Raw genomic sequence first — 57,671 nt, 5'->3', positions numbered from 1 at the left:
ACATCAGATATCTGCAAATTCTCACCATTATTAATAATGTTGGTCATTGACCCTGAATTACGCTGAATAGAACGGGCACTGTTTGGCCGGTCGCTTTGGTAGTAGCGGGAACATTGAGCGGCTTTATTATTTTCTTTAATACAAAACTTCACCGAGTCGTTGCCAGTCGAGTTTAGGAAATAGTAAGGTTTTTCGGATACGACTGTGCCAGACTGTCGTTGCCAATAAATAGTACGAAATAAAGAATTATGGTCATAGTTGGTCGCTATTCGATTGTCGATCATTCCAGTTAGGAAGTTTTGGTGGCGGTTTTGTATGCTTACTTCACCAGCGTATGCTAGGCTGGAAAAGAAATAAATAACTAACAGAGTAGTCAATTGTATCATTTGCTTTTTCTCTTTTATTTTGTGAATACATAAAACCACAGGTTTACCCATGGATGAATGTCAAATCTAAAATTACAGTATTAGCTGTTTGTAATTTTGATCAACACTTTAGCGTTGTAATTAGTAAGTACCCCGGCATGCTCGGGAGGTACCTACTTCGCCATTTTGAGAACAGTGATTGTGTAACACAACAACCAATTTCTAGCGGCGAAGTACGGAGTCATTTAATGATGATAACGGGTAGGTAGTTAGACAAATCAAATGAAAGTCGTTAGTTACACTTCCTTCACGCATAATGCCGTTACGTCAGTATAATCATTACCATCTTGTTCGAAATTACCTCTATGACCGAAATATTTCAAAAGATGCACACCTGGTTTTCCTGTGTCGTCTAGTAGCCAATGTCTAGCTATTTGCGGCCAGCCATAGTCGAGATAGGGACCATGAGGTTGTGTGACTCCAGAATTAATTTGTTTTTCAAACGCATAATGTTCCGACCAATATGGCAAACGATAGCCTTGCCCTAGGCTAGCACAATAAGCAACTGCGCTGTCGAACTTAAACAGAGGAAGAAAGGCATTAATGATTCCAGCAGCATAGGCGCCTGCGGCCTGAGTAGATATATAATCGCCTACGTCTTTTCGACCGACAGGGGGACAACGAAACATCAAAGATTTCCCGGTATCGGGTATGGATATTGTAATTGTTTCAACGCCACAGCCAACTTTCTCGCCTAAATTCAATAGGTCTTTAACCTCTATATCAATGGATTTAGTGAAACCCGCATATTCGGCAGTGATGGTTGCTTTGCCAGCCCCCGTACTTCGTAGGGTCTTACTTAAAACTCCCGCAATTCCAGGTGTGAAAATGATGACACTACTGTCGCTTGTCGTCCAATTTGCCTTTTCAGTGACATCAATAATTGAACCATTATTCATGATAGCTTTGAGATAGATTTTGCGCGATGCCCACTCTAAGATAGGAGCATGTGATAAAACGACAGGATTTGCGTAAGACACTAATTTTGTATCAGTAATATATACAGGTTCGATATTAACCACTAATTCATTAGAGGAGAGGGTCTCATACTGTGCGCGAATCGTCGCTCTTGTGATTTTGCTTGCTGAGAAGAAACCATTAGTCCCTTGCCCAAAACTAATAGCAGAGGGATCCGAAAATTTCCATGTGACAGATTTAGGATCTAACAGATAAGAATTTCCATTTGTATCGATTACTTTTACAGTAGGATCAAATGAACTGCCTATCGATAATTGTTTATTATCAAGTTCAATAGAAAGACTAGACCATCTTATGCCTTTTTCATTATCGACTTCTGCAAATAGCTTTTCTTCACTTTTGCAGCCAAAAATTGCAGTAAGACAAATTAGCATTATTAACATCTTCATAAGTAAGCCTTAGTTTGGACGATATGATTTAATTATTACCCTGCGTTCTTCTTGGTAACCATCACCATTACTTTTTGCAGAATAAGGAACGGTATAAGACATATTAATAATGTCGATTTTTGAATTGGGATAAAGCTCTTTTAAAGCACTTTCTACTCTTCGTGCCCGATCGATAGAAACAATAATGTCTTCGTTGTAACTCCTATATCCATATACAACGAAGTAATCGCCATCTAGAAATTGCGTTAGGTTATGGGAGGAAGTTAATAAACTTGATGATTCATCAAAATATAGAGTTGTGCTTACCACTTGTTGGTAATCAATGTTACTTTTATCCTGACTATTCTCTATCGCATTTTTGATTCGACGCTGAATTTGACTTTTCGAAAATGAGACACCAAGTAACAACATGTCAAAGTCTAAACCGTAAAAATTAGGAAAGTATTTAACGCTAGAACTGACATTAAGATCTAATAAGTTGACGTATCTTTCATACGCCAACATAAGGTATGCTGAGCTACCGACATGTTCACTGTCACTGATGCCGTATTGTTTGTCCTTCCATATAGAGAGCCCAATACCAAAATCTAGGCGAGAGTCGTGACCAAGTGGGTACTTGTATTTAGTAACGGTATTAAGCGACTTGATATTGAAGTCTTGTCGATTCTGAGTTTTTTCAGATTGAGCCTCGAAGTCATTGGCGATTAAAATTGAGCTACCCAGAGCTAAATTATGTGATTCAAAATCGATCCCAAATTCGTAATATATTGAATTTAAGTCACACTGATAGTAGCTCTCTGAGCACCCATCAGTACCGATAAGTAACCCGCTTCCAGCCGATAATCTTACATCCTCAAGCTCTATCGCATAACTAATTGTTGATATTATAAATAGCATTACGCATGAGATCGAACCAATGTTTGTCATTGCTTTTTTTCCTCCACTAAAGAAAATTTTATTAAATGACAATTTTGTAATTTAAATATTCTTTATATAGGTTAGTCTAATGATAATAAAAAATTCTAATGATAATAAACAAAATTAGAATAAACTGGGCCTATATTTAATGTCAAATTTAATTGAGTTTAAAGTGGATAAAGTTACAAATCATAAAAATAGTGTGATCACGAGTCAACATACATATAAGTCGGATTTTTCCCACACAACCAAAGGATATTTCCCATGCACTAATAACGCTTAAGTTATTAATATTTAAGTGCTGAAGGATTTTTTAGCTGAAATATAGATAAACAATATTATTTTATAACCAAGGGAATTATCTAATATGATAATAAAAATATTTAAGTTAAGCATCGTGACGTCGTTAGTCATGTCGTCTTCGCTATCATATGCCGCGATGGAAATTGAGAGCTATTTAGGGTCTAGAGAGGAAACGCCAGTAGGCATACCTATTCTATCTAGCCCAGAGAATGGCCCGATTAAAAAGTATAACGATGATGGAAGCGTGAACCAGTTCGCGTGGATTGATAGTAGTGGACAAGTACAGTCAGACAACCTATTTTTTGCTCCGAGTCACAAGTTGCGTGGTAAAACCATCAAACTTTGTAACATCGATAATGTAAATATGGAATGTTCTAATGAACTTACAGTTGTACCCAATATTCGTCAACGTATGACGAGAAGCAATGTACTAAACTTCGAGGAATATTGGGACTTCAGCAATCAGTTTACCGACGATTTTATTCTTGATTCTGCGACTACAGTAAATACCAAAGCGACTTTTACTTACAAAGGGCCGGTAAATGCTTCAGCTGGACCTAAACCAGTAGGTATCCTTCGAGCCTTGTTTAATGGAAATACCGCGCTAACCACAGCACAATTGGAAGAGCTGACGCCTAGTTATGCTACATTTGAACATGAACGTGCATTTACTACAGATTTAAAGACCAATAACGTTGAACTACTCGGTTTGTGTTCGTCGGTGGTATTGACTGACGCCACCGTTGGCTACTTTACTCCCGAGTGTGATGAAAGATTAGTGCGAGATAGTGATATCGAGACGAATGATACGGTTTATTTTTATCCGCCATCGCCGGAACAGTTTTCAGCGCTATTCCCTAGCGAAACAATGAAGAAAATTGAATCTGTCACGCATAATGGTAAAACCAAGCAATATGTTTATGCCCCAAGAGCACGAGGAAACAACAATCTTCTGGAGGCATACTGTGATGCGATCGGTGAAGCTGCTAAACCAATGACAGAGAGTGAAATGCTTGCTTTTGCGAGTAGTCAAACGTTTAATCAATCTTGGCCAGGCTCTACTGGTTATTGGACCAAAGATACTGCTATTTTAAATACATGGTGGAGTAATGCAATCCCTGGGGGCAATGGTATTGTGGGTATCTTAACCGCATTAAACGCTAACCCAACGTTCACTCCTGCAGCCAACAGTTACTACCATGGTTTCTTTGCATGTAAGAAGGGTTAATTTCAACTAGTGTTTAACCATTAATAGAGTAAGCCGCATGAAACAAAGCGGCTTTTTTTATTCTTAGACTTTGATTTGATGGACGCACTTCCCTTCTAGCATTGATGTGGATAAGAAAAATGGTGCAATCGGTCTTAAAATCCTACAAGCATAGAGAATGAGCCTTGTTACCATACAATATGCTTTGTTATAGGGTGCTTTAACTGCGCGCCATTAGCCTCATTGGCTTGCTATTTAATCTAATACTAATGTGCTCAACATCAACTATTTGATTAATTATCAAGTTAAATATGAATTATTTATATCAATTTAGTTGCACACATACTCATCTGTATTAATACTAGCCATCTAAAAACAAAAATATACGACAAACGTCTATGGCTAACACAAACATCCCTGCTCCTGCCTCATCAGGAGTCGCGCACGACGCATACGCTTTATTTACGCAAATAGATCGGTTATTTGGCGATAACAGTGACTTGTTTTTCCAACAAGTACTCAATGAACGCCTACGTCTAGTCTGCGAAAGTGATCCGACATTGCAGGACAAAAACATCGCGACAAAGCTGATGTCTCCATTTTATTACGCGGAGCTAAAGCGCCCCCTGAGTATTGGTACAAAAGAGTGGCATCAAATTGAGCAAGATGCGCTTTTTCTGTTTGATGACTGGGCACAAGCTTGGTGCGGATATAAGATTTGGAAACTCAAAAAAGGCTACCACTCATTAAATGATTCCGCTCTTGACCAGAGACAGCGTAATCTCTCTCACAACGAAGCAGACTATTTTGACAGTGTGATCGACTGTATTGAGCAGCACAAAAAGCACTATTATACCTTGCACTGCCAACACGCTCTTACACTGCCCGATGCCATTGTATTGATTAACCTTTCGACCTTTGTCTGGCAACATAAATGGTATGAAATGCTTTATGAGATCAATCAATCAACCTGCGGAACGCATTTCATTTTGGCAACTCAAGTAGCAGATTCAGATAGCGCACTGATCGTCGCCAGCGCCAAAATAAATCACCATACACAGGCTGAACAGTGGCTCTACTTTTCCCCATTTTTTCAAACCGATAGTTGGCAATTGCTTGCAACAAAAAAAACCGTCGACCAACTTTCTGAGCACGGTTTATTAGACAATCAAGACATTCCAAGGCATTCATCCGCCCTTTTTGAAAACTCGTTGTGGCAGAAGATAGTGTCACACCAACAGTGTTGTGAAATCATCCGTCTTACCGTTAGCGGCAATCAGTCTCAGATGATTTTCTATCTCTATTTGGCTCAGAAGCGTTTAATGGAACAGTTGTCCTCACTCCACTATAAAATTGCATTTGTTGTGATTGAGCAACCTTTAATGATTCAGTACTATTTGAGCTTAGGCGAAACGGTGTTCAGTCAGCTCAGTACGAGCCACGTTTCTAGTTCAGAGTTTGCCACCTATAAAGGACTGTGGTTTATCCAACCACTCAACCAAGAGCTAGCGAGAGCGAGCTATAAAAGCTACAAAAAACTCACCATCCGTCAGTTAAAAAAATATCGAAATCATGGACACAAACCTCACTATGCTTAGTTACTTAACCACTCATCTACTTTATCCAAAGGCAGTGGTGTTAATACTAACGGCACTACTGGTTTTTGTCTGGGCAGGCTATTTCTGTTCAACGCTGGCGAAAAAACATGGCTTTTCTAGCATCAAGCAGTATCTCTACTATGTGTCCTACACATTGGGCTTGTTTGTCTGGATTTGCAGCAACGCGTATTTCCATACTGGCTTGTTGCCCGATTGGGGAGCAAAAAGTGCCATTACAATGGCCATAATTGCTAACTTGTCCGCGCTGCTGGCCTTTGGCTCTGCCTATTTTTTTTCTGCAAAACTGAGAGCGCATTACACAGACAGCCATACCAGTCTGTGGCAGCTCGCCTTCGCCATCACAATTATTGTGATGTGTACTGTGGTAAACCTTATTCCCGGGTTGACTATCTTAGGTGTGACGATAGAGGGGCCAAGCCGATTTGTACTTGAATTTGGCCATTATACTCAACCATTCTTCATTGGTTTGACCCTGCTGTTTGCTTTAACGTTTGCCAATCTATTATCCATCAAGCAATCAAGTAACCGCATCCGTCGCACTCGGATTAACTACATGATCCTCGGAATGACCATTTTCATGGCCTCTACCGCGGTCATACAGTTGGGTTTCACTTACTTCTTTAATGACTTCTCCTTGACTTGGCTGCCACCTGCATTGTCAGTCAGTGAAATGCTATTTATGGGCTATGCGATACTGGCCTCTCGTTTTTACAGTTTTCGCTACCTGTGTTTGGTTGCTTGCTCTTTACTGCTTACTGCTGCGGCTTACACGGGAGTTATCGCGCTGTTTAAGCCCCTCGACTATCTCAGCACCGCTACGGTGATTACTTTGCTGATCACTATTGGTATTTCATGGCCATACGCGTCTCAAGTGATGAGAAGTTGTCTCAGCTTCGTTCTGTACGGTTCATCTACGCCCCCTACAGATAAAATTGCCCATTTAGAAGAAGAGTTTCAAAACTCACCATCGAAAGCGATCGAAGCATTGGCTAGCTACCTTGGTGTGCCAAGTGACAAGCTGAAATTACTCGATGACTATCAAGGGGCCAGTCTCTATCGCACGTACTTTGAAAATCATTCGACGCCTTTGGTGATCGACGAGTTGGAAGACGCAATAGAACAAACCAGTGACGCCGAGCTTTCCAATTTGCATACCAATATGAATCAGATGGATTCAGCATTGGTCTTGCCGATTTACGAAGGTAAGAACAAACTCTCTCACGTTTTAGTCTCAAGTCATAAACAAGGTGACGTTAATTTCTCATTCGAAGAGCTGCGAGCGCTGGAGAGGGTACTGAAAAAAGTTCAAGTGCACATAAACTATGAACGTAAAGTTAGACAGTCACAGGCACTTGCTAACTCTATCGCCCATGAGATGAGAAATCCTCTCGCACAAGTACAATATGAGTTTGAATCTCTGGAAAGCAAACTGAATAACATCAAAGATCAGAATGATCTGTTTCGTCATGTTCATAGTGGCAAGCAAGCGATTCGTCGCGGCAGACAACTGATTGACATCATTCTGCGGGAGGTCAATAGCTCGTCTCTCGATCAAGAGCCATCGGAAGCGACCTCTATTCGTCACGCCATTCATAGTGCGATCAATCAATATGGCTTTGAGAGCGAAGATGAATTTAATCGGATAGAGCTGAACCTTGAGAATGACTTTGTCGTTAAGATCAACGATACCCTGTTTAATTTTGTGCTGTTCAACCTATTACGCAATGCTATCTACTATTTTGATTCGTACCCAAAAAGCAGGATCGAAATCCGTACGGAAGTCGGCCTATATGAAAATCATGTCATCTTCCGTGACTCTGGCCCTGGTATTCCTCAGGTTTTACTCTCACGTATTTTCGATGACTTTTTCAGCCACAATAAGAGTGGTGGTAGTGGGCTAGGTTTAGGCTACTGTCAACGCGTCATGACGTCCTTTGGGGGTGGAATAAGTTGTCATTCTCTACCAGGCGAATTTACAGAATTTACTCTGACCTTCCCTTCTTCTAGTGTACGACTTGATGAAATAAAAACGTCACCTATCGCTCCAACGGCGATCGATTTTGCCCCACCAATTAATCCTGAAGTGGCAAAAGGTGAGCTAGGTTTTGTTGCTAAGTCATCACATATGATTTTGGTCGTGGATGACAAAGAGATTCAGCGGACACTCGTTAAGCTCTATTTGGAGCAGCTTGGCTATGGTGTTGTGCTTGCTAACAACGGTAAAGTCGCAATCGAGATCATCCAAAGCAATCCCATTGATCTGGTGTTTATGGATATTCAGATGCCGGTTATGGATGGTTTTGAAGCAGCAAGCATTATACGTCAGTCATATCCAGCTATCCCTATCATTGCTCTTTCTGGTGAATCCGGAGAAAAAGATGTACAAAGGATGAGCGAGCTTATGGATGGACGACTATCAAAACCAACAACCAAAGACGCACTCGATACCATTCTGAAGTCGACTCTAGGACAAGAAATTCATTCGTAGCCACTGTATAGCAAAAGAGCAGATGCGCCTGTCAAACAATTGGCAATTCTACTCTCAATTCGACTCGCATTTTGCATATCTGAAACCGTACCGCGAACGAATTTTCAGCAGTGGTATCCATTTCTATTAACGGCTAACGGCACCAATCATCGTGTTGTGATTAATTTGAACATCAAGTGGCACCGATTATGCTTCCTTTCGTACAACGAAGTAAAAGCGGCAAAGATTCGTCTTTGCGCTGATGTAAGAGGTACTGTTATGGAAGTTCAGCGTCACACCTACTATCGTCTGATTCATCACGGAATCAAGACTCTGCTCGTGGACCGTATTGGCCACTTTACCGAGCTTGAGTACCACGAATACCTCAACGGCATGACAGGCAAATCCAGTTGTTTTGCTATGAGTGACGAAGAGTTGCAATTTACGGTAGACAGTTTGCGTAGCGAAGGTTATCTCGAAGATTACAAGCGTTACATAGCCTAATCTCCCTACCTTGCTGTTAGTAGAGAAACCCGAGTTTGCCATTAAGCCCTTTGTCTTAACCAGAGATTTGGTTAGACTGAGGGCTTCTTGTTACACAAAAGACCATGCCAATGAAACAACTCATCGACTTCATCCCCCTAATTATCTTTTTCGCTTTGTATAAGCTGTTTGATATTTACGTCGCAACAGGGGCGCTGATCATTGCTTCCGCGGTTCAAATTGCTTTGACCTATATGATCTATAAGAAAATCGAGAAAATGCAGTTCATCACCTTCTTGATGGTTGCCGTATTCGGTGGAATGACAATTTTCTTACACGATGACAATTTCATTAAGTGGAAAGTGACCATCGTCTACATGGTGTTTGCTATTGGTCTTGCCGTCAGCCACCTCTTAGGCAAGTCTGCGATCAAAGGGATTCTGGGCAAAGAAATTTCTCTTCCTGAACCTTTGTGGGCTAAGGTCACTTGGGCATGGGTTGCCTTTTTCTCTTTCTGTGCCGCTTTAAACATCTATGTCGCATTTCAGTTACCATTGGATATCTGGGTAAACTTTAAGGTGTTTGGCTTACTCGCTGCCACGTTTGCGTTCACCCTAGTGACCGGGCTCTATATCTACAAGCATTTACCAAAAGAGAACAACGAGGCGAGCGCTGGCGAATAAGTGAATAGTTTTGTTACAATACCTCTTTTACAGCGACCACTTTGGTCGCTGTGTCGTTTGTAGTGGATGTCAAAATGAGCCAAGAAATTAATACACCAAAAGGTCAGCTCCTACTTAGAACCCTTGCCATGCCAGCCGATACCAATGCCAATGGCGACATTTTCGGCGGTTGGATTATGTCTCAACTTGACCTTGCCGGAGGGATTCTCGCCAAGGAAATTTCTTCAGGTCGAATCGTGACAGTATCCGTCTCTAGCATCACTTTTAAGAAACCTGTTCGTGTTGGAGATGTGGTTTGCTGTTACGGTGAATGTACACGTATTGGTCGTACATCAATGAGTATCGACTTAGAGGTGTGGGTGAAACCAGTAAAAGAGCACGGTCTTGAAGATCGCTTTATGGTTTGTGACGCCACATTTAACTATGTCGCTATTGACGCAGATGGCAAACCTCGACCAATACAATAAGTTCATGGCATAGACGAAATAACACCAAATCAATACTTTTAAAAACCAGTATTTAAGGTAAAGTAACCACCAACGGTTACATCATCGATATAAGGATATCTGTACATGTGGTATGTCATCTTTTCACAAGACGTAGAGAACTCATTAGAAAAACGACTGAGTGTCCGCCCTGCTCACCTAGAGCGTTTACAGGCACTGCAAGATGAAGGTCGTTTGCTAACGGCGGGGCCTATGCCTGCCATTGATTCTGACAACCCTGGTGAAGCTGGTTTTACTGGTTCCACCGTTATTGCAGAGTTTGATTCTTTGCAACAAGCGCAAGAGTGGGCTGATGCTGATCCGTACATTGAAGCTGGTGTATACGAAAAGGTTATTGTTAAACCTTTTAAGAAAGTCTTCTAATTATGCCATCTGTGTTTAAAACTCTCTCGATCTTAATGGTCGCACTGGTTGTTGCTGGATGCTCTTCTGCTTCAGCCGAGAAAGAGCGTCAACTCTCGCTGTTGGCGAATACTCGCGCTAATCTACTGGCGTCTAAGCTTCCGCTAGAAGCGGGGCCGCTTTCAATAATGCGCGCAAATTCTAATGGTTCAACCGTTGAGATTATGATGGTTTACAACGCTGATGCCCTCGGTGCAAAGCCTGCCACGCAGGTCATGAACAACAGCATCAACACTTATTGTACTGTTGCCGACACCAAAGCTAACTTAGAGGTTGGATTGAGTTATCGGATTAAAATGCGTGACAGCCGAGGCCAGTTGATTGCAGACGAGATAGTCACGCATGAACGCTGTTTGAACGCCAAACGCTAACCGCAGTTGTGTATACAAATTCAAAACCTCGCTTATGCGAGGTTTTTTTATCCCTCAAAACTCAACGGATTGCTGTACAACAAGTTAAATAACATAGTCACACAGATCATATTTCACGCAGTCTTAACATACTGACTATGCTTACAAAGTAGGCTAATGCGGATACACATTGGTCTTTAATCTGGATACACAGCTAATACTTGGAGTTATTATGAAAAAAATTCTTACTGCAGTGGCTATCTCTACAGCGTTCGCCTCTTCTTTCGCTGTTGCTTCATCCCCAGTGATGTTCTCTTCTATCAATGATTTTAATGCACCAGATAACTCACAAGTTTCTGGCGTTCGTCTCGCAGCTCTACACGGTAAAGTAAACCAAGTGAAAGGTGTCGACTTTGCGATTGTCGGTATGTCTGAGACCAATACAACAACAGGTGTTAACTTTGGCCTCTTTTTAGGCGCTTCAAAAGTGAATCAAGAAATGACCGGCGCCTCTCTTGGTCTATTCAACTGGAATGAAGGGTTAACTACCGGGGTTAACCTTGGTGCGGTTAACATCACCAACAACGTGAATGGCGCAAACGTGAGTTTTGTTAACTACTCTGAAGGCGACACCATGGTCGACGTGGGGGCGGTTAACCTGTCGAGCGAGTCAACCGTTCAAGTAGGCGTGTTCAACAAGACAAGTAAAATTGAAGGGGTTCAAATCGGCCTAATCAACTGTGCTGATAACGGCTTCCTACCTTGTTTCCCAATCGTGAACTTCGCTAAGTAACACTCCAATCTTCATCTCAAACCAGTCGTAATATACGACTGGTTTTTTTGTTCCCCAACTAGGCCTTAGTAGCAAATGATCACAAAGTAAAGTCGCAATAAATTTATGTGAATTTTTTATTTCACTACCCTTTTTTAGTCTCCGTGCAACTCCCCTTCTAATTTCAATGCAATAGCCCATTTTGATCATGGTTTCATAACTGGAACAGAGTTCTTAAAAAACTAAAATAGAACAAAAAATAATCAAATTAGATTGACGCTGGAAACATCCACTTCTAACTTTTCATATTAGTGTCATAACCAAGGAGGATCACCGCATGAAACGTGCTAGTAACTCATACCGTCTTCAGTTGATTAAAGAAGTTGCCACCAGGCAAGACCGGCTGAAAAGCGGTGATCCAATGGCAAGTTATATTCAGCATTTGATCGACGATCAACCCTCTTGCGAAAAGCATACCGAAGCTAACCATCGTTTCTCTGGTAGCCATTTTGATGAGCACGCCGGAGGATGGGTTAGCGACCGGTGGGCGTTAAAGTAAGTAGGGGGCTATTTAACGGGATAGAGAGATTGTACGCACACTCTTAGTAAAATCTCTCTTTGTTCTGTCTCGGTCAGTTGGTACCAAAGATAACGTTCTTCACGGCTTCTGCCACAGCCTAAACAAAAACCTTTTGTGTCAACTTGACAATACCCTATACAAGGGTTGGGTATTTGATTTCGTATATCCATACTACACCTTTAAATACAGTACACGATACTAAAGGTATAGCGGGAAAAAACAAAACTGTAAAGTATTTGATTTTAAAAAAGATCTTGTTGAGGGCTATCCGTACTATCTTGATCGATGCGATCTACTGAATCTCGTTTCATTTTTCTCAGGTATCGCTGTCGGCATAGCTTGATGACATGCAGTTGCTGGGCGGGCGTCATGGTTAACCAATTAAAGCGCTCTTCTCTTTTACGCATACACCCTTTGCAGTAGCCTTTTTCATCTACTGTGCATATGCCTACGCAAGGACTTGGTACGACAAAAAACTCTAACTGTTCCAAACGGTCACCCATTTGCTAAAAAGCACAAATTACACTCTACGGCATCTATAATTAGATGTTTATCAATAAGTTCCAATATGTGATTTAGACCAAACTATGACTCTCCTCTGACAAAAACAGTGTTTTATTAATTATACTAAAACCATCAAAGCCGAAGCTAAATGGCTTATTATCTACTTATTGGAGTTGATTTATTATGAAGCTTAGTCCAAAAATGTTACTTGCAGCAATTACCCTACCTGTTGTAGTAACCGCATGTGTAAGCAATGGTGACGATGTGAAACAAATTACAGCTCAGGATCTCCAACACCACAACTGGGAGTTGGTTAGCATTGACGGTAAAGATATTGTACTAGAAGGCCGCCACCAAGCTCCTCGCCTAGAGGTTGGCGAAAAGATGACAGCGAATGGTAACGCGGGCTGTAATAACTTCTTTGGTCAAGCTGAACTAAAAGACAACCAGTTCCGCATTGAAAAGATGGGCATGACCATGAAAATGTGTGTCGGCGATGTGATGGACGTTGAACAAGCATTTTCTCAAACACTCTCTGACTGGAGTGACATGACATTGACCAATGATTCAATGGTACTGAAAAACGACGTTCACACGCTTACGTTCAAATTGAGCGATTGGAAAAAATAATTCGACGCGTCAAGTCATCCTATTTTAGAAGCAGCCTTTCGGGCTGCTTTTTTACTTATTGCGACTCACTTTTTACACAATCCATCCACTTTTACCTCAAATATATAATAAACCTATCTTTTTTCAGTCATAATGAACGAATAAGTGAATTGTTCCGGTCTAACTCAATGGCCGATAGCAACAACCAACTAACAGGGACCATTATGACAAGGCTGATCACTTTACTTTCAACATTAATCGTGTCTTTTTCATCATTCGCAACTGATACTTGGCAGCAAACGATCGAACAAGCAAAAGGACAAACGGTATACTTCCACGCTTGGGGAGGCAGCCAAGAAATTAACCGCTATATCCAATGGGCGAATAGCCAGCTTCAATCTCAATACGGCGTCACACTGCAACACGTTAAAGTTACAGATATTGCTGAAACCACCAGCCGCCTAATTGCTGAAAAAGCCGCAGGAAAAAACAGCGGTGGTAGCGTTGATATGGTTTGGATCAACGGCGAAAACTTCAAATCAATGAAAGACAATCAACTGCTGTTTGGTCCATTTACAACTCACCTGCCTAATTGGCAATATGTCGACAAAACATTGCCGATAGACGTTGATTTTTCTGAACCTACAGAAGGCTTAGAAGCCCCTTGGGGTGTGGGGCAACTGGTATTTATTCATGACAAGTTGAAACTCAATAACCCACCGACTTCGTTTAATGAGATGTTAAGCTATGCGAACGCTTTTCCAAATCGCCTAAGCTATCCTCGCCCACCAGAATTCCATGGCACCAGCTTCCTAAAAGCGCTGCTGATTGAACTGACCAACAACGACGCTTCGTTAATGCAGCCAATTGATGAGAAGAGTTTTGCCATCATTACTCAACCTTTATGGCAATATTTGGATGAATTCCACAAAGTGGCTTGGCGTGGGGGTAAACAATTTCCATCAGGTACAGCAGAGTCAATTCAGTTGCTCGACGATGGCCAGATCGATCTAGCTATCACCTTCAACCCTAATGCTGTGTATTCCGCCCAAGCAAATGGCAATCTTGCGAACTCAACCCAAGCCTATGCGATGGATAACGGTGCACTATCGAACATTCACTTCTTAGCGATTCCATGGAATGCCAACGCGAGCGCAGGGGCACAAGTCGCCATCAACTTTTTGTTAAGCCCAGATGCCCAATCACGCAAGGGGGATACTAAGATTTGGGGCGATCCATCCGTATTGAGTAGCCAATATCTCACTGGAACGGCCAAAAATACTCAGCAGTTCAAATCTATCGCCGAGCCTCACCCAAGTTGGCAAAATGCGTTAGAGCAAGAATGGCTTAAACGTTACGGAAACTAGAAGTGATTCGATGTTACGCGCAATCTACTTTTCTCTTATTCTAATTTGCATCTTGCCTACCATTCCGGGACTTGCCGGAGTGGTAGTGGCTGCGTTTGGTTATATTCCGCCCATTGGACTTGAGTCCTTTTCATTAAATGGCTTTGAGTCAGTTTTCGCTTGGCAGGGCATAGGACAGTCAGTGGGTCTCACGCTCTTTTCGACTCTTGCTAGTAGCTATCTTGCCTGCTTAGCGACCTTTGCGATTCTGCTTTCTAGTTGGCATCATCCATTTTGGCGTAAAATCGAGCTGACGTTATCCCCTTTACTCGCTATGCCACACGTCGCTTTTGCTATTGGTTTTGCCTTTCTTTTTTCTCCAACCGGATTGGTGGCTCGATCGTCGTACCATCTGTTTGGCTATGATCCTAATGCACAATCTGTCTCTGATCTCGCCTTTGTGATCAAAGATCCTTATGCAATAGGACTGGTTCTCATGCTGGCTATAAAGGAAATTCCCTTCCTATTGCTGATGAGCATCCCGATTCTACAGCAGCTAAAAGTGTCACAAACCGAAAAAGTAACCCTGTCACTGGGTTATTCTAGGGCGCAGACTTGGTGGAAATGCATCTTTCCACAATGGTTTGCCAAACTTCGCTTTCCGATGTTGGCTGTGATTACCTACAGCCTTTCAGTGGTAGATGTCGCTTTGATTATCGGTCCAACCAATCCTCCAACCTTTGCTGTTTTAATCTGGCAGTGGTTTAACGAACCAGATTTAGCTCAACTTCCTCGCGCTGCATCGGGTGCGACATTACTGTTTCTTATCGGCAGCGTACTGATTCTATTCGCCAGAATCCTCGAATGGGTGATCACAAAAGGGCTCAAACATTGGCAATATTCAGGGCGTTCAGGAATGGATCTGCCAGGTAAGTCTACCTTCAGCATTGTGCTCGTTTTAAGTCTGGCTATAGTACCCATCTTGGTTTTATGGAGCTTTGCTCAGAGATGGCGATTCCCTGACCTACTTCCTACTCAGTTTAGTTTGCGCTTCTGGCAATATGAGTGGGCTGGTATTTTTAGCGCGCTCAATCAAAGCCTGTTAATCGCATTAGTCAGTGCCAGTATTGCTCTGTTGCTTGCGTTAACGGCTCACGAGTACCACCAACGACATCATCGACAGATACCTGGATACGTGATTGCGATTCCAATGTTAATCCCGCAACTTTCGATTCTATTTGGTATTCAGGTAGTCACGCTCTATCTAAACAGCAGTGCTTACCTATTCTGGGTGTGCTGGGCACACGTATTTTTTGCCTTTCCTTACGTCTACCTCTCACTGGATGGCCCTTGGCGCAGCTTCGACAATGGCTTGACCCGTGTCGGCCTAAGTTTGGGTAAAAGCCCGATTCAAGTCTGGTGGCAGATTAAGTTACCGATATTGTTGCCCGCGGTGCTTTTTGCTTGGGCTATCGGTATTAGTGTCAGCTTGGCACAATACTTACCTACGCTAGTTTTAGGCGCGGGGAGGATAAGCACGATAACGACTGAAGCCGTGGCGCTTTCGAGTGGTTTTGACCGTCGTGTCACCGCAATTTATGCGTTGTGGCAAGCATTGTTGCCCCTCATTTTCTTCTCTATCGCTATGGTACTCAGCCGACTTCAGGTTAAATACCGTAGATTGTCTATTAAAGGATTGCTACCCAATGAGCCTTTGTCTCAAAAAACTCGTCATCTGTAACAAAAGTGGTGAGGTACTGTTTAATGCGCTGAACCTTCAAATCAATAACGGAGAAATTGTCACGCTCATGGGACCAAGTGGCTGCGGTAAATCAACTTTGCTTGATGCGATTGCCGGGCACCTAAGCAGTGACTTCACCTACCAAGGTCAAATCACGTTGAATCAAAAGCCGATTGACTCGTTGCCAGCGCATCAACGTCAGGTCGGGATTTTGTTCCAAGATGATTTACTGTTTCCACACCTTTCTGTATGGGAAAACCTCGCGTTTTCATTACCGAATGAAGTCAAAGGCGCTGCGCGTAAAGAGCAGGCGATGAAGGCACTGAAAAACATTTCACTCACCAACTTGGCGGACTCTTTTCCCGACCAGATTTCAGGGGGGCAGCGTGCGCGAATTAGCCTAACTCGAATGCTACTCGCTAAACCTAATCTGGCCTTGCTAGACGAGCCATTTAGTAAACTGGATAGAGAGTTGCGAGTTCAGTTTCGTCAATGGGTTGTGGAGCAACTCAAAAAAGCAGACATCCCTGCGCTTATGGTTACTCATGATGAAACCGACATTCCCGACAATAGCCGTTGCCTAACTTGGCCATGGGAGACGGTTCATGCTTGATCGTTTGAGTATCAAAGTTATTCGCTGGCCATTAGCACAGTCAGCAAATCTCTTAGACCGATGTGGTATCACCGCAAACCAAACCACGATTTTTGGTTTTGCGCTTGGCTGTGTCGCCTTCCCAGCGTTGATTTTTGAGCAATATACTCCGGCACTGCTACTCATCATCGCCAATAGAATCTGCGATGGCCTGGATGGCGCTCTGGCGCGTATTCAAGGAATAACAGATGCGGGCGGCTTTCTCGATATTAGTCTCGATTTCCTGTTCTATTCGCTCATTCCTTTTGGGTTCGTATTGGCAAACCCTGAGCAAAATGCCGTTGCGGGTGCATTTTTGATTTTCTCGTTTATCGGTACCGGTAGCAGCTTTTTGGCCTTCGCAGTCATGGCAGGGAAACGAGGCATTGAAAATCCAGTCTATCAGCACAAATCTCTTTACTACATGAGTGGTCTGACAGAAGGGACAGAAACCATTGCGTGCTTTATCTTATTCTGCTTGCTTCCTAACCACTTTGCACTGATTGCCTACCTGTTTGGTGCAGCATGCTGGTTTACGACTCTAACTCGAATTTATTCGGGTTTTATTACTTTAAAACAGAGCCGCGATCAGGCTTAACGTAAGGCTCGTTCACCGAGTAAGATTGCTTGAAACAGGCTCGCTAAATGGGCGCGAAGCTCATTTTGAACAATGAGCGGGTAGCTGCCTGCTGCATGGGTCGTTTTTTATTTAAACAACATAACTTTTAATGACGCTTCACTGTCCACATCTGCGAATTCTGGTGGATTCTCAAGACGCTCAACAAAATTCAATGTAGGCGCTTCTTCCTTCATACCATCGATCAAGAAATCGCACATCACTTGCGGTGAGTTTACACACGCGAGCACTTGCCCCTCCTCAGCCAATAGTTCTGGGAGTTTTCTCAAGATACGTTTGTAGTCTTTAGTTAAAGCAAAGCTACCCTTTTGGAACGACGGTGGGTCAATAATAATAAGGTCGTAACGACCCATTTTTTTGATTTTCCCCCATGAGCGGAAAATGTCGTAGCCGAGAAACTTTACCTGATTAATATTGTGACCGTTGAGTTTGTGGTTCTCTCTTCCTTTCGCCAGTGAACCTTTCGACATGTCAACGTTAACCACTTGATCAGCCCCACCCTCAATCGCTGCCACGGAGAAACCGCAAGTGTAAGCAAATAAGTTGAGTACATTTTTATGTTTGGCGTTTGCCTTTACCCAGTCACGTCCATAGCGCATATCCAAAAACAGGCCCGTGTTCTGGTTGCGTCCGATATCAAGCTGGTATTTCAACTGCGACTCAACGACAACTGGACGACTGTTTAAATCGCCAAGCAGTACTTCAGAAGGCGCGCCTTCCGCATATCGGTGCTGAATGACTATTGCTTGCCCCTGTTTCTCAACCCAGAGAGCAGACTGAGCAATCTCCATCAAACCCGCTTTAAGCGCTTTTAAAAATTGATCATCAACGGTTTTGAAGATACTGACAATTAACTGGCCTTGAATCCAATCACACGTTAACTGTTCTAAGCCATCAAAACGACGCCCACGGCCATGGAACAAACGTCTTACTTCATTCGGCACCATCTCTAGTTGTGTGGTCAGTTGTGCAAAGAAACACGGTAAGTGTTCATCCTGCATCGCGATTGGTGTTATTTGTTTATCTTCGGCCATGATAACTCCCATGGTGTAAGCCAAGATTCGATACCTTGGCATGTGATATCAGTGTTCCATTTACTCCCTAAAACACTTTGGTTTCTTGGGTCACAAATAAATTTAAAATCTTGTTGTTGATAAGTGAAACACAGCGCAAAAGCGTGCAGATAACCACGGTCCGACTCGGAACCTGCATTGTAAATAGGATCGCCGACGATGCCAGAGCCGACAGATTTCAACGCCACCCTGATTTGGTGCGTCTTTCCAGTATGTGGCTTGCATAAGAAGAGTCTTTCACCCGGCTCTGCGGCTGATGAGAAGAACTGAGTAATGGCAGGATTAGTCTGAGAGTTAAGCAGCTTCCATGAAGCGCGGCGTGAACGCTCCATATCACCACTCACCAGCCCTTGTTTCTTTTTCGGCTTCTTACTACCAATCGCAAGATAGTACTTTTCTACGCTGCGCTGTACAAACATCTGTGAGAGTTCACTGGCGGCAGAAGAACTTCGACCCAATAGCAAAATACCTGAAGTCATTTTATCTAGACGATGGATGAGATAGAGCTTCGCGTCACTGGTCAGTTTGGCAACTTCTTGCAGTAGCATGGTATCGCCATCATCCTTATGTACTGAAACATTGGGGTGTTTGCTGATGACAATAAAATCAGTGTGAGTGTGTAAGATATCGAACATTAAAACTGGCTCCACTTTGGACGCACGAGTATACCCATAATCCATGTGAAAGCCAGTTTCAAGTGTGCGGTTCTAAACCAGTTAGGTGCTAACTTAGTTTGAATTTACCCACTAGCAGCTCTAACTCTGCCACTTTAGAGTTTAAACCTTCAACATTTTGTGAGCTTCTATTTGCCAGTTGAAGAGAGCGTTCTGATATATCGCTGATCGCAGTAATATCCGCAGCAATTTCTTTAGTCACGGCCGTCTGCTCTTCTGCTGCAGTAGCAATCGAGTTAACCATCGCCTGCACGTTGGCAGCTCCAGCAACGATTTCTTCTAGCACACTTACCGCTCCAGAGCTACGCTCTACACCGATTTCAACCAACTGACAGTTCTCAACCGTATAGGTTACAGCCTCTTGAGTACCTGATTGAATCTGCTGAATAATGCCGCCCACTTCTTTTGTCGCGTTAGTCGTACGTTCAGCCAGTGCTCGCACTTCATCAGCAACCACAGCAAAGCCACGACCAAACTCTCCAGCACGAGCCGCTTCAATCGCAGCGTTAAGTGCTAACAAGTTAGTTTGTTCAGCAATATCTTCAATCACTCGAATCACTGAGCCGATTTGCTCACTATGTTTACCAAGGCCATTCATCTGCTTTGACATCTCTGTCATCTGCAAGCTCACCTGCTGAATAGAATCGACCATCTCAGTGATAATCTGACGACCTGATTCAGCGCTGCCTTCTGAGCGTTGTGCCTCTTCAAAGGTGGCTGTTCCTTGCTGTGCAACTTCTGCAATCGTTAAGCTTAACTCCTCTGCAGCAGTTGCTATCAAGTTAGCTTTGCCTGCTTGAGATGAGGCGCCTTGTACAATATCTTGGCTGACATTTGATAGTTCGCTAGTGACACTTTTCACTTCAACCGCGACTGATGAAATGCTACCAATCAGTGTGGTTAACGAAGCTTGCATCTTATTAATCGACACCGCTAGGTTTGCCAGCTCATCGCCCGATTTATCGGCAATATCTTCTGCTGTCAGATCGCCGTTAGCGACCTTTTGCGCCACACTATCTAACTTGGTGAGACGTGTGGTAATTGAGTTTGAAAGCAAGTACGCAATGGTACAAGTCAGGATCAATGCGATAACAAACAGAATTAAGATCGTATTTTCAATGGTGTTAAATGACTCCATCAGCCCAAGAAGAGAACCGTCCGTGCCTTCAATTGATTCTGATGAAGCTCCATCAAGCAGTGCTTCGATTGGCGCTAGGTATGATTCGTACAACTCCCGCAATGCTGTAATTTCTTGCTCTAACGCATCTTTGTTACCCAACAAAGGTACGATATCTCGCTCAAACCCTTGAGTAAAACCGCGCATCAGTTGTTCAATTTTTTCAACACGTTGATAATCTGACTTTCCTTGAGTCTCTAATGTTTTCACGTGAGTAATTGCATCAGCAAATTCTTGCTTATTGGTTTTGTAATCGTCAAATGCGCCCGGCACGCCTGTAATGGCTCCCGTTGCATCTCGATACACATCACCCGCCTCATCAATTAAACTCAAGTAGCCAACCACTTCAGGAACATCATCTTTTCTAATTTCATCGGCAACGGCATGTGACTGATTCACTTCCATCCAGATAACACCTGCCATGATAGTCATAATGGCAAGAATACAGCCGAACCCGGCATACAATTTACTTCGAACAGACCATTTCACTATGTAGCTTCCTCTATTGAATGCTTTAGGTAAATTTAGAATCTATATGACTTATCGGCTGTATATTATACTTCTTTAACAAGGTTATTAACTAAAACGAAAAAACCTCCCAAGTGGGAGGTTTTTAGTTAGGTCCGCTTTTTAGACAGATTTATAGCTTCTTAGAGAAGATACCCGCAACCGCGATGATACCAAGACCTAACAGCATGATTTCACCTTTGCCACTATCGAAGCCTGACTTGACACCCATGAAGGCAACAATAGCGATAGCAACTGGAATCACGTATTTAACCAAGTTGTACCATAGACCGAATAGCGGGAATGATACTTCGCCGTCGTTAGTGATTTCTTTCTCAAGGTCTGCACGAGATAGACGCCAGCCAGCAAAGATACACACCAACATACCGCCAACCGCTAGGAAGATCTTATCGGTTAACAAGTCAAAAATATCGAATGCACCTGTACCAAATAATGTTGGACCTACACCGCCTAGAGATAGTGAAGCGAACACACATAGTGAAGCCATTACTACGCTTGAGCTAAGTACTGCTGTTGAACGCTTCATACCTTTTTCATCGATTAGGTAAGATACAACAACTTCAAGAAGAGAAACTGAAGATGTTAGTGCTGCTACCGTTAGTGCGATGAAGAACATTAGAGCGAATAGTAAACCGATTACGCCGCCCATTTCAGCGAATAGCTGAGGTACAACAACGAACACCAAGCCAGGACCTGCTGCGGGTTCCATACCGAACGCGAACATTGCTGGGAACATCGCGACACCTGCTAGGATCGCAACACCCGTATCCATAGCCGTCACCATACCTGTCGTCTGAACTAAGTTCTCTTTCTTCTTCAGGTAAGAACCGTAGGTCATCATACAGCCCATACCAAGACTTAGTGAGAAGAATGCCTGACCTAGCGCAGCTAGAACAACATTACTGTCTACTTTTGAAAAGTCTGGCATGAATAGGAATTCTAGACCTGCCATTGCACCTGGTAGCATCAAACCTTTTACCGACACAACGATCAGAATTAGGAATAGAAGCGGCATTAGAATCTTACCCGCTTTCTCGATACCGCCTGAAATACCCTTCATTACGATAATGATGTTGAAAGCTAGATAGATACCCATCCACATAAGTGGCTGAACAGGATCTGAGATAAAGCTACCGAAGCTATCACCGATTGCTTCAGGTGTGCTTAGTAGACCCCCCCCCACTTTGAAGATGTATGCAAGAGCCCAACCACCTACGACAGGGTAGAAACCCATGATCAGTAGGCCACTTAGAACCCCCATTACCCCAGTAAAGGTCCAACGACGGTCAGTCGATTTGAACGCACCTACTGCTGATAGACCTGTCTTACGACCAATAGCGAATTCTGTAAGCATTACGCTAAAGCCGATAAAAATTACAAAAAGTAGGTAAATTGCAACGAACGCACCGCCGCCACTCTCACCCGCTGTGTAAGGAAATTTCCATATGTTGCCTAAACCAACAGCAGAACCTGCTGCGGCCATGACGAAGCCTAGTTTAGACCCCCATGTATCACGGGGCTGTGCACTTGTACTTGTAGCCATGGTTACTCCATTAAATCATGTTTTAAGTTGTGTTTGCTTCTGTTAGGCGTCTTTAAAAGTGGTTGTATAATTTTTTTTACACTTATTAAACTTGTCAGTGACGCTAACGTTGTAGCAAGTAAAACAGTTTAAGATTAAAATTGGAAGCCCGAACAGTATATTTTTCCACCATAAATGTAAGGATTGTGTTTAAATGCTGTTTTTTTCGCCTATAACACCCGCCAAACACCAGATTTTACATTCACATAACATATTTGTGCTTTTCAGCATTCATTCCGTATAGTTTCTACCGCCACTAATTTGTGACTTGTCCTAGCGCGCCGTGAGCTCTAATATTGGAGTGCTATATATTACCTAGGTATCTGAATGGAAAAGTTTTATCACTTCCTGACTCTCGCTGGCATTGTCTTTTACTGGATACTCGTTGCAGGTGTAACCATCCGTGTTGTACTAAAGCGCCGAGCGGTGAGTGTGTCGCTTGCCTGGTTAATGGTTATCTACATCATTCCGATTGTAGGTGTCGCTTGCTATTTCCTATTTGGTGAACTCAACCTCGGCCGTAAACGGGCAGAGAGAGCAAAGGAGATGCTGTCGCCCTTTGCACAATGGTTCGCCAAACTCAATGACTGCCACGCTCACTCACCCGAGAGTTTCGGCCGTCATATTTACCGTATAGACGAACTGTGTAATAACCGATTGGGCTTGCCTGCATTGTCTGGCAACTCCTTGTCACTACAAAGCTCGCCCGAACAAATCCTCCATTCGGTCATCGACGATATCGAAAATGCGCAATCAAGTATTCGAATGGTTTTCTATATTTGGCATCCGGGTGGACTAGCCGACTCCGTTGCATCTGCCTTAATCAGAGCAGCCAAACGTGGTGTAAACGTGAAGCTACTGCTTGATTCCGCTGGTAGTCCACGCTTTTTCCGCAGCGAGTGGTTAAAGATGATGAACAATGCTGGTATCGAAGTCGTTCAAGCTCTAGAAGTCAGTCCATGGCGTATATTCTTACGCCGCCTCGATTTACGTCAGCATAGAAAAATCATCGTTATTGATGAAAAAATTGCCTATACGGGCTCAATGAACATGGTTGATCCGGCGTACTTCAAGCAAGATTCTGGTGTCGGTCAGTGGATTGATATTATGGTTCGTATAACGGGCCCTACCGTCAATGTGCTATCAGCAATTCACTGCTGGGATTGGGAAGTGGAAACTGGCTCTCGTCGTTTTCCTCAGTCACCAGAATGCCGCATTAACCCAAACGAACCTCAGCACCCTATTCAAGTCGTTCCGTCTGGTCCAGGGATGCCTGATCACCTAATATCCCAGGTGCTCACATTAGCAATCAATCAGGCCAATCATTCCGTTCGAATTACCACACCCTATTTTGTGCCAAGTTCTGACTTACTAGAAACACTCAAAATGACCGCTCAAAGGGGTATTAAAGTTGAGTTGATCATCCCGCATAAGAATGACTCCATCATGGTTCAGTGGGCCTCTCGTGCCTTCTACAGTGAATTGCTTAGTGCAGGGGTCGAAATTTACGAGTTTTATGGTGGTCTACTCCACACTAAGTCAGTCGTGATCGATGAACAATTCTGCTTAGTGGGCACTGTTAATATGGACATGCGTAGTCTATGGCTAAACTTCGAACTGACATTAGCAATTGACGATGAAGCCTTTACCAAAGAGATGTTGTGGCTTCAGCAAAGCTACATCAATCAATCTCATCAGGTCGACATCGAACAATGGCAAAAACGCACTCTTTATTCACGCTTTTTGGAACGAGTTTTTTACCTGTTTAACCCTCTACTCTGATCCGTGCTTGATATTGACGCCTTGCCATGGTTTAAATATGGCAATGCGTTAATAGATAAGGACTTCCAATGTCAGAAAGCAAACAGACCAAGTATGTTACGGCAGGCCGCGACAAAAAATGGACTAATGGGATTGTCAACCCACCCGTTCAACGCGCTTCAACTGTGGTCTTCGATACCGTTGCGGAAAAACACCATGCAACCGTCAACCGAGCGAATAAAACTCTCTTCTACGGTCGCCGTGGTACCAATACGCATTTTGCTTTTCAAGACGCAATGACAGAAATCGAAGGCGGCGCTGGCTGTGCGTTATACCCATGCGGTACAGCAGCGATTGCTAACGCTATTCTGTCATTTGTCGAAACAGGAGACCATATTTTGATGGTTGACACCTGTTATGAGCCGACACGCGACTACTGTGACAAGATCCTCAAGAAGATGGGAATCGAGACCACCTACTATGAGCCAACCATAGGTGAAGAGATTCGCAGCCTCATCAAACCCAATACCAAGATCCTGTTTTTGGAATCTCCAGGCTCTATCACGATGGAAGTTCAAGATGTTCCTACCCTAGCGCGTATCGCTCATGAAAATGAGATGATTGTCATGCTCGACAATACATGGGCTGCGGGAGTGAACTTTTCACCATTTGATCACGGCGTCGATATTTCTATTCAAGCGGCGACCAAATACATTGTCGGTCACTCAGACGTGATGCTTGGAACCGCGGTAGCCAACGAGAAGCATTGGGACCAACTTCGCGAACAAAGCTACTTAATGGGTCAGTGTGTTTCTCCGGATGACGCTTACCTTGGGCTGCGTGGTATACGAACACTCGACGTTCGCATGCGCCAACACGCAGAAAACAGCCTCAAAGTGGCACAGTGGCTCCAAACAAGACCTGAAGTTGACCACGTGCGTCATCCTGCCTTGGATTCTTGCCCAGGCCACGAATTCTTTAACCGTGATTTTACCGGCGGTAACGGCCTGTTTTCGTTTGTTCTAAAAACCAGCTATCCACGTGCAACTACCGCATTACTTGATGGTATGCAGCACTTTAGTATGGGTTACTCTTGGGGTGGATTTGAGAGTTTAATCTTAGCCAACGAACCTAAAAGTTTTGATAACCTGCGCACCGTTGCCAATCCTAATTTTGAAGGCACACTAATACGTGTACATATTGGTCTGGAAAATGTTGACGATCTTATTGCAGACCTTGAAGCTGGTTTCGCACGTTACAACGCGCTGCTGCTAGAAAAAGAAGCCACAGCTTAAGCGAGCCATCGGCGAAAGTAAATTACCACCTTCTAAAGAAGGTGGCTTTGTGTGAGCCCCCTAAAAGGGGGCCTTTGTTTAGTCCAGCGCTAATTGTTGCTGTTCCACGCGCTCTTTCTTCTCCTGATGTCTTACATAACGTCGAATGATTTCTTCATTAATTCCTACACTATCGACAAAATAGCCCCTTTGCCAAAAGTGATTACCCCAAAGCTTATTTTTCCTCAAATATGGAAACTTACTGAAGAGCTTTAAGGCTATTTTGCCTTTCAATACGCCCATCAACTTGGATATTGATAGCTTGGGTGGAACCTTTACGACTAAGTGCACGTGGTCAACTTGGACGTTCAGCTCAACAACTTCCCATCCAAGTTGATTACAGTAAACATTTATACACCGATAAACTTCTTTGCCTACATTGTTCTTCAAGATCCTAAATCTGTATTTTGGCGTCCACACTATGTGATATTGACATCTCCAAAATACGTGGGAAGCTTGATTGTATCTACTCATGTTATTTGTCCTCTTTGACTTCGCTAAAAATCAAGGGAGCATTTAACATGGGTAGAACTACAGGCAAAGCCTCACTGAATGATAACCACCTACTGAAGTAGGTGGTTTAGGGCTGAAAATAAAAACCACCTGCTAAGCAGGTGGCTGTTTTGGGTAGTATTACTAGCATCCAGCTCAACTTAAGCAATTGTTGGCCCATTTTTACACCTATCTGGTTTTGGTTGCTATCGGCTATCAGAGTCAAGCCTGAAATCAAAATGGCCGTCTTCAACGCTCACACCATTAAAACCATCCCCCAAACTGACTGACAGTTTTTCTTCACTGCTGAACGTCTGGGTGGTTTCTTTGGCTGCAAGGATTTCTATTCGGCACGCCAAATAACCGAGTCTTCAGGGTCTAGTTCGAACTCTTTGTCATAGAACATCAAGCCCTCGGCTTCCATACGCTCTACATCGAGGTTTTTGATTTTGATGCTTTCAACTATCTGATTAACGGCATCTTTCAAGTAGCGCTCATTTTCGATTTTTTGCTCATCACTAGTACTCGCATAAAAGTTGATTGTATACCTGATGGATATCCTTCGCATTCCATCATTGTCACTGATGGTCTTATCATAATAACCACATTTTATACTTGTCGTTTTACTTCCGGTGGGTGCATAGCTACCTCCGATACCTTGCAAATACGAACCAGCGCTGCAATGTATCCCTTTGATATAAGTCGTCCACATCTCTTCGAATGTAATTCCCTGAATTTTGTTCGTCTTCAAAAAATCAGGCTCCGTAAAATAACGCCCATAGTCTTCATCAAAATCACTATTAAAATAGTAGTCATCTTCTGGAGAGATATAGTTATCAGTGCTGAACGTTACATCCAAAATACTGGGATTTACATTAGATAGCCATATCCATTGTATCGCTGTATCTTCGGTGCTTTTCCCTTCATGTAAAATATTCCAATCTCTATCTTTATATAAGTACCAGTCTTGTTTTGGGGGGTTAAAGACGATATAAGGGTTTTCAATAACATCCGCATCGGTTAAATAAAAGTACTTTCCCCCAGAGCAACCTGAAACAAAGATAAGTATCAAAAGAGACACCGTTGCATTTATTAATTTTTTCATGGTTGTTTTGCTCCGCATACCGCTGTGGGTAAATCCCCGCAATTATAATTGCTATGTGGTGATTCATCAGAAAATAACATCGCGGCATTTTTATAAGTGTCTAAATTTACTGTATCTTTTATAGTCGTTAATACAGTATTTCCTCTATTACCATTATCTCCGACGTTCTTACCAAGGTTCTCACCAACAAAATCACCTTTATTAGTATAATTTCCTCTAAAACCAAACTTTGCATCTTTGACCACTTGCCTCATGTCCTCGGTATTTACCGGTGAACCATATCCAGCGAAGGTTGGAATTCCTTTATCGTTCAAACCATTATCAAAGTAAGTTGGGCCTTTAAAACCTCCCTGATCATAACTATCTTTGCCTGTAATATACTCAAGACCCCTCTTGGTAAGCAGATTCCCCTGTGAATGGTTAGCAAAATTGGCACCATTGCTACCTTGCGCTGTTGTAGTATCACGGATAAATTCACCTGTCTGTTTCGCCATGCCTGTGGTTCCGCCCACTTTATCTACGAAAGACTCTATACCATCACCTAAGAATCCATGAGTTGGATTGTAATTAACGTTGAGCAACACACTGCCATAACCGGCACTATCCTTATCGTAGTTGTGGGTCTGGCTAAGAACATTCTTAATTGCATCTCCCTCGCTATTCATCATACCATTGGTGCCATTCTGGAAGGTTGATGAGCCTTCAGTAACTTTGACCGGGGCTTTACTTATCAACAAGTTCATTCCCTTCAGTTTACTCTGAGTTTCTTCCGACGCTTTTATGTAATAGTCACTCTCTTCAATAGGGATATAGTTGTCTAACTGTTCATTCTTTAACATATCAGCAGTACCTACCTGAAGCACTTTGTTTTGTACATCAGTATCACCTAACAGCACTGGGATTTGGGCTACTATGCCACCATTCGTTTCGTCACTAGGTAGTATCCCACCTGTATAAAAGCTCAACTCATTAAGTAATTCACCCACAGCATTCTCAACTATATTACCACCTTCTGCGGCTGGCACGTTCTGAGCAGTTTTTTGTATGTTGTTTCCGAACTCATCCATCTCTTTTCCTATCTGCGCCCGACCTTCTTCACTCAACAACCGATGATCAACCGTAACATCGATATCCCCCTGCTTACGGTCAACAGTGAACAAATCCTTCTCTGTATGTTCTGTGTTGCGATTGAGACGAGAAGTGTCGTCGGAAGACTCTAAATCCCCAATGTTTAAGTTACCTTGGCCGATGGTTGCCAACGTCTTGCTCTTGTCGTAACCAGACGTGTTTTTGTATTGAAGGGACGTGGAGTTATTGGTCGAATCCAACTCGCCATTATTCACGCCGACACTGCTGTTAAGACCTAAGCTTTGGTCTTGACTGTAGCGAGTATTAGAAAGGTCAGCATAGCTCAATGAATTTGTGGTTAAGTTAAGTTTGCCACTGTCTTTGCCTTCCTCATCCAGCGCTGCAATGGTCGCCCCTTTAATATCCGTGTTACCACCAACATTGATATCTAAGCTACCATTTGACGTTAAGCTGGTTACAACCGTTTGCTTGCTGCTTGTTCGTCCATTAGATGCATTGAAGCCACCATTGCCACCAGTAACATCTCCCATATTAGTAACATCTTTAGCCAAACCTTCAGGGGCCGCACCTTTTCCGTCCGATACACCGCCACCAGACATCGAAATACCACCACTAATACCTTGACCTTTATTACTCGAACTATAGCGGTCTTGTACTGAAGCGATATTCAAGTCACCACCCACGTCTAGCGTCAAGCTCTCTCCGGCATCAACCGTTGCCCCTTTAATGTTGGTGTCTTGCGCAGAGGTAATACTGATATTGTCTGCGCTTAATTGACTGCTGTTATGCGTGGTTGACGCGGATGTGCTTTGGTTTCGGTTGACGCTTGCATTGAGGTTAATGCCCGATGAGGCACCATACACCGTCATCGATGCGCCAATCTTACCAGATTGAGTTTCAGACTTACTGCTGTGAGTATCTTGAGAAGCGGTGATATTCACCTCATTGGCTGCGAGAGACAGGGTATCGTTAGCCGTAAGCTCAGAGCCTTGGATATTCAGTTGATTGCCCGTGTTATTACCAGCGCTTATCTTGATATTTTGCCCACTTAGCGCAGATCCCACTGAGGTGGTCGTTTGAGAGCTAGACTCGGTTTGGCTTGCTTCAATATCTAAATGAAGGCCTGCATTGAAGCCATAGGTGCCCGAGCTTTGCGCTGCGGCTGCCGTTTGCTGAACCAGCAAGGTAGTTTTTGAAACGACATCTTCAGCAGCCAGCGCTACACCTGCGACATACCACGCTTCATCGCTTTTCACTTCGCTGATTAGGTCATTGAGCTCTTCGATATCTTCAAACGTAACGCCTGTTTTTTTGTCCGCGAACTCTTGTTCTAAGGTGCGGAGTGTCGACTCTAGAGAATCCAAACCTTTCTTATACTGTTTATAGTCTTGCTCAGCTTGTTTAAGTTTCTTCGTTGATTTTTGGAGCGCTTGCGCCGCTTTTGCGACCTCCACAGCTTGGTGCTGAACAACCAAGCTCGCTTCCGCTTTACCATGAATTTCTTCACGTTGTTCACTGAGCGTGTCTACCGCCTCGATAATGGTCACGTTCTCTTTTGCGGCAAGCGTTAAATCACCTGACTGGTCTTGGTTGCTATCTGCGACCAGAGTAGAGCCCTCGACCAAAATAGACGACTCAGCATCCATTGATAGGTTATCACCTGCTGCAATCACACTCCCTTTATGGTTTAGTGAATCACTTTGCTGTTTGACTTTATCGTAGGTCGCCTCACCAAGCGATATCTTAACTTGACCGTCTTCAACATTTACTCCATCAAACCCATCCCCCAAACTGACTGACAGTTTTTCTTCACTGCTGAACGTCTGGGTGGTTTCTTTCGCCGCAAGAATGGAGACATCGCCTGTATCGGCGGTTAAGTCTATATTCTTATCAGCTTGAAGCTCAGAACCAATAACGGTCACTGAACCCCCATTGACCGAGAGGTTTCCGCCTGACTGAATCACACTCGACTGAGCAGTAGAGCTTTGCTGACCTTCACGTTTTTTCTCCATCTCAAACAGGTTACCGCCACTTAGGAACTTGGTTTTCTCATCCCACTCTTGACTCTGTTTTAATACTTCCCCGGCCGCAATAAGCACATCATTGACCGCTTCAAGGCTTACGCTGCCACCACTGGCTACTTCACTGGCAATTAGACCAATATCTTTGCCTGCGATAACCGTGGTGTTGCCCGAGTTAATCAAGTAGCTGCTGTTAAGCAAAGTGGCGTCATCAAGGCTGCCTTGGTTACTGCCACTTAGCCCGGCAAAGCCTTTCTTGATGGTTTCATGGCGTTCAAATTCTTTGTAAGTTTGAGCAGCCATGGTCACATCACCATCGGCAGATAAATTCACTTCACCGCCAGCATTCAGAGAAGAACCAATAACATTGATGTTACTATCGCCACCCGCAGTAATCGCTGAATCTAAGTTTTGCGCTTTAATGCTAATGTCATTACCAGCCGTAATCGCACTGCCTTTCACCTGCTCTTGATAAGTTTCATTGATGGTGGTTTTACTGCGACCAAAAGACTTCTTCGAAACAGTTTTGTCGTAGTGGTACTCGCTATCATTAACAGCAATAATGTTGACATCACCCTTTGCTTTAAGATTTGCAGTTTGCTCCGCTGAAACCGTACTCCCTGATAACGTAATATCGTTTTGAGCCTGCATAGAGACATTCTTGCCCTCAAGCATCGACCCTTGGTGCTGCTCACTACGATTGATTTCAGTATAATTTGAGCGATAGGTATGATCTGATTGTTTATTGAGCGCGGTTTGAACGGTAATGTCATTGCCCGCTGCCAAGCTAAGGTTCTCGCTTGATTTCACTTGGCTCGCAGTGACGGCAATATTTTGCCCCGCACTCATCGTTAGGTTTCCACCCGTTGTAACATTCGCGCCAATTTGAGTAGTTTCACTTTCTCCTGCTCGCCATCCTCGCGCGGTGACGTCGTAGCCATGAGTTTCTTCTTTCGAGCTAACAATGATGTCGTGCCCAGCATTTAAGTTGGCGTCTCCATTGGCTTTAATATCAGCCGCATGGTTTTCAATGTTCTTACCCGCTTTCAGAGCCAAGTTACCCGTTGAGGCAATGGCAGCAGTCTGACCAACATCCGTGAACGTGCCACGGTTGTTGCTCAGAGAAGCTGTGCTGGTTGTCACTCGGGTCTCATTAATAATGCTGCCATTGGTTGCTTCAAGTGAGACATCGTGGCCTTCAATATCACCACTTAGGTTGATGATATCTTTCTCGGCAGTTAATGAGACATCTCCGCCACTAGCAATAGTGCCACCAATATTGGTGATGCTGTTTGAGCTGTTTACACTAAGACTTGAATCTGCTGACAAGTGGCCGCTATTGGTTAGATCGCCAGCATCGATAGTGACATTAGAACCTGCAATTTGAGCGCCGCTGCTCAAGTTATCGATGGTTGCCTGCGCTAGGTAAAGTTTAGGTGCTAGCACTTTCTGGCCGTTGACTTCAATTTCTTCGTACCAAAGGATATCTTGAGTCAAACTTGCGACTTGAGAAGAAGAAAGTGCAATGCCCGCTGTCAGGTTGAGTGATGCTTTCTGAGATGCTGCAGCATCTATCAGTTGTTGCATTTGGTCTAATTGGCTTCCTACCGAAGCATTTAAGTACTGTTGACCCGTTTGCTCAAAAATGGCTTGGCTAATGATGCGTGAATCATATAATGCATCACCTAAGAACTTAACATCGGCCTCTGGGTTGAAGCCCACACGACTCATAAAATAATCGGACCCTAAGAAGTTGCCCATATTGGTTAATAGCGGGTTAGTTTCAATAAGGTACTTACCTTTCGGGTCAGGTGAGAGAATAAATAACCCATTTGGCGCAGTCGGGAACACGAAATCCGGAAAGGCAATATCATTTATGTTTGCAAACGTGATAGTCGGTCCCGTGACCGATGCCGATGATGTCGCCTTTAATTCGGACGCAGATTTCGTTGGCTGAACAGCGGTGGCGTTTGCCTTAAGCGTGGAGTTATTGACTTTGTTAGCAACGTTAAGCGTTAAATTGTTGCTGGCAGTGATAGACGAATTAAGCTGGCCTGAAGAGCCTGTTTTGACTTTACGCGTAGCGGTTCTATTAAACGCAAGTGTACTCAAATCCCAAGGTTCTCTTAGCTGATAGGTATAGTAAGTCTCATACTCCGAAAACTCATACCCTTGATTCGTCAAAGAGTGCGCGGTGATATTGACATTTTTACCAGAGATTTGGCTTGTTTGATTAAGAACCGTGTTCGCATTGATCAATAGATTATCGCTAGCATTAATATTTCCAGAGGTAGATGCGGCACCGAGTTGTTGTCCTTCTTTGAGAACCATAACCTCAAAAATCTTACCACTCGCAACTGAATAACGATCCACGCAGTGCTCACTATTTTGTCCGCTCCAACACATGGGACGATTGATAACTTCGGGTTCATACTCTGTCCCCTTAGAAACGAACACTCCACCAAACTGAGCTCTTTTATCAGCAGTTGAGGTATTTCTGACATCTAGTATTGTTCGTTTATTGGTCAGCGTATTAGTAAAAATGCTAATATCCCCACCCAGTGACTCGATAGTGCCTGAGCTATTCGTGACGCTAGAACTCTTCTGTTTTGCTGCATTTTTGGCAATTAATAAATCATGTCCAACCACAACATCTGATGTATTGTGCAGCGTATTGGAGTAAAGATTGGCATTGTTGCCCGCATAGATCAGTCCTTGGTTGTTGATCCCACTTGCAACCACTGTGGTTAAATCCGCAAGAGCAACCAACCCACCTTTATTGACCAATGAGCTCACCGTCAAATTAAGGCTGTCCAACGCCTGAAGCGTGCCTGAGTTATCAACGTCGGCTGCAGAAAGGGTGACATTTTCCCCCGAAATCGTCCCTGACGAGCCATGAGTAAAGTTGTTGGTTAAGGAAATAGAAGTGTCACCACTAGCCGTTAGAGTGCCACTATTAGATAAGCTTTGAGCAGACAAATTTAAGTCTTGCCCTACAATCGCTTGAGCGTTGTTAGTGACAGATGAGGCCGTTATGTTGAGGTTACCCTGCGTTTCGATATCGCCCTGTATATCTACACTTGTCGTGTTGATTTGCAGGTCACCGACACTGGTTAGAGACCCTTGCTGCTCAAAGGTATGAGCATCGATACTCAGTCCATTACCTGAATGAATGCTGCCTTGGTTTGATACATCGTTGGTATCAATGGATAACTGATTGATGGCATTGAGCTGTGCTGGCGTATCAATGTTGACGCTTGATGTAGAGGCTATATCGAGCTGTGTTGCTTCCACTGCCCCAGTAACATTGATTGTCTGACTGGTTACCCCAAGGGTTTGTTTAGCTTGGGTCTTACCCGATAAAGTTGCACTTTTAACGCTAATTGAAATGCCTTGTTCAGCGATTAATTGACCACTTTGCTCTAACGACTCTGCGTTGACTGCTATTTGATTGGCACTCGTTTCGCCCTCATGCGTTAGCGTATTCGCATCAAGTGTGATTGTACCATTGCTGGTAAGTTGGCCTTTTTGAGTCAGACTCTGAGCATTGAGTGTGGTATTACCCGTCGATTGAAGGTTGGCCTCTTGCCCAATCTCTAACGTCGATTGCGCCTTCACAGATAGTAAATTGGAGGTAATCTGACTATCAAGGTTTGCAGAGTTCACCTCTATCTGAATAGAATCTGCAGTCAGTGCGCCAGAGCCGGCTAAAGTTAGCTGTTCTGCATCAACCTCTACCGCAGCGCTTGCGTTAATCTCTCCGTCATTTTCAATGGTTTCAGCGTCTGTGAGTACAATATCACTCGCCGTAATTTCACTGTTTGAGTCCAGTGATAATGAGGTAACCTGGCCTGATACGTCGCCTTGAGAGGCGACTTTGCTGTCTTGTAGAGAAATTTGGTCAGCTTTAATGTTAAGTTCAGCATTCGCATTGGTTTGGTTGTTGTTTTTTATGCCGCTGAACAGCTGACTGTTTTGAGCCGTGATGCTCTCTTTCACGGTTAGTTCAACGACATCCCCAGCCGTTACTGTTGTTTGATTCAATACTAGGTTATCGGCGTTTACCTTTAGCTGCCCTTGCGCCACTTGCTGGTTGGTTAGCTCAACATTTCGGCTACTAGTAATTTCGATATTCTTAGCGCTCTGAGCTGACGCAAGCTGCACTTTGCCATCGGCTGTTAACACAATGTTTCCGACATTCGAGACAAGATTACCTAGGTTCACGCCTACACCATCTTCAGTCGCAACTAAAGAGATACGCCCTGCGTACATTCCTCCAATAGCGGACGAGTCAATGGCGAGTGCTGGCTTACTCGTCGATGTTGAGGTTTTTTCAGTTACTTGATTGCTCTGGTAACGGACCTTGTTATGGCCCGTGATTACAGATAGATCGTTGGCATGTATATTGGCATTTATCTCGGCAGTACGACTGATAATATCGAAATAGGTTTGGTTGGTGGCATCTAGCCCCAGCCCTTCAATCGTCACACTCCCTTCGGAAACATCAAAGCCAGTCAACTGACCATTATTTAGCTCTGGAGCCCCTGTCGATAACGTCACTCGAGGGGTATTAATAAAACCACACCCGTCACAGGTTATGCCGTATGGGTTGGCCAAGATGACATTGGCTTGTTGGCCGAATACTTCTGTGTAGCCTTCAAGCTGACTGCGGTTTGCCCCTGTGACTTCATTTAAAATTACGTCGGCAGCACGGCCTTTGAGGTTGGGGTTATTTTGCAGTAGCCCGCCAAGCTGAGACTGACTGAGTTGTTGGGTCGAGTTATTGAGAATTAGCCCTTGAGAGCCAACATCGAACTTTTGGTATTTGTTGTGAGACAGCCCTTTGTTGTTCGGGGTGGCGATATTGACCACCTCAACGCCGTTACCCGCCTGAGTTTTGCTGGTATTCGCCGAGTTGCCATCAATCACGACATTGGCAAGAGCCGGATGAATGGTTAGAACACCACATAATGTATATGTCAGCCACACACTGCCTTGGGTTACACGCTTATCCATAATCTACCTGCCAAATTTATATTGAGACATCTACGCGGTAATAGACCACGTAATCATCGACATGAAGTCTTGAAGGGGCTTCAATCGGAAACCCAAAGGTGAGTGAACTCGAGGCATACTGAGCCTGAGTTTTTAATGACAAACTGCTACCAAAGAGCGAACCTCGCTCAAAGGCGTCTTGGCTGTCTTCTACGATAGTGCCAGTATCAAGCGCCAACTGAGTAGAGACGGGACCAATATAAGGCCATTGCCCTAAACGGTAATTAAGGTCATTTCGCCAGTAATACCCTTCATCCCCTGAAACAGAAGTGCCTTTAAAACCTCGGACGGAATATTCACCGCCAATACTGAGCCGCTCGCTGCCATACAAAGTATCGTTGCTCCACTGACCAAATAGGGTGCTGGACAGTGACAGCGCTGGGGTGATTGGATAAGTATAACTTCCCGTTAATGAGCCTTTGACAAACTGGGCGGTCGGTAGAGAGTCATCCTGCGATTGCGTTCTTTCGCCGCCAAACCAATCGGTTCCGAGCGAAACCTTGGGCGATAAACTCATAAAGCCCCCACCTAGGCGAGTGCTGTGCTCCCAAGCGAGGGAAGCGGAAGACAAATTTCGAGAGCCTGCTTCGAGTAAATTACCGAGGATGTAGTTCTTTTCTCGGCGATGGCTGATAGTCGTTTTCAGTGCCGACTTACTCACGTCATCACGATAGAAAAGCCATTTAAGCTCGATGTCATGACTGTTGGTTTTCCCTGACGAATCAAACGTGAAACCCTGATTGTTAAACGTCGTGAAGTAGTTGCTGTAAGAGGTGCGATAGCCAAAGTTCCAGTAACCAACAGGGATATCAATGCCTAAGTATAAGCTTTCGGAATCCTTCGAGTTAATCATTGCCGCACTTTTGGTTGCACGGAGGCTCCACTGGTCCAGCAACTTAAAAAAGTTTTCACCGGTTAAACTGATAGAAAGTTGCTCTTCGCCTGTCGATTTTTGTCCACTATTGCTAAAACCAGAGCCAAGGGAAACAAGATGGTTTTCCACTGTTTGAATATCAACAATTGAGTAGCCTTGCTGCGTCGAAGGCAATAACTTTATTTGCGCGTTGTATCGTGATAGCCGATTAACTTGGTCAAGCCCTTGCTCAATATCCCTCAAGTTTAATAACCCACCAGAGATACCCGGAAGTGCCATAACTAAAAAGTCAGCGTCCTTCCCATTGAAGAGAGCCTTTTCTACCTTCCCTTCGACAATCACAATCAATAACACCCCAGAAGACAGGTCTTGTGGTGTCATAAAAGCACGGGAAGTGACATAGCCCGCTTCGATATAGTGATTAGAGATATTGCGAAGATAGTAATTAATTGTATTCAGGCCAATACATCCAGCTTGAAAGTCAGATATCTCGGCCAGTGTTTGATTACTGTACTGAGTATTCCCAGAAAATTGTATCTCAGTAACATCAATACATTGAGTATCTTCTATTAGCTGAGAGTCAGGAAGCGTGGGAGCAGGAGTCAGTTCTTGAAGCGCATTAGTACTTTCTTCAAGTTGTTTAAGACGTTGTCGCTGCTCTTCTTCAATATCTTGAGTCGCTAATGGCCCTAAAGGCAATTCATTGGCGCTAACTCCCCGTGAACACAAGCCGAATGAGGCTATCGTGAGCAACAATATGCTCCCGCTAAGAAAGAATATGTGGTGCAGCTTATTGCTGCACAGTAGTACAAGGGAACTCAGCATGAGTGATGATCACCACCTTCAATAGATAGATATAATGCTATTGAGATCACTAACACATTGAACATAATTAAGATATAAGACTGTCCGTAGGAATCATTTAAGCTTGGCATAACCTATCAAAAGAAATGGCTTTTTATTGATAATGCCATCAACTATCTCCCCCCTTCCTACATCAAAGACTGTAGTCCCAAGAACTTTCCTATACACATCGTTAGGTCACTCACCATAATCGACAAAACAAAATTAATGCGTTTTCTACGAGGTAAAAGGCAACCAAAACTGAGCGCATTGGTATCACAAGGGGAATTACTGAATTCACACTGTTTCCGAACCATACAAAAAGGTACACCACTGAGCAAAATGGTGTACCTCTGTAGTTAAAGTGATTCGAAGCTTTAAAGTTGGATCTCGACCAAAAACGCTAATCAGGACTCTATAGGCAGAATAGTTGCTACAGCCTTAATTAACGTACTTTTTAGGGCAATTAATCAGATGATCATCCACCATGCCTACCGCCTGCATAAAGGCATAGCAGATCGTCTCACCAACAAACTTAAACCCCTTTCTCTTGAGAAATTTGCTCATCGCTTTTGACTGTTCAGTAGAGACAGGCACATCACTCATCTCGGTCCAGTGATTGACGATGGGCTGTCCATCAACAAACTGCCACAATGCATCAGAAAGGCTACCATACTCTTCCTTTAGGGCCAATGCGGCACGGGCATTACCGAATACCGAGGTGATCTTGCCACGATGTTTAACCACATCAAAATTCTCAATGATGCGTTCTACTTCCGATTCATCATATTGAGCGAGGGTTTCTAGATGGTAGTTTTCAAAAGCTGCACGATAGCCTGCTCTTTTTTTCAAAATAGTAATCCAACTTAGGCCGGCTTGCGCCCCTTCTAAAGTGATGAACTCAAATAACACGGTGTCGTCGTAAACAGGCACTCCCCACTCAGCGTCATGATAATTACGCTCAAGTTCATGGTTCATCGCCCATGCACAGGTTGTCTCCTTGCTCATTCCTTTTCTCCCTAAAAAACAAACGCCCCCAACAGAGTCAGGGGCGCTTTTGTATTCAACCCGTTAGTTTGGCACTTTGACTTTGTGAAATAGACGATACAACACTGGTACGACAATAAGTGTCAGTACAGTTGCAAACCCTAAACCAAACATAATCGTCACCGCCATCGGCTTAAAGAAGATATCAGGTAAGAGAGGAATCATACCCAATATCGTGGTAATCGCCGCCATACATACAGGTCGCACACGGCTAAGTGCCGCATCTACGACCGCAACGTATGGATCTTTACCCGAATGCATCTCTATCTCAATTTGGTCAAGCAAGACGATACCGTTTTTCAGCAACATGCCGGACAAACTGAGGAAACCCAGCAAGGCCATAAAGCCAAACGGAGTATTAAGTGCCAGTAAGCCCGTGGTTACCCCAATAATGGCTAACGGTACAGTCAACCACACTATCAGTGGTTCTTTGACCGAGTTAAATAGGAACACAGTGACCAAGAACATGAACAGGTAACCCATTGGCATGGTAGTGAATAAAGATGCCTGTGCTTCACCAGAAGACTCGTATTCACCGCCCCATTCCAAAGAATAACCTGGTGGCAACTCAATAGCTTCTATCTGCGGCATTAAACGTTTCTGCAACGTCGCGGCTGTCTCTTCACCGAGTATGTCAGGGTCGGCCATTACCGTCAGCATACGTTTACGATTCTTACGCACAATAATCGGGTCTTCCCAGCGTAAGTCGTAACCCATAGTGACTTGTTGTAATGGAATGTACTCACCGAGTGCAGGACTCCATATCTTCATTCCTTCAATGTTACGGATATCGACTCGCTCATCTTCAGGTAAACGTGCCACGATCGGCATTAGCGTTGTTCCGTCTCGGTAGACACCTATCGATTTACCCGAGAACGACATTGCGAGGAATTCATCCACGTCTGATTTAGTGATGCCGTAACGTCGCGCCTGACTTTCGTTAAACTGAGGTTCAAGTACCTTAGTACGCTCACGCCAGTCATGACGAATGTTCGTCGCTCCTGGGTCTGCATGCATGATGTCCGAAACTTGCTGCGCAATACCACGTAATACAGTCGGGTCAGAGCCAATGATTCTTGCTTCAATTTTTGCACCACCACCAGGACCTAACTCAATTTGTTTCAGCTTGTAGTTAATTTCTGGGAAGTTGTCTTCAAGGTGCTGCCTAAATTGCGTCATCAAATTTGCTAACTGCTCATAGCTGGCGACCCTAGTTGTAATCTCGCCATAACCTGCGTAACTCTTTTCCGGCGCGTAGGTCAGCATAAAGCGCTGTAAGCCTTTACCTGCAGTCGTCGTAACGTGCTCAACGCCATCTTGGCTCGATAACCATGACTCTAACGCTTTTAGCTTGGTGTTAGTCGCTCGAATATCTGTCCCTTCAGGTAACCAAACATCGGTTTGGAAGATTGGCGTCGTCGACGATGGGAAGAATGATTGCTTAACTTGAGTAAATCCTGCGATGCTCGCTGCCAGACCAAGTATTAGAACCCCAACGGTCAGCCATGCTCGCTTCATACAGAACTCAAGGAAGCCTTTGTACATAACAAAGATCATGCCGTTGTATGGATCGCTCTCTTCACCTTCTTGCTTGAACTTTTGTCCCTTAAAGAAGATATCAGCAAAGAATGGTGTTAATGAGATTGCGGTAAACCAGCTTAGCATCAACGATATCAACAGTACGGTAAACAAAGTGCCACAGTATTCACCTGTTGCATCTTCAGATAAACCGATTGGTGCGAAAGCCGTCACAGCAATAACCGTAGCCCCTAGTAGTGGCCACTTAGTCTGAGTCACAATGTCGGTTGCCGCTTGCAACCTCGTTCGACCTTTCTGGGTTCCTATCAATATCCCTTCGACCACCACAATGGCATTGTCCACCAGCATACCCAAAGCGATAACCAGTGCACCAAGAGAAATCCTTTGCAAATCAATCGCGAAATACTTCATGAAGATAAAGGTGCCAAGTACCGTCAATAACAGAATCAATCCGATCAACAGACCTGAGCGCAACCCCATGAAGAAAAGCAGTACGATAATTACAATCGCCACCGCTTGACCAAGACTCACAACAAATCCACTCACCGATTTGTCGACTTCTTTTGGCTGACTGTATATCTCTGCAATATCGACACCCACAGGCTGCTGATATTTTAGCTCCGCTAAGCGGCGGTCGAAACGCTTACCAACTTCAACTACATTCACCCCTTGAGCAAAAGAGACCCCAAGGTTCAGCGCCAACTTGCCGTTAAAGGTAATAATATTACTTGGTACTTCGACATAACCACGTTTGATATCCGCGACGTCTTTCAAGTAAATCAAACCTTGAGCACCACTTTCGGTCAGAATCAAATCGCCCAACTGATCCACATTCTGGAACTCACCAGTCGGATGAATACGAATGTACTCATCACCAATTCTGATCGCACCGGCATCTGATACAACGTTTTGCGTCGCGAGTAAGTTGAACACCGTATTGGGAGACAAACCAAGACTGCTCATTCGTTTCATCGAGATTTCGATGAACACCTGCTCTTGTTGCTGTCCTGAAACGGAAATCTTGCTCACGCCATCGATAAGTTCCAAGTCTCGTCTTAGATAGTCGACATAATCGAGTAGCTCTTTATAACTATATCCATCTCCCGTTATGGCCAGCAAAATGCCATAAACGTCTCCAAAATCATCGATGACTTGCGGAGCATTGACGCCCGGTGGTAACTGCCCTTTCAAGTCATTCACTTTACGGCGCAGTTCATCCCAAATCTGAGGCAAATCATCAGGGCCATAGTTGTTTTTCATTGTCACGGTGATCTGCGACAACCCTCGGCTCGATATAGAATTGACTTCATCTACGTAGGTGAGTTGCTGAATGGCTTTCTCTAGCGGATAAGTCACTTCTTCTTCAACTTGCTGAGGTGTCGCGCCCGGATATGAGGTGACAACCATGGCATCTTTGATAGTAAAAGCGGGATCTTCTAACTGCCCCAATCCAAAAAATGCCGCTGTACCACCAATCAGAAATATCAGTGATATCATCCAACTGATAACACGGTTGCGAATAAAGTACGCCGCTATGCCGGTAATCTTGTCATCATCCTGAGGCAAGTTATTATTCACTTCACTCATTGCCTGCCTCCTGTTTAACCACTTGAACTTGCATTCCTTCTCTCAATCTCGACAGACCCGCAACCACCACGGTTTGATCTTGGCTTAAGCCATCTAAGATCTGGATTAGATCTTTACTAGCCTTACCTACAATCACTTGCTGCTTGGTCACTGTGCTATCCGAATTTAAGCGCCATACATATTTGTTCTCTTTATCCAGATCATCGCCATCCCCATTGAAAATGGCTTCAATTGGAATTTGAACCCCGAGGTTGAGCTTTAGACCGACATTCTCACCTTTCGATGTCACTTCCACAGGCATACCATCAAGAATGTACTCCTTTTCCGGCATTGGCATTGATAATGTCACCGTGAAGGTGCCAGTGGCAGGATCTGGCTCAGTGGTGAACTCTTTGATCTGAGCTGAATACTGATTACCACTCGGTACTTTTACGACCGCCTGAATTTTTGACAAGGTAGCCTGATTCGGCTGATTTGTATAAAGACGGTCAGGCAACTGAATCAGCACTTCAACACTGTCGACACTATGGATGTTGACCACTTGCTGCCCAACTTGAATGTTTTCAAACTGATCGGCATTGACACGAGAGATGATGCCATCCACCGGAGCATGAAGCTTGGTAAAGGACAAGCGTAGTTTAGCAAGTTCGAGCTCTGCGTAAGCGATTTGACGATTTGCCGCTATTTCATCGAACTGCGACTTAGCTAACAAGCCCTTATCAACTAACGGTTTAGAACGCTTGTATTGACTATCCACTACACTATAACGCGCCGAAGCATTGTCGACTGCAAGTTGGTAATCTGTTGGGTCTAACTCTGCAATTAAGTCACCCTGTTTTAATTGGTCACCTTCTTTAACATAGAGCCGACTAATTTCACCCGCGACACGAAAACTGAGATGTGAACGCTCAGCCGCATTTGCGACCGCTGGAAAGTAGAGTCTATCCTCAACAACAGACTGACTAGACAGATCAACGACTTTCACTTTAGGTGTACCAAAATCGACATACTGCGGTTCACCACCACATCCAGCCAACATGACTAAAGATGCGAGAGGACCGAGACATAACCACTGTTTCATCTTACAACCCTCGCTCTTTAATCCATTCGCGGACTTTGATACCCGCCTCAATACCACTGACACCAGACACAATAATTTGGTCACCTTCACTGAGGCCACTTTGCACCTGAAGTTTGTCGTTTATCTCTACATGGGCTTGAGAAACGATACCTTGGGAGTCAACACGCCAAACATACGTTTTTCCGTCTTGCTCCATTAACGCGGATTGAGGTATTTGAGTGGCGCCGGTGGATTCAACAGCAACGTGCACTGAACCTGCCATACCTGGCAGAATACCCACATCCTCAGGCCGTTCCATCACCATAGTGACTTTATATGATCCCGTTTTGCTGTCAGCTTCGGTATCCACTTCCTGAAACACTAAATCATATTGATTATTAGGGAAGGCATCGAAGGTCATGGTTGCGGTTAAATTTACCCCACTAGCAAACTTATTGAGCAAGTGATCGGGTAATTGGAAAATCACCTTCATTAGCTGGTTGGTCTGAACATTCATTACACCCTGTTTGGCGGCCATATACTCATGATTTTCCGCAGCAATAAGCGAGATAGTGCCATCATAAGGTGCAACCAGCTTGGTGTATCTGAGATTCGCACGGGCCTGCTCTAGCGTCGCTTTAGCAGAATTATGGTTAGCTTTGGCTTGATCAAAGTCTTGCTCTGAAACGACTTTATCTTCACGCAGCTTTTTATAACGCTGATATTGAACATCCGCTAAACGAAACTGGGCTTCGGCCTGCTTGGCGAGTAATGTGTACTCATCTGGATTGAGTGATGCCAGTACATCCCCTTTTTTCACCATCTGCCCCGCTAGGACATCGATGGATTGCATTTGACCGGGCACTCTAAACGCCAGCACTGCTTTATCACCGGCTTCTGACGTGGCAGGAAAATCACGTTCAAATTGGGCATTGCCGACAGAAACAGTAAATAATTTAGCAGGTCTGGATTCTGGTTCAGGGACAGGAGGGAGTTCCTTACCACAACCGCTTAGTGCAGAGGTTATGGCAAGCAACAACAAAGATTTATGCATGAGTCAATCATCCGTTTGTAGCTATTAGTTACAAAGATAGATGAATGATAACGCGACTTCCACAGCACTTGAGGTAAATTATTATGAAAATTAATAATTTGCCTTGATATGAGTATGGAGTCGCACTTTTGAACAATAGAGCTATAAAGCCTTAAACTCTCTATCGACTTTAAAGGCATCTGAAGTGACATACGCTTCAATGTCACGGATTTGTGTTTCGAGCTGCGACAAATCCTTATCAATGGTATTAAGCAAAGAATCCGGCGTTTGCCCTTGCTGCCATGGTTTGTTTTTTAACTTATGCTCCTGCTGAGCCTTTATTGTCTCAACATAGTTCGCAGGCTGCTTTTCTATCATTAATGTCATCGCGACATAGGCGAGCAAAACTAAAAAACTCCCACCAAGCAGCGCCGCAGAAATGACCAGAATACGTACCAACCAAACTTCCAACGAAAAATAGTTGGCCAGACCCGCACATACCCCTGTAATTTTGCCATTTACCGTATCACGATATAGTTCTTTGCTACTCATAACGACGCCTCCAAGTTGGAGATTCTGCATCTAAAATGCGTTCTAGCGTTTCGACCCGTTTGTGCATTTTTTCTGCTTTATCGGAGAGTTGCTCTAGACGCTGAAGGTCTTCACTCGACAACCCTGTGCTTGCATTCTTCTTGCTGCGGTAATGAAGAAATAACCATAAAGGTGCAACAAAAATCAGAAAAACAATCAATGGCCCAGCAATAAGAAATGACGACATACAATAACTCCTTAGTAAAGGCAGATTGTTGGAACAAACCAGACTATCTGCCTATTTAAATTAACAAAACAAACCGAGAATTACTTTTTCTCTTCCATCTGCTGTTTGAGTTTTTGTAGCTCTTTCTCAATTTCGTCTTCGGCTTGCAACTCAGCAAACTCTTGATCCAAGGATTTGGCATTGCCCGTTTTAGCATAGAGATCCGCTTCGGCTTCCATCTCATCGATCTTGCGCGAGTACTGTTCAAACTTGGCCATTGCTTCACTGGTACGCGCCGTGTGAAGATGCTTTTGCACATCGCGACGATTTGAAGCCGTTTGGCTGCGAATCGCTAACGCCTGCTGCTTAGCGCGAGTTTCGGTAATTTTAGTTTCGAGTTTGCCGATTTCGCCAGTCAGCTTATCAATCGTCTCTTCCACTAATGTCTGTTCAGTGTGAAGACCTTTAAGAAGGTCTTGCAGCTTCTGTTTTTCAATCAGAGCCGCTCTCGCTAAATCTTCACGCTGCTTGGTTAGCGCAAGCGTTGCTTTTTGCTGCCACTCATTGATTGTGTCTTCAATAGACTCAACTTTGCGCGCCAATTCTTTCTTATCAGCAATCGCTTTCGCTGAATTGGTACGCACTTCAACTAGCGTATCTTCCATTTCCTGAATGATAAGGCGAATCATCTTTTCCGGATCTTCAGCTTTATCCAATAGAGCACTGATGTTTGAATTTACGATGTCTGCGAATCGAGAGAAAATACCCATAGCTAGGCTCCTTATTACAGTTAGCGAGAACCGATCTTCATCGGCTCAACAAAATACCTTGGTTCTAGTTCTATATAACAAATTACATGCCAAAAAAATAAACATTACAAATCAGTTATTTATAAAAACATACCAATACATACCATATCGATGTATGCTGAATTTAACCAACTATTGGTAAATTTCGCCACGGAGTCGCAGCATGCAGCAAAATCTCATCGGGGAATCCCCTGCTTTTCTATCGGTACTCGACAAAGTCTCGAAGCTGGCCGCCATAGAACGACCAGTATTAATTATTGGCGAGCGAGGTACGGGTAAAGAGCTGATTGCGCAGCGCCTACATTATTTGTCTAAACGTTGGGATCAGCCACTTATCTCACTCAACTGTTCGACGCTTAGCGAAGGTCTCATCGATTCAGAGCTATTTGGTCATGAACAGGGCTCATTTACTGGTTCAAAAGGCAGACATAAAGGGCGATTTGAACGTGCAGAAAATGGAACACTATTTCTTGATGAACTTGCCACCGCTCCACTACTGGTGCAGGAAAAACTCTTGCGTGTTATTGAGTATGGGCAGTATGAACGTGTAGGGGGACATCAGTTGCTTAACGCCAATGTGCGTTTAGTTTGTGCAACCAATGCTAACCTTCCTCAAATGGCAGAGAGTGGTGATTTTCGTGCTGACTTGCTCGACAGACTCGCGTTTGATGTCATTCATTTGCCTCCTCTGCGAGAAAGGCAAGAAGATATCTTACTGCTGGCAGAATATTATGCGATTAAGATGTGTCGTGAATTGGGCTATGAGTACTTTGTTGGCTTTTCCGCCCAAGCAGAGAAAAGCCTTCTCCAGTACCATTGGCCAGGTAATGTTCGTGAACTGAAAAATGTCATTGAACGAGCCGTATACCAGCATGGTCAACAACAAGATCCGATCGACACCCTTGTCTTCGACCCTTTTCAATCTGGCTGGCAAACAACAGATTCTAGTGTGCAAGATGACGATATCTCTCCGGCTCACACGTTCACGTTCCCGCTCGACTACAAGTTGTGGCAAGAGCAGCAAGATCAGCTCATTCTGACTGAAGCATTGAAACAGAGTCAGTTCAATCAACGTAAAGCCGCAGAAATGCTCGGGCTGAGCTACCATCAATTGAGAGGGATGGTTCGTAAGTACGACCTAACAAACCTCAATTAACCTTGCAAAACTGTACTTTTGCTTTGGTTACTGATTGTATTTAGTGGTAAATTATTAGGATCTTAAGGCATAATGATCAGTTCCATTATGCTTTGTCCCAGACAATTGTTCTTTCTATGAAAGCATTCATACAGTTTACATTAGGGTTATTTAGCCTCAGCCTCTTAGCTGGCTGCGGTGAAGAAATTGATCACAGCAAAATTCGTCAAAACGGTTTTGTTTATTGTGGTCAAGGCAGCCCAGCAACATTCAACCCGCAGTTGGTAGACAGCGGTATTACCTCAGAGACCTTGAGTCCCCAGATCTATAACACTCTGTTGACCTTAGATAATGATAATTACCAGCCCGTTGCAAGTCTCGCTACTGCTTGGCAAGTAAACAAACAAGGGACTGAGTACACCTTTGACTTACGTAAAGGCGTACAGTTTCAAACGACCGCTTGGTTTACGCCCTCACGCACCATGAATGCCGATGACGTTGTCTTCAGCTTCCATCGAATCATAGATAGCACCAGCCCATTTCATTATGTGGGCAGCGGCCTGTACCCTTGGTTTAGTGGTATCGACTTCAATAACCTTGTGATTGATGTGACTGCCCTTTCCGAGTACCGCGTCAAGTTTACTCTTAGCCGCCCCGACAATAGTTTTCTGTCTAACATCGCCACTAGCCATGCCGTTGTTCTTTCAAAAGAGTATGCTAGTCAGTTACAGCTGCGTGATGATAAAGGCATGATCGACTCTCATCCCGTTGGTACTGGCCCCTTCTATTTAGCTGAATATCAGGTTAACGATTTGATCCGCTTGAAGAAACACAAAGGCTATTGGAAATCGAAGCCAAAGATGGATCAAGTGGTATTCGATATTTCACAGCGTGGGACAGGAACGTTGGCGAAACTGTTACGCAAAGAGTGTGATGTGCTCAATTCACCACTCTCAAGCCAGTTACCGATTATTGAACAGAGTGACGACGTTAAGCTGACAGCAAAACCTGCAATGAATATCTCTTTTGTTGCTGTAAACACCTCGCACCCAGCGTTGAATGATGCTCGCATACGCAAAGCTCTGAATTACGCGATAAACAGACAGAACATTCTCGATTCAGTCTACTATGGCACTGGCAGTCAGGCTTATTCTGTCTTACCTCCCTCGTCTTGGGCATATCAGAAAGACACTATCCAGATTCGTTATGACCGTAATTACGCCATCGCGTTGCTACGAGAAGCGGGATACAGCAAAGGGTTAGAGCTGACAATGTCAGTGCCTCTAGAGCCACGTGCTTACAACCCTAGCCCTAGAAAAACGGCCGAATTAATCCAAGCAAACTTCGCCGATGTTGGCATAAAACTCAACCTGTTAACCAACGACCGCTACAGTCGTGGTGATGTGGATAGCAACGCCAATATTGACCTGTACTTAACGGGTTGGATTGCGAATACTGGCGACCCTGACAATTTTTTACGACCGCTGCTGTCGTGTGATTCAGATCGAGTGGGTCTTAATGTATCCAGTTGGTGTAACCCAGACTTCGATTTCTTACTCGACCTAGCGCTTGAAGTCGACAAACTTCGTTACCGAAAGAATCTGTATAAACAAGCGCAAAATATTTTGAATGAAGAATTTCCTGTTATTCCACTCAACCATGGAATGCAATTGCAAGCGCACGATAGTTCATTGAAAGGATTTAAAGTGAGTCCGTTTAACGCTCAGCCATTTGATACCGTCGAGAGGGTTCGCTAATGCTGCTCTATGCTGTTCGACGACTCAACCTGTTTATCATTACTCTGCTGATCCTGACCATGGTTGGCTTTAGCATCTTACGCCTAGAGCCCAACTCAGCGTGGGCGCTACAAGATTTTTGGAGTGGTTGGCTAACCTACCTCGGCGAGTTAATGCAACTTAATTTCGGCGTCAGTAAAACCGGCGTGGCCATCGTTGATGAGTTGAAAACCGTCTTCCCCGCAACGTTAGAACTGTGTTTGATTGCCTTTTCTATCTCTCTGTTTATTGGTATTCCCATCGGTACTCTGGCGGGTATGAAACAAGGTAAGTGGATCGATACGGCAATCTCGTTTACTTCAATGTCAGGTTATTCGGCTCCGCTATTCTGGATTGCGCTACTGATGATCATGGTGTTTTCCCTACATTTTGAAATCTTCCCTGTTGCGGGTCGTTACGATCTGCTCTATCAGATCGATCATGTCACAGGGTTTGCCATCATCGATGCTTTCTTTGCTAATGGAGCTTATCGTGCTCACGCATTGCAAAGTGTCATTGAGCATCTCATTTTACCTTGTTTAGTCCTAGCACTGGCCCCAACAACACAGGTAATTGGCTTGATGCGTACATCGGTAGCTGAAGTGATGAGCCAAAACTACATTCGTGCTGCGCGCATAAAAGGTCTCTCGACCCACGAGATTGTCACTCAACATGTACTGCGCAACGCTATCCCACCGATCATTCCAAAGATTGGTGTTCAGCTGTCTAGTATGCTCACTCTGGCGATCATCACTGAATCGATTTTTAACTGGCCTGGCATCGGTCGCTGGCTTCTTGATGCACTTTCTCAACAAGACTATGTCTCTATTCAAGCAGGGGTGATTGTTGTTGCTACCTTCGTGCTAACCGCAAACATCTTGTCGGATTTGATTGGCGCTATGATCAACCCGCTAGTAAGGAAAGAGTGGTATGCTAACCGATAACGTCTATCAAGAAGAACATATCCCAACCCAATTCGAGCGATTCTGGCGTAGCTTCCGCGCTAACAATTTAGCGATGTTCGGACTGTGGTGCCTATTATTCATCATTGTCATCACTCTGTTATCACCTTGGATCACGCCTCATGATCCACAAGCTCAAACTGGTGAGCTTTTGATCCCACCTTCATGGAATCCAGCGGGGACTGTTGAATATTTCCTTGGTACAGACGACCTAGGGCGTGACATATTGTCTCGCTTGATTGAAGGGTCTAGATTCACCTTTGGTGCCGCATTCCTTGTCACGATTATCGCCACTGTTGTAGGTTGTGTTATCGGCGTTCTCGCGGGTATGACGAAGGGTTTGTTATCAAGTACGTTAAACCATCTACTCGATACCGTGATGTCGATTCCGTCGCTGCTGCTTGCGATCATCTTCGTCGCATTTCTTGGTTTTGGCGAGTTCAATATCTTACTTGCGATCTGTTTAGCCCTGATCCCACGCTTTATTCGTTCCGTCTATATTGCCGTCCACACAGAAGTCGAAAAAGATTACATCATGGCGGCAAGGCTAGACGGCGCGAACGACTTCTATCTGCTCTGGAACTCGATCTTACCTAACGTACTTGTTGTGGTCGCCAGTGAAGTAACCTTGGCTTGGTCTATTGCTATTTTAGATATCACTGCGCTTGGATTCTTGGGTCTGGGTGCACAAGCCCCCAGCACCGAGTGGGGTGCGGTATTGGGTGACTCTGTCGAGTTGATCTACTTGGCACCTTGGACGGTGACACTTCCTGGTCTAGCCATCATGTTTACTGTAATTGTGATTAACCTCGTTGGTGAAGGTGTTCGCCAAGCGCTAAATGCGGGGATCGAGTAATGCCGTTGTTAGATATCCGCCACCTCACTATTGAGATCGAAACACCACAAGGCATGATGAAAGCCGTAGACCGAATGAGCCTAACCATGAATGAGGGCGAGATTCGTGGTTTGGTAGGTGAATCAGGTTCAGGTAAAAGCTTGGTCGCAAAAGCGATTGTCGGTGTCTGTAAAGACAACTGGAAAGTGACCGCGGACCGAATGCGTCTCGGCAACGTGGACTTGTTGCAACTCACTCCAAAAGAGCGTCGCCGGGTCATCGCACGTGACATCGCGATGATTTTCCAAGAGCCATCAACCTGCCTAGATCCATCAGAAGAGGTAGGAAAACAGCTGATTGAAGCGATTCCTTCTCGTTCATTTGAAGGAAAATGGTGGCAACGCTTTAAATGGCGTAAAAAACAGGCGACCGCTTTGCTACATAAAGTGGGGATTAAGAATCACCAACAGATCATGCGCAGCTACCCATATGAGCTGACCGACGGTGAATGCCAGAAGATCATGATTGCAATGGCAATTGCTGCCAAGCCAAAACTGCTGATCGCCGATGAGCCAACGAACGATTTGGATCCGATTACTCAGTCGCAAATTTTGCGTCTGTTGAGTCGAATGAACCAGATTCACAATACCTCTATCCTATTGATTGGTCACGACTTAACCACTATCACTCAGTGGGCAAATCGAATCACTGTTATGTACTGTGGTCAGTCAGTAGAATCAGCCGATACCAAAAAGATACTTAGCAAGCCGAAGCACCCTTATACCGTTGCGCTACTGAAAGCGATGCCTGACTTTAGTGATTGGATCCCACACAAAGAGAAGCTGCAATCGTTGCCTGGAACCATTCCTCCATTGCAGCACTTGCCAATCGGATGCCGACTTGGTCCGCGTTGCCCGTATGCTCAGCGCCAATGTGTAGAAATACCTATGACTCGAAGAATCAAGAATCACAAGTTTGCCTGCCACTTCCCGCTCAACATGGAGAAGAAAAAAGCATGAGTGCCCTATTAGAAGTCACCGACTTATCAAAAACCTTTGTCACTCGAGCCGGACTCTTTCGTAAAAAAGTTCACGAGGCGGTGAAACCTGTCAGCTTTAGTCTTGAGGCAGGGCAAACCATTGGCTTTATCGGACAGAATGGCTCAGGGAAATCGACCTTAGCACGTATGCTATCTGGCGTAGTCGAACCGACATCGGGCGAAATAAGAGTCAATGGTGAACGCTTAGAACATGAAGATTACTCGACACGCTGTAAACTGATTCGAATGATTTTCCAAGACCCAAATACCTCATTAAACCCGCGCATTCAAATTGGTCGCATTCTGGAAGGGCCTTTGAAACGAAATACCAGCATGCCTCCTGAAGCGCGAATCAAACGTGTCAAAGAGACGTTACTGCGTGTCGGCCTGTTACCTGAACACGCGTACTTCTATCCGCAGATGCTTGCGACTGGTCAAAAGCAGCGTGTTTGTCTTGCGCGAGCGCTGATATTGCAGCCATCCATTATAGTCGCGGATGAAGCCCTAAACGGTCTCGACATGGCAATGCGTTCTCAAATCATTAACCTGTTTTTGGAATTGCAGGAGGAAATGGGCGTTTCCTTCATCTATGTATCGCAGCATATCGGCGTAGTAAAACACATTACCGATAAAGTGATGGTGATGCACGAAGGTGAAGTGGTAGAAAGTGGTGAGACTCATCAGGTGCTCTCTTACCCAGAACACCCTATCACTCAAAGATTGGTAGAGAGCCATTTTAACAAGGCAACCTGCTTCAAATAGGATACGAGATGCTAAGGATAGCGTTAATCAGTCTACTCTCTTTCACGCTGCCTTCTGCGGCGCTCGCTTATTCCAATCAACAGACTTGGCTTGATACTCGCTTTGTCGAGAGTGCATTTGTCAATGTCGCCTTACGCAACGAGTATTCCGCAGGGAAAAAGCCTCTGGTGAAATGGAACAAGCCAGTGCGCATCTGGGTCGACCATAGGGTTCCTGACAGCGAACTGCATGATGAGTTAACCAATGCCCACATTCGTCATCTTGCCGCGATCACTGGCCACTCCATTACCCGAGTTTCATCACGTGAACAGGCAAACATTATCTGGATTTTTACTCAGGAATCTCAATGGCGTAAGGACATTGAACGTGAACTTGGCAAGCCTGCCTTGGATAATGTTTATGGTGCCATTTGTAAAGCGGGGTATTGGCTCAATCCCGATAGCTCTATGTCTGGTGCCGCCGTCATTATTCCTGTCGACCAAGCAAGAGAACACGGTAAACTGCTCGCTTGTATTGTTGAAGAAATCACTCAGGTCATGGGATTACCTAACGATTCAGAAAGTGCATACCCCTCTATTTTCAACGACCAAACCCCTGAAGATCTGCTGTCTCCACTGGATGTTATACTGCTCAAGTTACTCTATGAACCCGAATTAAAGGCGGGAATGAGCGAACAGGAAGCGAAACCAGTCGTTGCTAACATTTTGCGTAGATACAAAAAAAACGGCACGCTGGAACGAGCCGTTTCTGTTGCTAAAAGTGGCGAACTATTTCAGCTCATTGGCTACTAATTAGCGCGCTTTTTTAGTTCAAATTCGAATTCATCAGGGTAAAGAACGACCCCTTCTTCGTTGTCATTCGGGAAAACAACAACTGACAACTCATCATCTTCCAGACCATGCGTCCAACGGCTAAACCATTTTGCAGTCGATATTGATTCAGCTTTGCAATGTTCCCAGTCCCCCGTTGCCCATTGAGTTGCGAACTCCTCGTGAGGCCACACTGGGACACAGTCTTCATCTTCTGTGTTGAGCATTACGCAGCCATGTTCATCGGTCAGAATCCATACTTGACGATGTTTCGCGATCTCTTTAATACAGTAATTAAATCGCTCATCAGGACGCATCTTGCTAACGGTTTCTAACTGCTCTTTAGATAGTGACATTTTTGTTCCTCTAAATAAAACGCCCACGGCGAAAGCCATGGGCGTTTAAAATTCATTGAGCTGGAAATTAAGCCAGTTCAGTTTGAAGCCAAGGCCAGCCTTGTTTCTTACGGCTTAGAGTGTTTTCCATCATAAGCATGCCATCTTTCTCATGCTTAACAAGCTTCTCTGCCCACTCACCCTTATAAAGTAGGCGAGTTTGCGCTGTTGTGATGTCGGTTAGCATTACTGCTGCAAACGCTAGGCCTTCTTCAGAACAACGACGCTCTAGGTCCGCTTCTAGTGCATCGATCATGCCGTCTACTTGCTCTAGTGTCGCAAGTTCAACCTGACCAACTACAACGTCACGACCGTTGAATGGGTAACCTTTTAGATCTTTTTCTACAAGTTGTGCTGCTGAAAGACCTTCGATATCTGTTTTAGCGATCAGCAGATCTTTAATGAATGCATCAACATCACATACATCAGCGATTTTGGCTAACTCTTCAACCGCATCTTTGTCTTTCTGAGTGCATGTTGGAGAAGCGAAACCTACTGTATCAGATAGGATAGCTGACATCATAAGCTTAGCAATTTGAGGCTTAATCTCATGACCTTCAATCTTAAACATGTTGAACAGTATAGTGTTAGTACAACCAACAGGCCAGATCCAAGCTTCCATTGGGTTCACTGTCATCACATCACCTAGACGGTGGTGGTCAACGATACCAAGAATTTCTGCTTCAGCCACATCATCCGGCGCTTGTGCTAGATCTGAGTAGTCTACTAACCAGATTTTCTCACCCGCTACCGAAGTACGTAGTTCAGGAACTTCTGCACCCGCAACTTCAAGAATATGTTGGGTTTCACGGTTAATCTCACCTTGGCGAATCGGCATAGCTTCAACACCACGAGCTTTCAGTAGCTCTGTCGCTACCAACGCACTACAGATACTATCGCTATCAGGGTTCTTGTGACCTACAACTAGAATCATCTTTTTTCCTATCTGACTAAATTTCTTCCCATACGATGGGTCATTACTCACGAGGGCAATATTTTACCTGATTCTGATAATTTGTCATCGCCTAGGCGAGAATATTTCGGCATAAGCAATGACTATTCGATTCATTGCACACCGCTCGACAATTAAGTTTAGCACTTATCACACTCTTTCGTGATTGATGCGTCGCCCCCCCTTTGGTCTCAAATACGCATCATCTTGCTAACCCCAATCATCAAGGAAAGTTAAAAATCATTATTGAAAATAATTCTCATCAGCATATTATTGATAATAATTCGCATTAAGGTTCGATATCTATGAGTCACTCACGCCTTTTACAAACCTTGCCGAACTGGCTAACACTGGCGCAGTTCGCTCCAGCTTACAAACGCTTGCTGCTGCCCGTTGCTTTAATTGTGCTTGTGGCTAATCCAACCACTAGGCTGGTTACTGTCAACACCCTATCAGACGCCTTCTGGGCTGTATCGAGCTACGTTGCCGTTACCCTCGCGATTTATCACTATCTATCGGGCTTTTTCAGTCAAAACAATCGCATTGTTAACCTTTATCAAAGCTCACGAAATCATCAGGTCTTGTTTGCCGCACTACTTGGCGCGTTGCCAGGTTGTGGTGGTGCGATTATCGTCACCACGCAGTTTGTCAGTGGGCGGGTTGGATTTGGCGCAATCGTTGCGGTACTTACCTCGACAATGGGGGATGCGGCGTTTCTTCTCCTCGCCAGTAAACCGGATATCGGTTTTGCGATTATCGGCCTTGGTGTAATCGTGGGCTGTGTTTCTGGCTGGATGGTGAACGAGATCCATGCCGACGACTTTTTACGACCCGACACTCAACGAATCACCCCTAGCGTAGATGTGTGTCGCATCGCGACCAAACGTGTTGAACTGCATGCCATCAATTTACAAGGTGTGTTTTGGAAGTGGCTATTGGTTCCAGCAACCGCCATCGCCTTTATGGGATCTTTTCAACTCGACATCAATCAAATACTCAGTTTGCCAACCATGACTATTGAGTGGATAGGAACGATATTGATCATCAGTAGCACTCTGCTCTGGTCTCTCACTAAAGAGATAAAAGACTACGAATCTACCGTGGCAGAAGATGCAAAGCAGGTCTCATCGCATCCTATCCAGAAGGCGGCACAAGATACCAACTTTGTCACGGCTTGGGTGATCATTGCGTTTATGGCGTTTGAACTGTTTAGCTTCTTCGGACAAGTCGATATATCGACGAGCTTCGCTGGTTTAGGCGCTTGGATGCCCCTAATCGGTCTTGCTGTTGGGCTACTGCCAGGATGTGGGCCGCAAATTCTGCTAACCAGTCTCTATATTGCTGGCGTGGCGCCACTGTCCGCTCAACTAGCCAATGCGATATCTAACGATGGAGATGCGCTCTTTCCTGCTATCGCACTCGCTCCTAAGGCAGCACTAGTGGCGACCGTTTATTCAGCGATTCCGGCATTTCTCGTCGGTTACGGCTATTATTTTCTATTCGAAATTTAGCACTATCAGTGTCTAAGGCTAGGTCATAAGACCCAAATAGCGCCCCACTAGAGGGCGCACCTATTACGTTATCGATGAATGGCGAATATATCCTCGATGACAAAAAAAGCCGCTTGTTCAGACTGCGGCTTTTTGTTTGACTTTTTTCGGTACGTCTATGTCGCCGAAACTACTTATGACGTTCCTTTAATTTGTTGATGACGTCATTCATCGACAAGCCCTGATCTTGAAGCAGAACCATCAAGTGATAAATAAGATCTGCAGACTCACAGATTAACTCCGCCTTATCGCCCGACGTCGCCGCAAGCGCGACTTCAACGCCTTCTTCGCCCACTTTTTGCGAAATACGCTTGGTACCACGGGAATATAAGTGTGCAGTATAAGAAGACTCAGGGTCGGCGTCCTTGCGGGCAGCCAGTAGCTGCTCAAGTTGATGAAGCCACACCATTTGAGTCTCTTCTTGCTGATCGGCATCCCAACACGTTGTGGTTCCCGTGTGACAAGTTGGACCTATAGGATCGACTTTAACCAGTAACGTATCGTTGTCACAGTCAAGGGCAATATTCTTCAGTTGCAGAACATTTCCGGACGTTTCGCCTTTGGTCCATAGACGCTCTTTAGTTCGAGAAAAAAACGTCACCTGTCCCGTTTCCCCGGTTTTAGCCAACGCATCTTGATTCATGTAGCCCATCATAAGGACTTGGCTAGACTGAAAGTCCTGGACTATTGCTGGAACTAATCCACCCACCTTATCCCAATCAATTCTCTCTGCCAGTGTATTCACTTCCGCTGCGGTAAAACTCATAAACGCACCTCTACACCTTGTTGTTTCAGATACTGTTTTAGCTCACCAATGTTGATGACCTGCTTGTGGAATACCGAAGCCGCCAGCGCACCATCTACATTCGTTTTTTGGTATGCCTCAGCAAAGTGCTCCATTGCACCTGCGCCGCCGGAGGCAATCAGTGGTACTTTGCAAACTGCACGTACCATATTGAGTTGTTCCAAATCGTACCCGTTGCGAACACCATCTTGGTTCATCATATTCAATACGATTTCACCAGCACCACGCTGTTGTACTTCTTGTACCCAATCACGTGTTTCCCATTGAGTCGCTTTCGTACGCGCCTCATCACCCGTAAACTGATAAACCTGATACTTGCCTGACGCTTGGTCAAAGTAAGAGTCGATACCAACGACAATGCATTGTACGCCAAACTTATCCGCGAGATCGGTAATTAGCTGTGGATTCGCTAACGCCGGTGAGTTGATCGAGACCTTATCTGCGCCAAACTCTAATATGCGAGCGGCATCTTCGGCGGACTTAATGCCACCAGCGACACAGAAAGGAATATCAATCACTTCAGCCACTCGTTTAACCCAACTCTTGTCTACGACACGACCATCGCTCGAGGCAGTAATGTCATAAAAAACAAGTTCGTCGGCACCCTCTTCAGCATAACGCTGAGCAAGCGGTACAATGTCGCCGATGATTTCGTGATTACGAAACTGCACGCCCTTGACTACTTGCCCATCACGCACATCAAGACACGGAATTATTCGCTTTGCCAACATGCAAATGCCTCCTTTGCAGGAAACTTACCATCAAGCAGTGCTCGACCAACAATCACGCCTGCCACACCGCTGCCTTTCAGAGCTTCGATATCTGCCAGAGAACCAATACCACCGGATGACTGGAACTGAACTTGAGGGTACTGCTTACACAGATCAACGTAGAGTTCTACATTTGAACCTTCTAACGTACCATCACGCGAGATATCGGTACAAAGAACGTGTTTTAGCCCAACGGTTAGATAGTCATCGATAAGCGCTTCAATCGTTACACCTGAGTCTTCTTGCCAGCCAGAAATCGCGACCTTACGGACACCTTGTTCGTCAATATTGATGTCGAGTGCTAGAACAATTTTCTCCGCACCGTACTTTTCCATCCAACCCTTTACCAGTTCAGGCTGCTTAACCGCGGTTGAACCGACTACAACGCGTTGTGCGCCCGCTTCTAGCAGATCAACCACATCCTGCTCACTGCGCACGCCACCGCCAATCTGAATGCTAGCTGGCGTACTAGCCAGTAATTTGGCAATCAAATCCAGTTGGCGTGCTGTTGTATCTTTCGCACCAGTCAAGTCAACAAGGTGAAGCCAATCCGCCCCAGCCTTGTGATAGAGGTTGAACTGTTCGGCCGGATCGACTTTGTATTCTGTTACTTGGCCGTAATCCCCTTGATATAAGCGAACTACCTGGCCTTCAATTAAATCTAATGCTGGAATAATCACTAAACTATTTCCCTTTGATTCTTTAAATTACAGCTCTAAAAAGTTCTGAATAAGCTTCGAACCGGCTTTAGATGAGCGTTCTGGGTGGAACTGCACACCATAGTAATTGCCACTTTGAACCGCAGCGGTAAACGGATTACCGTAATCGCATTGTGCGATGGTGTATTCACCAACAGGCATGGCAAAACTATGGACGAAGTAAAAGTATTCCC

The 57,671-nt window shown here is 44.4% G+C and carries 50 protein-coding genes (2 of these 50 cut by a window edge); 25 read left to right on the top strand and 25 right to left on the bottom strand.

From position 1 onward, the window contains the following. From DA100_RS00525 to DA100_RS00515, 3 genes are all read right to left on the bottom strand, one after another. A protein-coding gene (locus tag DA100_RS00525) for a hypothetical protein (protein WP_138970357.1) crosses the window boundary here: on the bottom strand, positions 1 to 386 show its 5' portion. 598 nt of this gene lie to the left of the window's left edge; only the first 386 of its 984 coding nucleotides appear in the window; its start codon is at positions 384 to 386; the stop codon falls past the left edge of the window. A gap of 275 nt (positions 387 to 661) precedes the next feature. Then, positions 662 to 1,792, bottom strand: a complete 1,131-nt coding sequence (locus tag DA100_RS00520) for a hypothetical protein (protein ID WP_138970356.1) — start codon at positions 1,790 to 1,792, stop codon at positions 662 to 664. Between the two features lie 9 nt (positions 1,793 to 1,801). Further along, the gene (locus DA100_RS00515; protein ID WP_138970355.1) at positions 1,802 to 2,719 is read right to left on the bottom strand and encodes a hypothetical protein; all 918 of its coding nucleotides are present in this window, start codon (positions 2,717 to 2,719) and stop codon (positions 1,802 to 1,804) included. A 358-nt stretch (positions 2,720 to 3,077) separates the two neighbouring features. On the opposite strand from DA100_RS00515, the gene DA100_RS00510 reads away from it, so the two are divergent. From DA100_RS00510 to DA100_RS00465, 10 genes are all read left to right on the top strand, one after another. Further along, positions 3,078 to 4,241, top strand: a complete 1,164-nt coding sequence (locus DA100_RS00510; RefSeq protein ID WP_138970354.1) for a hypothetical protein — start codon at positions 3,078 to 3,080, stop codon at positions 4,239 to 4,241. A 377-nt stretch (positions 4,242 to 4,618) separates the two neighbouring features. Then, a complete protein-coding gene (locus DA100_RS00505; RefSeq protein WP_138970353.1) occupies positions 4,619 to 5,818 on the top strand; it encodes an acyl-homoserine-lactone synthase in 1,200 nt (399 codons plus the stop codon). Continuing rightward, positions 5,811 to 8,327 carry a response regulator gene (locus DA100_RS00500; protein ID WP_138970394.1) on the top strand — a complete coding sequence of 839 codons (2,517 nt, stop codon included), beginning with the start codon at positions 5,811 to 5,813 and terminating at the stop codon, positions 8,325 to 8,327. Before DA100_RS00505 ends, DA100_RS00500 begins: the two co-directional genes overlap by 8 nt. A 258-nt stretch (positions 8,328 to 8,585) precedes the next feature. Beyond that, positions 8,586 to 8,810, top strand: coding sequence for a hypothetical protein (locus DA100_RS00495; RefSeq protein ID WP_138970393.1), 225 nt, complete (start codon positions 8,586 to 8,588; stop codon positions 8,808 to 8,810). A 110-nt stretch (positions 8,811 to 8,920) separates the two neighbouring features. After that, positions 8,921 to 9,472, top strand: a complete 552-nt coding sequence (locus tag DA100_RS00490; protein WP_138970352.1) for a septation protein A — start codon at positions 8,921 to 8,923, stop codon at positions 9,470 to 9,472. Positions 9,473 to 9,546: 74 nt separating this feature from the next. Further along, positions 9,547 to 9,939, top strand: a complete 393-nt coding sequence (gene yciA / locus DA100_RS00485) for an acyl-CoA thioester hydrolase YciA (protein ID WP_138970351.1) — start codon at positions 9,547 to 9,549, stop codon at positions 9,937 to 9,939. A 105-nt stretch (positions 9,940 to 10,044) separates the two neighbouring features. Then, positions 10,045 to 10,341 (top strand): YciI family protein, encoded by a 297-nt coding sequence (locus DA100_RS00480; protein WP_004746701.1) that lies wholly within the window; start codon positions 10,045 to 10,047, stop codon positions 10,339 to 10,341. A 2-nt stretch (positions 10,342 to 10,343) separates the two neighbouring features. Continuing rightward, the gene (locus DA100_RS00475; RefSeq protein ID WP_138970350.1) at positions 10,344 to 10,751 is read left to right on the top strand and encodes a GspS/AspS pilotin family protein; all 408 of its coding nucleotides are present in this window, start codon (positions 10,344 to 10,346) and stop codon (positions 10,749 to 10,751) included. A 211-nt stretch (positions 10,752 to 10,962) separates the two neighbouring features. After that, positions 10,963 to 11,523, top strand: a complete 561-nt coding sequence (locus DA100_RS00470) for a phaC PHA synthase (protein ID WP_138970349.1) — start codon at positions 10,963 to 10,965, stop codon at positions 11,521 to 11,523. A 316-nt stretch (positions 11,524 to 11,839) separates the two neighbouring features. After that, complete coding sequence (locus tag DA100_RS00465; RefSeq protein WP_138970348.1) at positions 11,840 to 12,061, top strand: hypothetical protein; 222 nt, start codon at positions 11,840 to 11,842, stop codon at positions 12,059 to 12,061. Between the two features lie 263 nt (positions 12,062 to 12,324). Here the strand turns inward: DA100_RS00465 and DA100_RS00455 are convergent, their stop codons facing one another. Then, on the bottom strand, positions 12,325 to 12,573 hold the full coding sequence (locus DA100_RS00455) for a DUF1289 domain-containing protein (RefSeq protein WP_138970346.1): 249 nt from the start codon (positions 12,571 to 12,573) through the stop codon (positions 12,325 to 12,327). Between the two features lie 196 nt (positions 12,574 to 12,769). Here DA100_RS00455 and DA100_RS00450 point away from each other — a divergent pair, with 196 nt between their 5' ends. The 5 genes from DA100_RS00450 to DA100_RS00430 all read left to right on the top strand — a co-directional run bounded on the left by DA100_RS00450 (position 12,770) and on the right by DA100_RS00430 (position 17,511). Continuing rightward, a complete protein-coding gene (locus DA100_RS00450) occupies positions 12,770 to 13,216 on the top strand; it encodes an META domain-containing protein (protein ID WP_138970345.1) in 447 nt (148 codons plus the stop codon). A gap of 203 nt (positions 13,217 to 13,419) precedes the next feature. Beyond that, positions 13,420 to 14,562 carry an ABC transporter substrate-binding protein gene (locus DA100_RS00445; protein WP_138970344.1) on the top strand — a complete coding sequence of 381 codons (1,143 nt, stop codon included), beginning with the start codon at positions 13,420 to 13,422 and terminating at the stop codon, positions 14,560 to 14,562. A 10-nt stretch (positions 14,563 to 14,572) separates the two neighbouring features. Beyond that, a complete protein-coding gene (locus DA100_RS00440; protein ID WP_138970343.1) occupies positions 14,573 to 16,282 on the top strand; it encodes an ABC transporter permease in 1,710 nt (569 codons plus the stop codon). After that, complete coding sequence (locus DA100_RS00435) at positions 16,248 to 16,895, top strand: ATP-binding cassette domain-containing protein (protein WP_138970342.1); 648 nt, start codon at positions 16,248 to 16,250, stop codon at positions 16,893 to 16,895. Before DA100_RS00440 ends, DA100_RS00435 begins: the two co-directional genes overlap by 35 nt. Then, the gene (locus DA100_RS00430; RefSeq protein ID WP_138970341.1) at positions 16,888 to 17,511 is read left to right on the top strand and encodes a CDP-alcohol phosphatidyltransferase family protein; all 624 of its coding nucleotides are present in this window, start codon (positions 16,888 to 16,890) and stop codon (positions 17,509 to 17,511) included. Before DA100_RS00435 ends, DA100_RS00430 begins: the two co-directional genes overlap by 8 nt. A 107-nt stretch (positions 17,512 to 17,618) precedes the next feature. Here the strand turns inward: DA100_RS00430 and DA100_RS00425 are convergent, their stop codons facing one another. The 4 genes from DA100_RS00425 to DA100_RS00410 all read right to left on the bottom strand — a co-directional run bounded on the left by DA100_RS00425 (position 17,619) and on the right by DA100_RS00410 (position 22,545). After that, on the bottom strand, positions 17,619 to 18,551 hold the full coding sequence (locus DA100_RS00425) for a class I SAM-dependent methyltransferase (protein ID WP_138970392.1): 933 nt from the start codon (positions 18,549 to 18,551) through the stop codon (positions 17,619 to 17,621). 11 nt (positions 18,552 to 18,562) lie between these two features. Continuing rightward, the gene (locus tag DA100_RS00420) at positions 18,563 to 19,258 is read right to left on the bottom strand and encodes a TIGR01621 family pseudouridine synthase (RefSeq protein ID WP_138970340.1); all 696 of its coding nucleotides are present in this window, start codon (positions 19,256 to 19,258) and stop codon (positions 18,563 to 18,565) included. 88 nt (positions 19,259 to 19,346) lie between these two features. Beyond that, complete coding sequence (locus tag DA100_RS00415) at positions 19,347 to 20,963, bottom strand: methyl-accepting chemotaxis protein (RefSeq protein WP_138970339.1); 1,617 nt, start codon at positions 20,961 to 20,963, stop codon at positions 19,347 to 19,349. 151 nt (positions 20,964 to 21,114) lie between these two features. Further along, positions 21,115 to 22,545, bottom strand: coding sequence for a sodium-dependent transporter (locus DA100_RS00410; RefSeq protein WP_138970338.1), 1,431 nt, complete (start codon positions 22,543 to 22,545; stop codon positions 21,115 to 21,117). 366 nt (positions 22,546 to 22,911) lie between these two features. On the opposite strand from DA100_RS00410, the gene cls reads away from it, so the two are divergent. Next, positions 22,912 to 24,366 carry a cardiolipin synthase gene (gene cls, locus DA100_RS00405; RefSeq protein ID WP_138970337.1) on the top strand — a complete coding sequence of 485 codons (1,455 nt, stop codon included), beginning with the start codon at positions 22,912 to 22,914 and terminating at the stop codon, positions 24,364 to 24,366. A 68-nt stretch (positions 24,367 to 24,434) separates the two neighbouring features. Further along, complete coding sequence (locus DA100_RS00400; protein WP_138970336.1) at positions 24,435 to 25,640, top strand: cystathionine beta-lyase; 1,206 nt, start codon at positions 24,435 to 24,437, stop codon at positions 25,638 to 25,640. Positions 25,641 to 25,718: 78 nt separating this feature from the next. Here the strand turns inward: DA100_RS00400 and tnpA are convergent, their stop codons facing one another. The 11 genes from tnpA to pspA form a co-directional block, all read right to left on the bottom strand. Next, positions 25,719 to 26,153, bottom strand: a complete 435-nt coding sequence (gene tnpA / locus DA100_RS00395) for an IS200/IS605 family transposase (protein WP_138970335.1) — start codon at positions 26,151 to 26,153, stop codon at positions 25,719 to 25,721. A gap of 361 nt (positions 26,154 to 26,514) precedes the next feature. Next, positions 26,515 to 27,276, bottom strand: a complete 762-nt coding sequence (locus DA100_RS00390) for a hypothetical protein (protein WP_138970334.1) — start codon at positions 27,274 to 27,276, stop codon at positions 26,515 to 26,517. After that, positions 27,273 to 35,402 carry a hemagglutinin repeat-containing protein gene (locus tag DA100_RS00385; protein ID WP_240800860.1) on the bottom strand — a complete coding sequence of 2,710 codons (8,130 nt, stop codon included), beginning with the start codon at positions 35,400 to 35,402 and terminating at the stop codon, positions 27,273 to 27,275. The genes DA100_RS00390 and DA100_RS00385 overlap by 4 nt, the downstream gene beginning before the upstream one ends. 16 nt (positions 35,403 to 35,418) lie before the next feature. Beyond that, on the bottom strand, positions 35,419 to 37,068 hold the full coding sequence (locus DA100_RS00380) for a ShlB/FhaC/HecB family hemolysin secretion/activation protein (protein ID WP_240800859.1): 1,650 nt from the start codon (positions 37,066 to 37,068) through the stop codon (positions 35,419 to 35,421). Positions 37,069 to 37,599: 531 nt separating this feature from the next. Beyond that, complete coding sequence (locus tag DA100_RS00375; protein ID WP_138970332.1) at positions 37,600 to 38,166, bottom strand: DNA-3-methyladenine glycosylase I; 567 nt, start codon at positions 38,164 to 38,166, stop codon at positions 37,600 to 37,602. Between the two features lie 63 nt (positions 38,167 to 38,229). Then, entirely contained in the window at positions 38,230 to 41,331 is a 3,102-nt protein-coding gene (locus DA100_RS00370) for an efflux RND transporter permease subunit (protein ID WP_138970331.1), read from the bottom strand. After that, entirely contained in the window at positions 41,324 to 42,412 is a 1,089-nt protein-coding gene (locus DA100_RS00365; RefSeq protein WP_138970330.1) for an efflux RND transporter periplasmic adaptor subunit, read from the bottom strand. The genes DA100_RS00370 and DA100_RS00365 overlap by 8 nt, the downstream gene beginning before the upstream one ends. A gap of 1 nt (position 42,413) precedes the next feature. After that, entirely contained in the window at positions 42,414 to 43,445 is a 1,032-nt protein-coding gene (locus tag DA100_RS00360; RefSeq protein ID WP_138970329.1) for an efflux RND transporter periplasmic adaptor subunit, read from the bottom strand. 141 nt (positions 43,446 to 43,586) lie between these two features. Continuing rightward, entirely contained in the window at positions 43,587 to 44,006 is a 420-nt protein-coding gene (pspC, locus tag DA100_RS00355) for an envelope stress response membrane protein PspC (RefSeq protein ID WP_171052107.1), read from the bottom strand. Continuing rightward, positions 43,969 to 44,202, bottom strand: coding sequence for an envelope stress response membrane protein PspB (gene pspB, locus DA100_RS00350; protein WP_138970327.1), 234 nt, complete (start codon positions 44,200 to 44,202; stop codon positions 43,969 to 43,971). The genes pspC and pspB overlap by 38 nt, the downstream gene beginning before the upstream one ends. 80 nt (positions 44,203 to 44,282) lie before the next feature. Next, positions 44,283 to 44,951 carry a phage shock protein PspA gene (gene pspA, locus DA100_RS00345; RefSeq protein WP_138970326.1) on the bottom strand — a complete coding sequence of 223 codons (669 nt, stop codon included), beginning with the start codon at positions 44,949 to 44,951 and terminating at the stop codon, positions 44,283 to 44,285. Between the two features lie 202 nt (positions 44,952 to 45,153). Here pspA and pspF point away from each other — a divergent pair, with 202 nt between their 5' ends. From pspF to DA100_RS00310, 7 genes are all read left to right on the top strand, one after another. Then, positions 45,154 to 46,146, top strand: a complete 993-nt coding sequence (pspF, locus tag DA100_RS00340) for a phage shock protein operon transcriptional activator (protein WP_138970325.1) — start codon at positions 45,154 to 45,156, stop codon at positions 46,144 to 46,146. Positions 46,147 to 46,262: 116 nt separating this feature from the next. After that, positions 46,263 to 47,882: an ABC transporter substrate-binding protein SapA gene (gene sapA, locus DA100_RS00335; protein ID WP_138970324.1), complete on the top strand. Its 1,620-nt coding sequence runs from the start codon at positions 46,263 to 46,265 to the stop codon at positions 47,880 to 47,882. Further along, positions 47,882 to 48,844 carry an ABC transporter permease subunit gene (locus DA100_RS00330; protein ID WP_138970323.1) on the top strand — a complete coding sequence of 321 codons (963 nt, stop codon included), beginning with the start codon at positions 47,882 to 47,884 and terminating at the stop codon, positions 48,842 to 48,844. The genes sapA and DA100_RS00330 overlap by 1 nt, the downstream gene beginning before the upstream one ends. Further along, complete coding sequence (gene sapC / locus DA100_RS00325; protein WP_138970322.1) at positions 48,831 to 49,718, top strand: putrescine export ABC transporter permease SapC; 888 nt, start codon at positions 48,831 to 48,833, stop codon at positions 49,716 to 49,718. Before DA100_RS00330 ends, sapC begins: the two co-directional genes overlap by 14 nt. Beyond that, a complete protein-coding gene (locus tag DA100_RS00320; RefSeq protein ID WP_138970321.1) occupies positions 49,718 to 50,716 on the top strand; it encodes an oligopeptide/dipeptide ABC transporter ATP-binding protein in 999 nt (332 codons plus the stop codon). Before sapC ends, DA100_RS00320 begins: the two co-directional genes overlap by 1 nt. Next, positions 50,713 to 51,498, top strand: a complete 786-nt coding sequence (locus DA100_RS00315; protein WP_138970320.1) for an ATP-binding cassette domain-containing protein — start codon at positions 50,713 to 50,715, stop codon at positions 51,496 to 51,498. The genes DA100_RS00320 and DA100_RS00315 overlap by 4 nt, the downstream gene beginning before the upstream one ends. A gap of 8 nt (positions 51,499 to 51,506) precedes the next feature. Continuing rightward, a complete protein-coding gene (locus DA100_RS00310; protein WP_138970319.1) occupies positions 51,507 to 52,289 on the top strand; it encodes a DUF2927 domain-containing protein in 783 nt (260 codons plus the stop codon). Here the strand turns inward: DA100_RS00310 and DA100_RS00305 are convergent. Beyond that, positions 52,286 to 52,663, bottom strand: coding sequence for a DUF2750 domain-containing protein (locus tag DA100_RS00305; RefSeq protein ID WP_138970318.1), 378 nt, complete (start codon positions 52,661 to 52,663; stop codon positions 52,286 to 52,288). The genes DA100_RS00310 and DA100_RS00305 overlap by 4 nt on opposite strands. A 67-nt stretch (positions 52,664 to 52,730) precedes the next feature. Next, complete coding sequence (locus DA100_RS00300; RefSeq protein ID WP_138970317.1) at positions 52,731 to 53,636, bottom strand: manganese-dependent inorganic pyrophosphatase; 906 nt, start codon at positions 53,634 to 53,636, stop codon at positions 52,731 to 52,733. A 323-nt stretch (positions 53,637 to 53,959) separates the two neighbouring features. Between DA100_RS00300 and DA100_RS00295 the strand changes: the two genes are divergently transcribed. Then, the gene (locus DA100_RS00295) at positions 53,960 to 55,165 is read left to right on the top strand and encodes a putative manganese transporter (protein WP_138970316.1); all 1,206 of its coding nucleotides are present in this window, start codon (positions 53,960 to 53,962) and stop codon (positions 55,163 to 55,165) included. 169 nt (positions 55,166 to 55,334) lie between these two features. On the opposite strand, the gene hisIE is transcribed toward DA100_RS00295, so the two are convergent. The 4 genes in view from hisIE to hisH are tightly spaced (at most 27 nt apart) and all read right to left on the bottom strand, a layout consistent with a single transcriptional unit that may run on beyond the window. After that, positions 55,335 to 55,970, bottom strand: a complete 636-nt coding sequence (gene hisIE / locus DA100_RS00290; RefSeq protein ID WP_138970315.1) for a bifunctional phosphoribosyl-AMP cyclohydrolase/phosphoribosyl-ATP diphosphatase HisIE — start codon at positions 55,968 to 55,970, stop codon at positions 55,335 to 55,337. Beyond that, complete coding sequence (hisF, locus tag DA100_RS00285) at positions 55,967 to 56,740, bottom strand: imidazole glycerol phosphate synthase subunit HisF (RefSeq protein ID WP_138970314.1); 774 nt, start codon at positions 56,738 to 56,740, stop codon at positions 55,967 to 55,969. Before hisF ends, hisIE begins: the two co-directional genes overlap by 4 nt. Beyond that, a complete protein-coding gene (gene hisA, locus DA100_RS00280) occupies positions 56,722 to 57,459 on the bottom strand; it encodes a 1-(5-phosphoribosyl)-5-[(5-phosphoribosylamino)methylideneamino]imidazole-4-carboxamide isomerase (protein ID WP_138970313.1) in 738 nt (245 codons plus the stop codon). Before hisA ends, hisF begins: the two co-directional genes overlap by 19 nt. Positions 57,460 to 57,486: 27 nt before the next feature. After that, positions 57,487 to 57,671, bottom strand: partial view of an imidazole glycerol phosphate synthase subunit HisH gene (gene hisH, locus DA100_RS00275; protein ID WP_138970312.1) — the 3' portion only. The gene runs 430 nt beyond the window's last position; 185 of the gene's 615 nt are visible here — the last part of the coding sequence; its start codon lies off the right edge, out of view; it ends in the stop codon at positions 57,487 to 57,489.

The sequence above is a fragment of the Vibrio sp. Hep-1b-8 genome, from assembly GCF_006124995.1.
In the GTDB taxonomy this organism is placed as follows: Bacteria; Pseudomonadota; Gammaproteobacteria; order Enterobacterales; family Vibrionaceae; genus Vibrio.
The sequence above is the reverse complement of the archived record's forward strand: the minus strand, read 5'-3'. Positions and strand labels throughout refer to the sequence as shown.

Coding starts and splice junctions, on each gene's coding strand:
- DA100_RS00435 (WP_138970342.1), top strand. CDS start 16,248: ATGAGCCTTTGTCTCAAAAAACTCGTCATCTGTAACAAAAGTGGTGAG.
- DA100_RS00470 (WP_138970349.1), top strand. CDS start 10,963: ATGAAAAAAATTCTTACTGCAGTGGCTATCTCTACAGCGTTCGCCTCT.
- DA100_RS00305 (WP_138970318.1), bottom strand. CDS start 52,663: ATGTCACTATCTAAAGAGCAGTTAGAAACCGTTAGCAAGATGCGTCCT.
- hisIE (WP_138970315.1), bottom strand. CDS start 55,970: ATGAGTTTTACCGCAGCGGAAGTGAATACACTGGCAGAGAGAATTGAT.
- DA100_RS00385 (WP_240800860.1), bottom strand. CDS start 35,402: ATGGATAAGCGTGTAACCCAAGGCAGTGTGTGGCTGACATATACATTA.
- DA100_RS00425 (WP_138970392.1), bottom strand. CDS start 18,551: ATGCAGGATGAACACTTACCGTGTTTCTTTGCACAACTGACCACACAA.
- DA100_RS00515 (WP_138970355.1), bottom strand. CDS start 2,719: ATGACAAACATTGGTTCGATCTCATGCGTAATGCTATTTATAATATCA.
- DA100_RS00360 (WP_138970329.1), bottom strand. CDS start 43,445: ATGCATAAATCTTTGTTGTTGCTTGCCATAACCTCTGCACTAAGCGGT.
- DA100_RS00300 (WP_138970317.1), bottom strand. CDS start 53,636: ATGATTCTAGTTGTAGGTCACAAGAACCCTGATAGCGATAGTATCTGT.
- pspA (WP_138970326.1), bottom strand. CDS start 44,951: ATGGGTATTTTCTCTCGATTCGCAGACATCGTAAATTCAAACATCAGT.
- DA100_RS00400 (WP_138970336.1), top strand. CDS start 24,435: ATGTCAGAAAGCAAACAGACCAAGTATGTTACGGCAGGCCGCGACAAA.
- DA100_RS00445 (WP_138970344.1), top strand. CDS start 13,420: ATGACAAGGCTGATCACTTTACTTTCAACATTAATCGTGTCTTTTTCA.
- DA100_RS00310 (WP_138970319.1), top strand. CDS start 51,507: ATGCTAAGGATAGCGTTAATCAGTCTACTCTCTTTCACGCTGCCTTCT.
- yciA (WP_138970351.1), top strand. CDS start 9,547: ATGAGCCAAGAAATTAATACACCAAAAGGTCAGCTCCTACTTAGAACC.
- DA100_RS00505 (WP_138970353.1), top strand. CDS start 4,619: ATGGCTAACACAAACATCCCTGCTCCTGCCTCATCAGGAGTCGCGCAC.
- DA100_RS00440 (WP_138970343.1), top strand. CDS start 14,573: ATGTTACGCGCAATCTACTTTTCTCTTATTCTAATTTGCATCTTGCCT.
- pspC (WP_171052107.1), bottom strand. CDS start 44,006: ATGCAGAATCTCCAACTTGGAGGCGTCGTTATGAGTAGCAAAGAACTA.
- DA100_RS00375 (WP_138970332.1), bottom strand. CDS start 38,166: ATGAGCAAGGAGACAACCTGTGCATGGGCGATGAACCATGAACTTGAG.
- DA100_RS00410 (WP_138970338.1), bottom strand. CDS start 22,545: ATGGCTACAAGTACAAGTGCACAGCCCCGTGATACATGGGGGTCTAAA.
- DA100_RS00330 (WP_138970323.1), top strand. CDS start 47,882: ATGCTGCTCTATGCTGTTCGACGACTCAACCTGTTTATCATTACTCTG.
- DA100_RS00420 (WP_138970340.1), bottom strand. CDS start 19,258: ATGTTCGATATCTTACACACTCACACTGATTTTATTGTCATCAGCAAA.
- DA100_RS00450 (WP_138970345.1), top strand. CDS start 12,770: ATGAAGCTTAGTCCAAAAATGTTACTTGCAGCAATTACCCTACCTGTT.
- DA100_RS00320 (WP_138970321.1), top strand. CDS start 49,718: ATGCCGTTGTTAGATATCCGCCACCTCACTATTGAGATCGAAACACCA.
- DA100_RS00315 (WP_138970320.1), top strand. CDS start 50,713: ATGAGTGCCCTATTAGAAGTCACCGACTTATCAAAAACCTTTGTCACT.
- DA100_RS00365 (WP_138970330.1), bottom strand. CDS start 42,412: ATGAAACAGTGGTTATGTCTCGGTCCTCTCGCATCTTTAGTCATGTTG.
- DA100_RS00500 (WP_138970394.1), top strand. CDS start 5,811: ATGCTTAGTTACTTAACCACTCATCTACTTTATCCAAAGGCAGTGGTG.
- sapA (WP_138970324.1), top strand. CDS start 46,263: ATGAAAGCATTCATACAGTTTACATTAGGGTTATTTAGCCTCAGCCTC.
- cls (WP_138970337.1), top strand. CDS start 22,912: ATGGAAAAGTTTTATCACTTCCTGACTCTCGCTGGCATTGTCTTTTAC.
- DA100_RS00370 (WP_138970331.1), bottom strand. CDS start 41,331: ATGAGTGAAGTGAATAATAACTTGCCTCAGGATGATGACAAGATTACC.
- DA100_RS00430 (WP_138970341.1), top strand. CDS start 16,888: ATGCTTGATCGTTTGAGTATCAAAGTTATTCGCTGGCCATTAGCACAG.
- DA100_RS00390 (WP_138970334.1), bottom strand. CDS start 27,276: ATGAAAAAATTAATAAATGCAACGGTGTCTCTTTTGATACTTATCTTT.
- pspF (WP_138970325.1), top strand. CDS start 45,154: ATGCAGCAAAATCTCATCGGGGAATCCCCTGCTTTTCTATCGGTACTC.
- DA100_RS00465 (WP_138970348.1), top strand. CDS start 11,840: ATGAAACGTGCTAGTAACTCATACCGTCTTCAGTTGATTAAAGAAGTT.
- DA100_RS00520 (WP_138970356.1), bottom strand. CDS start 1,792: ATGAAGATGTTAATAATGCTAATTTGTCTTACTGCAATTTTTGGCTGC.
- DA100_RS00510 (WP_138970354.1), top strand. CDS start 3,078: ATGATAATAAAAATATTTAAGTTAAGCATCGTGACGTCGTTAGTCATG.
- tnpA (WP_138970335.1), bottom strand. CDS start 26,153: ATGAGTAGATACAATCAAGCTTCCCACGTATTTTGGAGATGTCAATAT.
- DA100_RS00295 (WP_138970316.1), top strand. CDS start 53,960: ATGAGTCACTCACGCCTTTTACAAACCTTGCCGAACTGGCTAACACTG.
- DA100_RS00480 (WP_004746701.1), top strand. CDS start 10,045: ATGTGGTATGTCATCTTTTCACAAGACGTAGAGAACTCATTAGAAAAA.
- pspB (WP_138970327.1), bottom strand. CDS start 44,202: ATGTCGTCATTTCTTATTGCTGGGCCATTGATTGTTTTTCTGATTTTT.
- DA100_RS00495 (WP_138970393.1), top strand. CDS start 8,586: ATGGAAGTTCAGCGTCACACCTACTATCGTCTGATTCATCACGGAATC.
- sapC (WP_138970322.1), top strand. CDS start 48,831: ATGCTAACCGATAACGTCTATCAAGAAGAACATATCCCAACCCAATTC.
- DA100_RS00490 (WP_138970352.1), top strand. CDS start 8,921: ATGAAACAACTCATCGACTTCATCCCCCTAATTATCTTTTTCGCTTTG.
- DA100_RS00475 (WP_138970350.1), top strand. CDS start 10,344: ATGCCATCTGTGTTTAAAACTCTCTCGATCTTAATGGTCGCACTGGTT.
- hisF (WP_138970314.1), bottom strand. CDS start 56,740: ATGTTGGCAAAGCGAATAATTCCGTGTCTTGATGTGCGTGATGGGCAA.